Genomic DNA, 50,445 nt, shown 5'->3' with positions numbered 1-50,445 from the left:
ATGAGCCATCGGGGACGGGGTCAAAATTGAACGCCGATTACCCCTGGCAGGGGGTCAAAATTGCATGCCGGTTCACAGGCCATCGGCATGATGAAGCGAAAAACATTCTATTAATTATAATCAAGGGTGAGGCAGAGTTGAGTGATCCACTGCAACCTTCAAGAATTGTTCTGTTGCTCAGATTGGCAGTCGCTATCGAAGACTACGAACTGGCAAAGACGCTATGCAGTTGATACTCAGAAAGCTGTTGTCTAGTCGGATTCAGGTCAACTCATATTCTGGTGGTGTAACCTCATATAATCTAAATGGACATCTAGCTGAAGCTGCGGCTTTGTTTGCTCAATTGGAGCAAACTAGGCGATAAGTTCTTCAAAGCATTCAATCGCCAAGCGAAACTTTGAAACGGTTGGTCGGCTCAGCCCGGGCGACCAACGATTCGAATGATGCGCCCGGACAGGGGAATAATAATCCAGGCTGTGCAGACCCATTAAGTGGCGCGAATTTGTGTAACCCACAGGAAGTCGCCATTGGCTTGCAGGTAGGCTATGCGAGCGGATCTGTTTGGAGCGGCTTTCTTGGAGTAGGCGGAATATACTCAGCGTTAAGGTCGGTATTTCAGTCGTCATTTCTAGAAGCTAATTATGTCAGCGTAGGACTTTGGATGAGTCGTGACGAACTTGACTACATGGTCAGTAACGGCCGGATGTTGGAGAGCAACAATAACGGGGTCACCCCAAATTCCGGCGCGTACCGTAATGCCCCGCCGGGCAACGTGTTTGCTGAATTCCAAATACCGAGTTCAGCGATCGGAGCGCAAGGCACCGGATGGGCGAAGATATATGGACCGAATAGCCTGATTGGGAGTTTCAAAGGCATATTGGAAATGCCGCCAGTGAAAAATATAAAGGTACCGTAATGATCGATGATCTCATCAACACTTGGCTTCGCGATTGGCAGCTTGAACCGGATCATTTTGGCGTCAAAATCGTGGTGAGCAAAGGATTTATCGGCGGTACCAAAATGCTGAAAATTGCTGTAGGAGCTGAATCGCCTGAAACGATTACGCAATTTACGGCGTGGGATAGACCTGACATAAATAAAATACTGACAGAAGTAATAGTATTTAACAAAAGGCGAAATATAACTCTATACGTTGCAGAAAAAGAGCACGACTGTCCGAGCGACGCCGTTTATCATTTGTCGTCGACTATGGATAATATGGTTAAGGGCGCATGTGATCAAATGGAGCCAGATCCGACTGTTAAATACTAGCTAAGAAGACGATTGTGTTTGGCTAATCTCACGTCAATGGTGTCCGCATGCGGTGTCCTCGATCTTGGGCAGCGTCATCAAAACCACCTTCTCCTACGACGCCAACGACAGGGGATTGCAATAAACCGTTGTGATACAGCAGGAGCTTGTGCAGTTGGTGGTAGGAAGTAGTTAGCATGCTTACCGACTCAACCGCGTTCGCGATGCATGGCGAGGGCGACCTCACGATGCACAAACCAGCCTTCGGCGAGCCGATAGACTTCGCACCGGAGCTACGGTTACAAACCAAATCAATTACAGCAACGCAGAGCACCAGGCAGTCCTTATTCCCAGGTTCCTTAGGGAAAGGTTTTAAATGACTTTTTATGGGTTAGCCATATTTGTGTTTTCGATTGCTTTCACAAACTTGGTGAAAGCTTGCCCAGTGGGGCAATTGGCTGCACTTTCGAAGGAAACGTTGGGCGAATTACGAAAGGAGGAACTGCCCGCGGGCGACAATGATTCTACTGAAGGTGGTCAATGGCAAATCTTCATTCGAGATGATGCAAGCTTGCATTCGATTATACGACTGGATTTTGGTGAAACCGGACAGCGCCAGATTCGGCTATCTAGGCTGAATCGGCGTGAATTCGCTATAACCCTAAATAATCTGCGGTATGATATACCTCTTAATGCGAATGATCGCGTAGACACAGACACTGCGAATAAGATTTCAAAGGTGTATTTTTTTTTGTGATGGGACCGCGTACATACCGGTTAACGTTGCGGACGATTCGAGTGCTGTCACAAACAGCGATGAGGCGAAAAATTTGAAGTCCACGTTTTTCAGTTCGATCGAATTGGCTCCGTATCTGAGCCGAAGCAGATAGGCGGTTCGATCTCGGGCGGCGTGATCAACACCACGTTCTCAAATGACGCCGACGGCAACCAGATCGCAGGCAACGGCCTTGCCATCAGTTACACCGCCTTTAAAAGCCCGAGACGATCACCCGCGGTTCGGCCACGATCGGCTTTACCCATGACAGCGAGCACTGGTGCTTCAAGTATGCCAGCACGACCGGCGAGCAGCTGTACCTCGCCACAAGCGGCGCGATGGCCGAGCGCCTGCTCGGCGCGGTGCAGTGGACCAATTTCTCTCCGCCGATGGCGAAATCCGGAGCGGCATAATGCGGCTGCCATCTTCGCGGCTGCTGATAATTCGCAAGCTTTCAATCGTACTTACTTTGTGTCTTGCCACCTAGCAGGATGGTAGCATCTCTTGCTAAGATGGGGCGAGGATGCAGTTAGGGCGTAGATACATATGCGATTGTTTTGCGGGCGAGTTCGGGGCTGAAAGCGCAACGAAACGCCAGTCATCCCGTCGAGGGCGCCCCCAGCGTATCGCTCGTCCGGCCGCCGGTCAGGATGGTCCACTCCAGCGCCCTCGCGCTGACCGGCTCCCTGCCTTTCAGCTCCGCCATGAACGCCTGCACGTCGCGCCAGGGCATCGCGGGATGGTGCTCAACGGCGCGGGCGCTGGGGTAGCTGGTCTTGCAGCACATCGAGCCGGGCCGGGTTCTCGCCCTTGAAATAGCCGGCGGCTTTTGCCGCATTCATCACCTGCTCGATCCGGCTCCGCGCTTTGCGCGAGGTCTCCCGGTGCGAGATCCAGATGGGGGCCATGCATGGCGCCACGTCGGCGGGGCGGACCAGGCTGATCGGCATGCGACCGATATGCGGGTAGGCATAGGCGGCGAGCGAGTTGCCCCACTGCTCCCGCGATTTTGGGTGTTTTAGGCCTGGGATGGTGCGCTTGATATAGTCCGCCGCAGCCTCCCTGAAACTGGGCGCTTTCGGTTGCCGTCCGCCGCGCTCCAACTGCGGATCGATGCCCCGCGCAATCTTGTCTCGCAGTTCATCCGACAGCGTTTCGGCCTTGGCCACTGTGACGCGGACGAGCGGACCAAGGCCCAAATCTCGCGTGCGCCCTTGGAAGGAGTAGCGAAAGATCCAGGTGCGGGAGGCCTCGTAAGTCTGAATATAAAGATTTCGGCTGATTCGCGTTAGCGTCTTACCCATAATCGCTACCCCATAGATCAACTCAAGGTTGAGAGGTCATGGGCTATGCTAGCGAGGGACAATTAACGCAAAAGGCCAGCATTCAGGCCGATTTTCACCAAACCTACCGTTTTCGACCTGCGCCGGAAACCAAGTCTGGTGCCCCGTAGGGGAATCGAACCCCTGTTTCAGCCGTGAGAGGGCCGCGTCCTGACCGCTAGACGAACGGGACAAGCATTTACTGCGAGTACGAGATATAAAGAGAGGCCGCGCGGCGGGCAAGATTATTCTTGCGGTGCCAGACGAATGCGTTGCAATTCGCGGCCGGTGGTCAGGTCGATGATCGAGACCTCGCCGCCGCCGGGCTGGCGCAAATGCAGAATCAGCCGGCCCTGATCGGCGAGCACCTGCACAAGCTCCGCACCCGCTTTCACCGGCAGGTTGAGCGTCCCGGCGACGCCGACGGGGATGGTCAGGGGCGAGGCTTCCGGCTTCTTCGCCAGCTTCTGCGACTGCAAATAAATGCCGACGAGCAACAGAATAAAACCGACAACCAGCAGAATGCTCATAATGACGATGGCAATCTTCAATTTCCGCACTTGGCTGGGAGTTAAACTACCGCCCGGCTCTGCTGTTTCGGTCGCGTTCAGCATTGGTCCTCAAAAGTCCTAAAGATGCAGGCAATGGCACATCTGTCGATTACGGCGCAGGCCGATCATGACGGGCAGCGGCTCGACAGCGTCATCGCGGCCGGCTGCCCGGATCTGAGCCGCTCGCGCGCCCGCGACCTGATCAAGCAGGGCCAGGTCCGCGCCAAGGGCCGCACGATAGTCGAGCCCGATTACAGGGTCAAACCCGACGAGATTTTCGACATCGAGATGCCCGAGATCGTCGAGGCCGCTCCGCAGGCGGAACATATCCCGCTGACGGTTCTTTACGAAGACGACGCGCTGATCGTCATCGACAAGCCGGTGGGCCTGGTGGTGCACCCGGCGGCCGGCAATTGGACCGGCACGCTGGTGAACGCACTGATCGCCCATTGCGGCGACAGCCTGTCGGGGATCGGCGGCGTCAGGCGGCCGGGCATCGTGCACCGGCTGGACAAGGACACCAGCGGCATCATGGTCGTCGCCAAGACCGACGCCGCGCATAAAAGCCTTGCCGCGCAATTTGCCGATCATGGCCGCGAAGGCCCGCTGCACCGCGAATATCTGGCGCTGGCCTGGGGCGGGCTGCGTCCCGTCAAGGGCGTGGTCGAAACCAATATCGGGCGCCATCCGAACAACCGCCTGAAAATGGCGGTGCGGCGCAGCGACGGAAAACACGCGGTCACGGAGTATAAGGTAAGGAAAAGCTTGCCGGAGACAGGCGAACCGGTGGCAAGCTTGGTGGAATGCATTCTTAAAACGGGCCGCACGCATCAAATCCGGGTTCATCTGGCCCATCTGGGCCACCCGGTTATAGGGGATAGTCTTTATGGCAGCGGTTTCCGATCAAAAACTCGTGCATTGCGTGAGAAGGCGCAATCTGCGACACTGAGCATGACCAGACAAGCGCTTCACGCGGCTGTCCTCTGCTTCCTCCATCCAACAAGCGGCAAACGTCTGCAGTTTCATTCAGAACTGCCGGCGGATATGCGCGATGTCATGGAAGCGCTGGAATGATCTGGCAAAGGTTCACGGATGTTTGCGTTGCCGGCGAAGGCAATTTGCGGAACGAATGAATTAAACGAGTTGTTCTGCCGTTATGTCGGCGACAACGTACTAGCGTAGAGAAGGACAAGGCCATGGCCTCACTTCCCTCTGTAGCGGCGAGCGGCGGGTTGTCCCGCTATCTTGAGGAGATCCGGCGCTTTCCGATGCTGGAGCCTCAAGAGGAATACATGCTCGCCAAGCGCTGGCAAGAGCATGAAGATACCGAGGCGGCACAAAAGCTGGTCACCTCGCATTTGCGTCTCGTGGCGAGAATCGCCATGGGTTACCGCGGCTACGGCCTGCCCATCGGCGAGGTCATGTCCGAGGGCAATGTCGGTCTCATGCAGGCCGTAAAGCGCTTCGACCCGGAGAAGGGCTTCCGATTGGCCACATATGCTATGTGGTGGATCAGGGCCGCGATTCAAGAATATATCCTGCGCTCGTGGAGCCTCGTGAAGATGGGCACCACCGCGTCGCAGAAGAAGCTGTTCTTCAACCTGAGGAAGCTGAAAGGTCAGCTCCAGGCGTTCGAGGATGGCGATCTGCGGCCGGATCAGGTGGCCACCATCGCGACCAAGCTCGGCGTGCCCGAGGAAGACGTGATCTCGATGAACCGGCGCTTGGCGGGCGATAGTTCGCTGAACTCGCCGCTGCGGGCCGACAGCGATGGCGGCGAGTGGCAGGACTGGCTGGTCGATGAGGGCACGGATCAGGAATCCCAGCTCGTCGACCGCGAGGAACTGGACAGCCGGCGCAACTATCTGACCGACGCCATCGACACGCTCACGCCGCGCGAGAAGCGCATCTTCGAGGCGCGCCGCCTGGCGGAGGACCCGCTGACGCTGGAGGAGCTTTCGAGCGAGTTCGGCGTGAGCCGCGAGCGCATCCGCCAGATCGAGGTGCGGGCGTTCGAGAAAGTGCAAAAGGCGGTCAAGAAAGCCGCCGAAGTCGCCGAGGCGCGGCCGGCCTGACCGGCTCCGATGCGGCGAATGACATTCGAGACAGCCTGCGGGACGCGAGTCCTGCGGGCTTTTTTGTGCCCGCTCGGCGAGCTTCGCACAAAGTGCAAGAGGCATAAGTCCGTGGATCGGCGGGGCGGCTGAACTTATTAACGCCTCATTAACTGTTCTCCACAGAAAATCAGAATCAGGCTAATTCTGACGGCGGTTCGTCAATGACCAAGCGGTGTGTGTTGGGATCCTCGTTCGCCCGGCGCCGCAGATGACGGACCTCGAGATCCAGGCGCGAACCAGCGCTTTGGAAATGCGGCACGAGGGCACCCTATGCAGCATGAGAGACAAGCGGACCGGACCGAACCAGTTTCGGCGCCGGCGGCTTTCGCTCGTCCGCAAGGGCTGCTCGCTTGCGCGCATGGAGCGGGAGCCGGAAGGCACCCAATATCGCCGCCGCGAGTGACCTCGCCAAGAAAGGGATCCGCAAGCGGCTTCGACTGTAATGGAGCGAAGATAGATGCTGAAAAACGGGCTCAAAGAGTTTAGCGAGCGTCTACACCAGCATCATGAAACAGCAGGGTTGCGTATTCGCAGGGGTTTCGTCGATCAAATTTTTGTCGAGCAGACACGATATTTGCATCCGCCCAGTCTTTGCGAGTGATCTAAGCGTTGTTCAATCTCAAGATTGACAGGCAATTGGAGCCGGCCCTTGTGGCCGGTTTCCTTTTGCGGGGAGCGGGCAGAACTCATTCTCGTCGCCCCGGCCGTCAGAGATGACGTCGGCATCGCGGATAAGCCAACGGGTCCCGCCACCGCTTCGCGGCGTCCGGAACGGCGACTTGGGCTACGCCGCCCTCATGGGCCAATCGCGCACCTGGAGCCCTTTTTCCCGCGCCACGGCCTCTTCCAGTTCCGCCAGCTTCAGCAATCCGGTCTGCGTATCGGCGTGGCGCACCACGGAGGCCGAATTCAGCGTCGCGGCTTTGAGCGCGGCGTCGAGCGGCCAGCCCAGGCTCGTCAGCGCGACAAAAGTCGAAGCGAAGGCATCGCCCGCGCCGGCGGTGCCGAGCACTTCGGTCGCTGCCGCCGGGCAATGCAGCACCGTGCCAGCCGTCCCGACGAAGGCGCCCTGGCGGCCATCGGTGACGACGACCATGCCGGCGCCTTCCTTCATCAGCGCCTGCAGGAAGCGCACCAGACTGATCTCGAACCCGCCCGAGGAAAAGCCCCGGCGGATGAGATCCGGCACCGGCTGGTCGGGATCGAAGGGCAGGGAGGGGCCGCCTTCGCCCGCCATCCCGGTCAGCACCGGCACCAGTGCGTTGGCCTCGGCGCGGTTCACGACCAGGATGTCGATCGAGCCGACCGTGTCGAGAAAGGCGCGGCCGCGCGCCGTGAGTTGGCGGATGCCGGGATTGGCCGCGACCTTACAGCCCGCCGCCTTCGCCGCCTTCACCAGATCGGGAAAGCAGTCGGCTGACTGGTTGCTGAGGCTGGAAATGCAGACGATGTCGACCGAAAGCGCCTCGCGCTTGATGTCCTCGATGGCGAGCAGCGTGTTGGCGCCGCGAAAGGTGAAGATCGCGGCATTCCGCTCATGCGAGGAGATCACCACGGAGGCGCCGGTCGGCAGGCGCGGGTCTCGGGTCACCCAGCGTGTGGAGACGCCTTCCTTTTCCAGCTTGCCGAGGATGGAGTCGGCGCGCTGATCGGTGCCGAGCTTGACGATGGCGGAGACGTCGAGCCCGAGCCGCGCCATCGACACCGCCGCATTGACGGCGCCGCCGCCGGGATAGGTGGAGATCTCTTCGGCCTCGATCTTGCGGCCCTCCTCGAGCAGCAGGAAGGACGCATCGGCATTGCGCATCGACATGCGCTCGATGCCGCCGGAATTGATGATGGCGATGGAATCGACCATCGCGCCGCCGACCGTAAGGGCTTTCATGGGCTTAGCCTTTTCAGCCACGCTGGCGCCGGATATGCGCCGCGCAAAACTGCATTCGGGGTCAGATAGACCGTTCGCGGGCGATTGACCACCCCCGAACACACCTTATACCGCGAAGATGGCTGGATCGTAAGAGAGGCGGATTGCGCGGGTGGCATCCGGTGTGCCGAAGCGTTGGCGTTCCAGGCGGAACTCACTGAAATTGATGCAACCCCAGACGAAATCCCAGCGAAGGCGGGGATCCAGTAATACCGGAGCCAGCGGTCGTGCTCTGCCTGACCTCAAATGCTGCGGCGTACTGGATCCCCGCCTTTGCGGGGATTTCGGTGTGATGTGTTTTGCAAGGCTTTGCCACCGACCGGCGGCGGAAGTGCTCCAACGTCGAGCAATGAGTGAGGCGAAGGGCCGGCGTTCCTGCCAAATCGTACCGAACCCTTCGCCCTGGCCGGGGTCCTAGTAGTCGCAGAACCAGACCGGGCCGACCTTCACGCAGCTATCCGGACGGCGGCCTTTGCCACGCCATTCGCGGCACGGCCGGCGGGCGCAATGATTGCCGACATGCCGGTGCCAGCCGCCGGGGCCGCGTTCGCAGCTCGCGTGGCAACCATGGACCCTGGTGAGGCCGTCGCCGACGCTCGGAGCGCCCTGGCCGACCGTGCCGGGCGCCGCGCCCGCGATGCTCGCCGACGCGAGCAACGCGCCAGCGGCTGCCAAAAGCTTGAGACTTTTGATCATTCCAACTCCCTGATTTTAAGCAACTTTGGACTGCCGCGGCAGGTGGGTTGGTTCGGACAGTGCCGACTGCCCGCTTAGTGAAGAAGGTCACACCCCCCGCACCGGAATGAACCATTTGCGGGCGGCTCGGTTCCGGCGGAAACTGTCGTTCTATTTCGGCTGAACGAGGTCCAGCCACTCGTCTTCAGTGACGACATTGACGCCGAGCGCGGCGGCATTCTTCAGCTTCGACCCCGCGCCCGGCCCGGCGACGACATAATCGGTCTTCTTGGAAACCGAGCCCGCCACCTTCGCGCCGAGCCGCTCCGCCATGGCCTTGGCCTCCTGGCGGGTCATGCGCTCCAGCGAGCCGGTGAACACCACCGTCTTTCCCTCGACGGGCGACCCGGCGGTGTCGGCGCGCTCGAAGGGGACGATCTCGATCTGCTTCTCCAGCGCGTCGATGGCGTCGAGATTATGCGCCTCGCCGAAAAAGGCGACCAGCGCGTCGGCCACGACGTCGCCGATGCCGTCGATCTCGTTGAGGTCGCGCCAGGCTTCGCCCTCCTTGTCCTGCGCCGCGATCATGGCGACGCGGAACGCTTCGAAGGTCCGGTAGCTGCGGGCGAGCAGTTTGGCCGTCGTCTCGCCGATATGGCGGATGCCGAGCGCGAAGATCACCCGCTCGAGGCCGATGCGGCGGCGGTCCTCGATGGCCTTGAACAGGTTCTGCGCCGATTTCGAGCCCCAGCCTTCCTTGGCATGGATCGGCTTCAGATTGCCCTTCTCGCGCTCGGCGAGGGTGAAGATGTCGGCGGGCGTCTTGATGCGCTCTTCCAGGTAGAAGGACTCGATCTGCTTCGCCCCGAGACCCTCGATGTCGAAGGCGTTGCGCGAGACGAAATGCTTCAGCCGCTCCACGGCCTGCGCCGCGCAGATCAGCCCGCCGGTGCAGCGCCGCACCGCATCGAGCTTGCCGGTCTTCTCATGCTGCTCGCGCACCGCATGGGAGCCGCAGACCGGACAGATGTCCGGGAAGACATAGGGCACGGCATCGGCTGGGCGCTTCTCCGGCAGGAAGCCGAGGATCTGCGGGATGACGTCGCCGGCGCGCTGCACCGTCACCCAGTCGCCGATGCGGATGTCCTTGCGGGCGATCTCGTCCTCATTGTGCAAGGTGGCGTTCTGCACCACGACGCCGCCGACCGTCACAGGCTCGAGCTTGGCGACCGGCGTCAGCGCGCCGGTGCGGCCAACCTGAATCTCGATGCCGCGCAGGATCGTGGTCGCCTTCTGCGCCGGGAATTTATGCGCGACCGCCCAGCGCGGCGAGCGCGAGACAAAGCCGAGCCGGTTCTGCAGATCGAGGCTGTTGACCTTGTAGACGACGCCGTCGATGTCGTAGTCGAGCGTGGCGCGCTGCGCCTCCGTATCGGCATAGGCGGCGAGCAGTTCGTCGACCGAGCGGCAGACCTTCATCAGCGGATTGACCGGAAAGCCCCAGCGCTTGAAGGCTTCGACGACGCCATATTGCGTCTTGGCAGGCAGCCCCGAGACCTCGCCCCAGGCATAGGCGAAGAATTTCAGCGGCCGCGCCTTGGTGATCGATACGTCGAGCTGGCGCAGCGAGCCCGCCGCCGCATTGCGGGGATTGGCGAACAGCTTGCCGCCCGTCTCCTGCTGGCGGAGATTCATGGCGAGGAAATCCTCGCGGCCCATGAAAATCTCGCCGCGCACTTCGAACACGGCCGGGAAGTCCTTCGCCGTGACCTTGGCCGGAATGCCCTTGATGGTCAGCGCATTGGCGGTGACGTTCTCGCCCTCCGCGCCGTCGCCGCGCGTCGCTGCCGTGACCAGCTTGCCGTCTTCGTAGCGCAGTGAAATGCCGAGCCCGTCGATTTTCGGCTCAGCGGTGACCTCCAACTCGTCGTCCGGGCCGAGCCGCAAGAAACGGCGGATGCGGTCGAGGAATTCGCGCAGCTCGTCCTCGGCGAAGACGTTGCCGAGCGAGAGCATCGGCACCCGGTGCACGACCTTGGCGAATTTCTCCGACGGCGCCGCGCCGACCGTCTGGCTCGGGCTGTCGAACGCTGTCAGCTCCGGATATTCATCCTCGATGGCAAGCAGCCGCGCGCGCAGCTCATCATAGGCTGCATCGGAAATGGTCGGCGCATCCTCGGCGTAATAGCTCCGGTTGTGCTCCGCCATCTCGGCCGCGAGCCGGCGATGCTCCGCCGCTGCCTCGTCGGCGGTCAGGTCGGCTGCCGGTTTCGCGGCCTGCGCTTGCTTGGCGGTCGCCATTATGCGTCGAAGGGCACGCCGACTTCCGGCACCACGACATTCTGCCCCTCCATCTCGGCCAGGAATTTCGAGGCGTCCTGGTCGATGATCGGGAAGGTCGCGTAATGCACCGGAATGATGGTCTTGAACTTGAAATAGCGCTTGCACGCGATGGCGGCCTGCTTGGCGCCCATGGTGAAGCGGTCGCCGATCGGCACGCAGCCGATATCGGGCGCGAAGAATTCCTGCACCAGCGCCATGTCGCCAAAAATCTCGGTGTCGCCCATATGGTAGAGCGTCTTGCCGCCCGAGCGCAGGATCACGCCGCAAGCGGGGCCGAGATAGACGGGAATGCCGTCGACGATGTTTGAGGAGGAGTGGAAGGCCTTGGTGTAGGTGACGTCGTATCCGGCATGGGTGATGGTGCCGCCCGGGTTGCACGGGTCGATATTGGCGACGCCCTGGCCCGCCAGCCACATCGCCAGCTCGAATGGTCCTGTCACGGTGGCGCCGGTGCGCTTGGCGATCTCGACCGTGTCGCCGACATGGTCGAAATGGCCATGCGTTAGCAGGATATGATTGCAGCCTTCGGTGGCGTGCTCGATGCTGCCCTGGAATTGCGAATTGCCGGTGAGGAAGGGGTCGATCAGCAAGACTTTGCCTGCGGTCTCGATGCGGAAGCCTGAATGGCCGAGCCACGTGATTTTCATGGCGTCTCCTTGCGTGTTGCCTGCCTTTGTCTCCCGGCGCAGTATAAAGAGCTACTAACCCGTCACAAGCGCGATTCGCCAGCCTCAAAGAGATGTTATTGCCCGACGCCTCCCCAAAAATCCGGCCCGATTTCAGCATCGAGGCGTTGGCCGCCGCGCTGCCGCGCCAGGGCGCGGTGTTCGGGCTGGATGTCGGCACGAAGACCATCGGCGTCGCCATTTCCGACGTGACCCGGACGGTGGCGACGGCGGTCAAGACCATCCGCCGGAAGAAATTTTCGGCCGACATGGCGGAGCTGTTCGCGCTGGCCGCCGAGCGCGGTGCCATCGGCTATGTCATCGGCCTGCCGATCAATTTCAACGCCAGCGAAGGCCCGCGCGCGCAGGCCTGCCGGGCGTTTGCACGCAACCTCGCCGGGCTGACGTCCGCGCCGATCGCGCTATGGGACGAGCGCCTCTCCACCGCCGCCGCCGAGCGCGCCATGATCGAGGCCGACGCCAGCCGCAAGCGCCGGGCCGAGGTGATCGACGCGGTCGCCGCGGCGTATATTCTGCAGGGCGCGCTGGATCGGATGAAGGGGCTGGATTACGGGCCGAAGGAAAATGAGCGCTGATGCGCCGCCGGTCGGTCAATGGCAGCCAAGAACGAAGCTCGGGAGGACATCATGGCGTCAGCACCTCGGACGCCGGTCCGCGACCACTCAGGCGTCGTCGCTCCGCCGCCGCTGATTTACTTCGGCGTGCTGGCGCTCGGGCTGACGGCCGGCTGGGCGGCCGGCGAACCCGGCATCGGTCTGCCGCTGCTCTGGAGGCTCGCGCTCGGAGCAATCTTTGCCGTCCCCGGCATCATGCTGATCGTCTCGGCCTCGCACCGCTTCCAGGACGCCGGCACGAATGTCGAGCCCTGGCGGCCGAGCACCGCGCTGGTCACCGCGGGCGTCTATCGATTTACGCGCAACCCCATCTATGTCGGCATGGCGCTGGTCTATATCGGCCTCTGCATCTTCGCGGACAGCCTGGTGGCGATAGCCTGGCTGCCGGCGGCATTGCTGATCGTGCATCACGGCGTGATCCGGCGCGAAGAGCGCTACCTTGAGGCGAAATTCGGCGAGGCGTATCTGGCGTATAAGGGAAGCGTCAGGCGGTGGGTTTGACCGGCGAGCGGCGTCATGCGCAGGCGGCTTGGGAGTTGTCCTGGCCGCGCCTTCCCCAGCCGGTGATGGCCTGATCCAGGCTCTCGGCAAGGCTCAGCAGCTTCGAGCGGTTGCTGCCGATGGCATCGTAGCTCAGCGCAATCTTTGCCCGGTCGATATCGAAGCTGTGCGACAGCAGGATCGAGGCGATAGCGGCGCCCAGCGCCTCATGAAACGTATCGTATAAATCGCCCCGGCTTCGGCGCAATTCATCCAGCAGATCGAGAAATTCCTTCCTGGGCGTCGTGACATGCCCGCGATGCTTGATATCGGCCAGGGACTTGGTCAGAAACGACATTGCGCGGCGTCCCGCCCGCTCGTCGGTGACGGCGAGCCCGATGTCGAAGATCATGTCCTTGAGAGGCTCCGGCGTAGCGGGGTCGCGCAAGAGCAGGTCCGCCCGGTCGTAGAAATCGCTGGATGCCATCTTCGCGGCCTGAAGAAAATCCGCCCGGATTTGCGATTGCCAGATCAGCCGGTACAGGACGATGGTGATGGCGCCGAGAGCGACGACCAGCGCGATGGACAGATTTTCATAAGACATCGTCATTCTCGATCGTCTCCGTCTAGCATGGAAAGCTGCTCCGGCGATCTCTCCCTCAGTCTAAGCAATTGCAGCCCCCGCTCTTCTTTCATGCGGGCCAACTCGAGCCGAAACAACCGTTCGGCGATCAACATCCGGTTCCACTTGAGGCCAAGCCATCCGGCAATGAAACACCCCGATAGCAGAAAGGTTACCCCGGCATTTGCTCCGACCATGAGCGCCACAAATGCCAGAACGACGATCATGCCGTAGAGGGCGACATCTTCTCCTATCCTCTCGACCGAATCGGTAAAGGAATGAATGATTGCCGCCGGATCGTAGCCTCCCTTGTTCGCGGGTCCCTTACCTCTGGCTTGCGGCATTCATTCGCGCCCACAATCATCACCTTTTTCTGCCGTTCTATTCAACAAATTCGACGACAGTCATCTAAGTATCAATACCAATTTTCTGATTTATTCGTGTCATTTGGATTTGATTGCGGATCTACTGTGCGTTTTCTCGCAAAAATTGGCCATAATTGGCTCCGGCGCTGCGGGCCTTTCCACAAGGATTTCGGGCGGGCGACCAATCCTGGCGAGAATGACGGGACGATCTCGCGCGAAACCTTCCAAAACCGCACCAAATCCCCCATATTCCGCCCATGCCCCGCAAACCGAAAAAAGCCCTCGCTGAAGCGTCCGCCGTTCCGTATCAGCTCGAGCCGAACAGCACGGCCCTGCTGCCGACCATGGCCAGCCACCCGATCGTCTCGGGGGCGATGCCGATGTTCATGCCACACCGGCCCGAGCGGCCGGAGAAATCCGAAGGCGGCCGGCGTTTCGAGCTGGCCTCCGAATTCGAGCCGAAGGGCGACCAGCCGACCGCCATCGAAGAACTCGTCGCCGGCGCGAATGCCCAGGAGCGCGACCAGGTGCTGCTCGGCGTCACCGGCTCGGGCAAGACCTTCACCATGGCGCAGGTGATCGCGCGCACCAACCGGCCCGCGCTGATCCTCGCTCCCAACAAGACGCTCGCCGCCCAGCTCTATGGCGAGTTCAAGAATTTCTTCCCGAACAACGCTGTCGAATATTTCGTCTCCTATTACGATTACTACCAGCCAGAAGCCTACGTCCCGCGCACAGACACCTATATCGAGAAGGAATCCTCGATCAACGAACAGATCGACCGGATGCGCCATGCCGCCACCCGCGCGCTGCTCGAGCGCGACGACGTCATCATCGTCGCCTCGGTGTCCTGCATCTACGGTATCGGCTCGGTCGAGACCTATACGGCGATGACTTTTGAGCTGAAGCGCGGCGCGCATGTGCAGCAGCGCCAGCTCCTCGCCGACCTCGTGGCGCTGCAATACCGGCGCAACAACATGGATTTCGCGCGCGGCAGCTTTCGCGTACGCGGCGACACGGTCGAGCTGTTCCCGGCGCATTTGGAAGACCGCGCCTGGCGCATCTCGCTGTTCGGCGACGAGATCGAATCGATCGTCGAATTCGACCCTCTGACCGGCGAGAGGACCAATGAGTTCGAGGCGGTGAAGATTTTTGCCAACTCGCATTACGTCACGCCGAAGCCGACGCTGCACCAGGCCGTCAAGGGCATCCAGAACGAATTGCAGCTCCGCCTCGCCGAGCTGAACGAGGCCGGCCGGCTGCTTGAATCGCAGCGGCTGGAGCAGCGTACCAATTTCGACCTGGAAATGATGGAGGCGACCGGCTCCTGCGCCGGCATCGAAAACTATTCGCGCTGGCTCACCGGCCGCCAGCCGGGCGAGCCGCCGCCGACCTTGTTCGAATATCTGCCCGACAATGCGCTGGTCTTCGTCGACGAAAGCCACGTCACCATCGGCCAGCTCAACGCCATGTTCAACGGCGACCGTCGCCGCAAATGGACGCTGGCCGAGCACGGCTTCCGCCTGCCCTCCGCCATGGACAACCGTCCGCTCAAATTCGAGGAGTGGAACGCCATGCGGCCGCAGACGGTCTATGTCTCGGCGACGCCCGGCGCCTGGGAGATGAACCAGACCGGCGGCATCTTCTCCGAGCAGGTCATCCGCCCGACCGGCCTGATCGATCCGCAGATCGACATCCGCCCGGCGAAAACCCAGGTCGACGACCTCATCGACGAATGCCGCAAGACCACCGCGCAGGGCTACCGCGTGCTGGTCACCACGCTGACCAAGCGCATGGCCGAGGACCTGACCGAATATATGCACGAGCAGGGCCTGCGCGTGCGCTACATGCATTCCGACGTCGAGACGCTGGAGCGCATCGAGATCATTCGCGACCTGCGGCTCGGCGCCTTCGACATCCTGATCGGCATCAACCTGCTGCGCGAGGGACTCGACATCCCGGAATGCGCGCTGGTCGCCATTCTCGATGCCGACAAGGAAGGCTTTTTGCGCTCCGAGACCTCGCTGATCCAGACCATCGGACGCGCCGCGCGCAATGTCGACGGCCGCGTGCTGCTCTATGCCGATCACATGACCGGCTCGCTCGAGCGCGCCATCGCCGAGACCGACCGCCGTCGCGAAAAGCAGGTCGCCTATAATGAGGCGAACGGCATCACGCCGCAGTCGATCCGGAAAAACATCGGCGACATCATGTCGAGCGTCTATGAGCGGGACCATGTCCTGGTCGGCGCCGGTCCCGGCTTCTCCGAGGACGGCGCGCCAATGGTCGGGCATAATCTGGCCGCCGTCATCGCCGACATGGAAGTGCGGATGCGCAACGCCGCCGCCAATCTGGATTTCGAGGAAGCGGCAAGGCTGCGCGACGAGGTCAAGCGCTTGCGGCAGGTGGAACTGGCGGTGGCGGACGATCCGCTGGCGCGGCAGGAGGATATCGACGAGCGCACCGGCAAGGCGGCGTCGGCGCGTCCGCGCAGCGCCGCCTTGGCCGCACGCCGCGTCGATCCAATGTCGCGGCCGCATAAGCCGAGCCTCGACGAGATGGGCCCGCATTCGGAGCGGGTGGTGCCGAAAAAGGGCGGGCGGCGGCGGAGTTAGTTGAGTAGGGGCCGGCGCGTGCCGCCACCCCTCACCCGGTCGCCTGACGGCGCCTGCCCTCTCCCTCAACGGAGAGCGCAAAAACGACGGGGCTGTCTCGGATCGCGGCCGGACCAGCATCAAGGGAGGGACCGCCATGGACGAAAATCCCAGCGTCATCAGCCATGTGTCGATCGGCACGAACGATTTCGGCCGCGCAGTCGCATTCTACGACGCCGTGCTCGGCGTACTCGGCTGCAAGCGCGTGATGGAGCATCCCGGCGCGGTGGCCTGGGGCAAGCTCTATCCGGAATTCTGGGTGCAGACGCCCATAGACGGCGGCCGCGCGACGATCGGCAACGGCACGCATTTCGGCTTCATCGCCGCGTCGAAAGCCCAGGTGCACGCCTTCTACGACGCCGCGCTCGAGGCAGGGGCAACGGCCGACGGACCTCCCGGTCCGCGGCCGCATTACGGCGAGCCCTATTATGGTTGTTTCGTCCGGGATCCGGACGGCCACAAGATCGAGGCGAGCTTTTGGGATGAATCGGCGGCCGGGTAGAGCCCCCGCCGCGAAATCTCACTTCTTCCGGAACAGATCCAGCTCGACCACCTTCGCCCCGCCTTGCTCGGGCTGCTCTTCCTGGCGGATGGGCGGATCGCGTTCGGGCTTCAGCGTCTCGACCACCACCAGCGTTTCCGGCTGGGCCTGCGGCCCAGGCAGCGCGGTGCGGTCGGCGGGCAGTTCCGGCGGCGCGGCAGGGATGTCCTCGGCCGGCCGTCCGAGCGGCGTGAACAGATTCGGGTTGAAGCCGAAGGGCACGCTCGGATCGACGAAGCTCTTGATCGAGGAATAGGGAATGACCAGGCGTTCCGGCACGTTGTTGAACGACAGCTTCACCTCGAAGCGGTCGTCATAGACGAGCAGGTCCCAGAACTTGTGCTGGAGGACGATGGTCATCTCTTCCGGATATTGCGCCTTCAGCCGCTTCGACAGGATCGTGCCGGCCGCGCAGGTATCGAAATTGATGTAGAAATGATGCTCGCCCGGCAGCCCACGCTTCTGCACCCGCTGCATGACGGTGCGGATGATGCCGCGCAAGGCCTCGCTGGCCAAGATATCGTAGCGGATCTTGTCCTCGGATATCATTGCTAAGTCGTGATCACCATAAGGGCCAAGCCGCCCCGCGCCGCGCTGTTCGCGGGTTGGGTGGAGGACTTCTGTTGCCCGGTGTCCTCCAAACCGCGCCTAGCCGCGCTGAACGACTAGGACTTTAATTTGGCTAACCGAACCGCATTACGCGGCGAGGCGTGCCTCAGCATAGTTGTCATTTGCAACTATTGAACGGCCCGATGACGGCGGAACCATGCCGAGCAAAAACATACCCTTTACGCCCTCGTCGATCCTAGTTCGCCCCCATCAGAAGCCCGCTTGCGCGGCGGGCTTGTGGTGGAGGCGCCGGGTACCGCCCCCGGGTCCGAAAGGTTTATTCCGGCAGTCATTTATCGCCATAGCCAGCGAACTGGCACGCTCAATATATGGTCATCGGACCTTAAAAAAAAGGCCGAATGTCCGTTTTAGGCGCTTATACGGGATGCACTGCGAAATAAACCACGGCGGGTGACGACGAGGGGAGAACCGGGGCTAGTAGCAGACGTCCGCGGTCGCCTTGCAGGTATGTTCGTCGAACAGGCCGACATCGAGATAGAGCTCGCAGGAGACATCCTTCTTGCCGGTCTTGTATTTCTTGACCCCCTTCTCGGCCGCCCACTTCTCGATATATTTGTCGAGCAGCGCGATCGCGTCGCGGGTGGGGCCTTCCTTGCCGTAATCGTTCACGGAATAGAACAGCGTCGTGCATTGCTGCTTGGCTGCCTGGGCGGTGCCGGCGCCGGCCATCGCGAGGGCGGCGAAAGTCAGGGCAATCATGCGATTCCGGGAGAAGATCATATCCAATTGTCCCAATTGAGTGTCACTGCGCCCATCTTTGCTTAAGGACAAACCGCGCCGCTAGGGCGATCCCGCCACATCAAGCAAAAAATGCAACCTGAGGGTGATTGGCGCGCGAGGGCTAGCGGCACACGACAGCTTGCGCCGTGCACTCATACTCATCCAGCCATTCGATATAGATCTTGCAGTCGTTCTTCCGGTCCTTGGTCTTGGCCGTGAAACTGCCGCGATGCTCCCAGGCGGAAATCTCGCTGTCGAGCGCCTTCTCCGCATAGCCGCGCACGGAGTCGACGCCCCAGCCGACCATCTTGCCGGTGAGGGTTTTGCAATTGGAGGCACTGTCTGCCTTGGCTTTCGCCTGTGGCTTGCCCGCATCGCCCTTGGCGAGAGCGGCATCGGAAAGACCCGCAGCCGCACCCATCGTGGCCATGCCCATGACCACGCAAAAACCGAGTGTTTTCAGCATTTTATCCCACGCAAACACCGCGCAGGACCGCCGACCGGTCCTGCGGGTCTACGTCTTGGGATTTACCCGATTTATTCGGAAACCTGAAGATTGATCGCCTTAGGTCCCTTGCCGCGCGGATCCGGCTGTGTCTCGAAGGAGACACGCATGCCCTCGTCGAGCATGGGAACGCCCGAGCGTTCGACCGCGGAAATATGTACGAAAACGTCCTTACCGCCCTCATCCGGTGTGATGAAGCCAAAACCCTTCGACTGATTGAAGAATTTCACCGTGCCCGACTGACGCATGCTCTGCTCCTTCAAGTCCCCAACGATAGCTCCGGCGACCAACGGCCGCGCCGAAAGGTGAGGCAGTCATTCAGATGTCGGGGAAAACCAGAACATGCTTGTTCGCCAAAGCGAATTACAACGCGCATCGTCACTATTTCCACCGGGTCCTACAGGCCGCCCGATGGCCCGAAGTATGGTGGATTTGATTAAGCTCGGCAACAAAATTTAGCAATACGAATACCGGGATGGCCAATTCGTATACGATCCCAAGTTCATCCTGCGGCGGGCCGATTTCGGGGCTGGAAAAGCTGATGAATGCTTAGACAATTGGGGTATGCGGATGAGTAAGGCGCAAGGCAAAACCGGGCATTTCCCGCTCGGAGCGTGAGTATTGGGCAGCCGGATCTGGGCGCGATTTCCTGGCTTGCGTCTCCGGCGCGCGGGCGGCGTCCTGCCGCGCCTGATTTTGCGGCAGCCGATTCGGTGATCCCGCTCTCCAAATCAGGGCGATTCTCCGCAGCATAGGTAGAATCCACAGGTCATTGCCCACTATTATGTCAAATCATCCGTGTTCGCCTGAATCTGTGCCAAAAAACACTTATTCAAAAATACGTACGTTGCGCTGCACGCAAATATTCCGTCGGCCGATTCGTGACAGGTGGAGGATCATCATTACAATGAGTTAGAAGAAGTGTCTTTGACCCGAGCTGGCGACGAGACATGGGCGCCCTGTGGTGCAGAAATGCTACCGCAACGCAGCATAGGGTTCCGCTCCTATAGCCAATCACGACTGAAACGCGTTAAGAAATCTGGATCAACTGCAGTGCTTCCATGCGAGCGAGTCTTTGCTGCGATGCCGAAATCACCAGCCATGTTTCCACGGGAAATAGAAGAAGCGCTGCATTCGTCGGCCAATTACTCGCCCGATTTGCAACAGCTCATGCAGCGCGCGCGTCTTGCCAGCGACTTTCTGAAAGCGCTTTCGCATGAGAGCCGGTTGCTGCTGCTCTGCCTGCTGGCGGAGCGCGAGCGATCGGTCACCGAGCTCGAAACCATTCTGCAATTGCGCCAGCCGACCGTCTCGCAGCAATTGGCGCGGCTGCGCACGGAAGGGCTGGTCGCCCCTCGCCGCGAAGGCAAGACCATCTTCTACCGGCTCGCCAATGAAGATGTCCGGCGCATGATCGCGCTCATTTACGAGATTTTCTGCCGCGATTACGAGAAGGCCGGCGAGAACGCGGCCTCCTAGATCACGATGATTTTGGATTGGATCAATCCAAAATCATGTCGTCCCGCTCTAGCCGCCCCGTTCAACTGAAATGCGTGCCCTGGGCGAGTGGGAAGCCGCGCAGGAATTCCGCCCCCAGCATCGGCTTCTTGCCGGAACGCTGCACCCGGGTAAACCGCACCGCATGTTGCCCGCAGGCGACGGTGAGCTGGGAATCCAGAAGCCGCCCCGGCTCGCCCCTTCCCTGCACCACGATCGAGCGCAGCACCTTGATCCGCTCGCGCCGCCCAGCCAGCAGCGCCTCGAACCACGCACCCGGATGCGGCGATAGCGCCCGGATCTTGTCATGCACTTCAACGGCGGGCAGGCTCCAGTCGATGCGCTCCTCATCCTTGGTGATCTTGGCGGCGTAGGTGACGCCCTGCGACGGCTGCGGCCGGCATTGCAGCCGCCCCTGGCCGAGCCGGTCCAGCGCCCGCGCGATCAGCTTGGCGCCTTTCAGCGACAGCTCGTCATGCAGCTCGCCCGCTGTCATGTCCGGCCCGATGGGCAGCCGCTCGCCCATACAGACGGGGCCGGTATCGAGCCCTTCATCCATCTGCATGATGAGCACGCCGGTCTCGGCATCGCCCGCCATGATCGCCCGCTGGATCGGCGCGGCGCCCCGCCAGCGCGGCAGGAGCGAAGCGTGGATGTTCAGGCAGCCATAGCGCGGCGCCTCCAGGATCGGCTTCGGCAGGATCAGCCCATAGGCGGCGACGACGGCCACATCGGCGTCATGGGCGTAGAATTCGTTCTGCACCTCGGCCGAGCGCAGGCTTTTGGGCGTGAACACCGGGATGCCGGCCTCCTCGGCGAAATGCTGCACCGGCGATTTGCGCGCGGCCATGCCGCGTCCCGCCGGCCGGGGCGGCTGGCTGTAAACCGCCAGCACATCGTGGCCGAGCGCCACCAGTTCGGAGAGCGGGGGCACCGCGAAATCGGGGGTGCCCATGAAAATAACGCGCAATGGAATCATGCCTCAAGTGCCTTTCGCGGGCGGTCCCGCAGGCGGCCATGGTCGCATGTTCATAGCGCAAGGGGCGGCGAAAACTGAAGTCCTGATTACCGCGCCTCGGCGGAAATCTCACTCCGTCGTCTCATCCCGGCGCGCCCTGCGATATTTGCGGACCAGAACGTTCCGCTTCAGCCGTGAGAGATGATCGATGAACAAGACGCCGTCCAAATGGTCGATCTCGTGCTGGGCGACGGTCGCAGCATGGCCGTTCAGCCACTCCTCGACCAGCTTGCCGTCCTTGTCGAGATAGCGCACCAGGATCGAGGCCGGGCGCTCGACCTCGGCGAAAATGTCCGGGATCGACAGGCAGCCTTCCTCGTAGGTCCGCCGCGCATCGCCGCTTTCGAGAATTTCCGGATTGATCAGGAAGCGCGGCGCGGGCGGCTCCTCGCCCTTGGCCGGGTCCATCACGAAGATCCGCCGCGACACGCCGATCTGCGGCGCCGCCAACCCGACGCCCGGCGCCACATACATGGTCTCCAGCATATCGGCGAGCAGGCGCAGCGTGTCGGTATCGACCCGCTCCACGGGGGCCGCCGCCTTCCGCAGGATGGGGTCGGGATAGAGGATGATGGGTCGTTTGGCCATGAGCGTCAGATAAGCGGATTACCGGACTTGGTCAACGGCGCTTTTCATGGTTTTTAGACTTGCCGTTCGCTTTTCGTTCGAGAAGGAATCAGCCTAGGCTGCTGGCCGGGATTCTCATGAGGATCGGCATGGCGGAAACGATGATTTGGCAGCTTCGCGGCGTGGGCGTCGACCCGCTCATGGTTTTTGCCGCCATCGCCGGGATGGCGCTGATCGGGCTGGTGACGCTAATAGTCGTCGTCTGGCGGAACGGGGCGGCGCGCTCGCGCGAGGCGGCGCAGCGCCAGAGCGAGGCGCGGCTGTTCGAAATGGAGGTGGCCGAACTGAAGGGCCGTTTGCATAGCATGGTCGAGCTTGCCGGGCAGGGCCAGGCGGAGCTGAGCCGCGCCATCCATGAGCGGCTCGACCGGGTCAGCCAGAATCTCGGCGTCAATCTGGAGGAGACGAGCCGCAAGACCTCGGAGAATCTGGCGCGGCTGAACGAGCGGCTGGCGGTGATCGACACCGCCCAGCGCAACATCACGGAGCTGTCGACGCGCGTCGTCTCGCTGCAGGACATTTTGGGCAACAAGCAGCAGCGCGGCGCCTTCGGGCAATTGCGCATGGAGACCATCATCGAGGACGGCCTGCCGCGCGAGTCCTACAGCTTTCAGGCGACGCTCTCCAACGGCAAGCGGCCGGATTGCGTCATCCATCTGCCGGGCGCCTCGGGCGGCATCGTCATCGACGCCAAGTTTCCGCTTGAGGCATTCGAGGCGCTGCGCACGGCGCGGGACGAGGCGGCGGGAAAAGAGGCCATGCGCCGCATCCGCTCCGATGTCGGCGGCCATGTCGATGATATCGCCGCGAAATACACGCTCCCCGGCGAGACGCAGGACACCATGCTGATGTTCGTCCCCTCGGAGGCGACCTATGCCGACCTGCACGAGAATTTTCCGGACCTGATCCAGAAGGCGCACCGGGCGCGGGTGGTGATCGTCTCGCCGAACATGCTGATGCTCGCCGTGCAGACCATGCAGGCGATCATGAAGGACGTGCGCACGCGGGAGCAGGCGGGGGTGATCCAGCGCGAGGTCGGCGTGCTGCTGACGGATGTGAACCGGCTGAAGGAGCGCGTGCTGGAGTTCCAGAAGCATTTTGGCCTGCTCAGCGGCGACGTCGAGAAGATCGTCACCTCCACGGAGAAAATCGCCAGCCGGGGGCGCAGGATCGAGGGGCTGGAGCTGGAGGAGAAGACCGCGAAAGTGGTCGCGGTCAGTGGGAATGGGAGCGTTGCCCGCTAAGGCGGTGCCGCGTGCCCTGCCGGACACGGGAGGCCGGATTCTGCCGCTAAGGTCCCGATTCGCTCCATCAGTGCTTGCCGTTCGCGCTGCAAAGCCTAGGATGCATAAGGCATTAGACGTTTAGGCAGTCTGTGCGGCAAGGCATTGGGGGCAGGCGTTGCAGCGTTCTCGTTTTAGCCATTGGCGGCCGGCTTTTGTCCTCGCCGCTTCCTTGGGGTGCGCTGTGCCGGCCATGGCAGGCGACCTGTTTTCCGAGATCAAGATCGGCATTCTCGACCACGACACGCCGGACTTGTGGAGCGGTTTCCGTCGCGAGCAGGAGTCCGTCGACATCAATGTCGAGGCGATCCTGTCTCCGTCGGCGGCATTTTTCGGCGGCACGCTGCGGCCCGCGGTCGGCGCCACGATCAACACCGAGGGCGACACGAGCCACGCCTATATCGACGCCCGCTGGCAATATGAGACGGCGAGCGGCATCTTCTTCGGCCTCGGCGTCGGCGCCGCCATCCACGACGGCAATCTCGACGCCAGCGATCCGGACAAGAAGGCGCTGGGCTCGCGGCTGCTGTTCCATATTCCGGCGGAACTCGGCTTTCGCGTCGACGAGCAGAACAGCGTCTCGCTCTATTTCGAGCATACGTCGAACGCCTATACGCAGGACGAGAACGAGGGCATGGACCGTCTCGGCGTGAGGTATGGGTATCGGTTTTGAGGGCTTCTTGGTAGCCGCGGACCCGCTATATTGAGTTTGCCGAACCCTAGTGGAGCAGTTGGGTCCTCAAATGCAGCAAGCAATCGTGCCCTACTGCACCAAATCCATTTGCTTTTGATCATCCTTGCACTTGCTCGCGTCGTTAAAGCCGTCTAATTATTGAATTGACGAGTTAGAGTATGCGTTTTGGATCACGAGCTTTTTTTTGAGATATTGCCAAGCAACGGCGAGCCGATAAGTCGGGCGGCAGCGACCGTATTGATGGCTGAAAAACTCGGCCGCGCTCTGAATGAGCACGACGTCGATGAAATGATTTGGGCGCTAGAAGCTCGCGTATTGTTTGATCGTACCAAGCATGAATTGAGGCGTTCGCCCGCGCCGTTTGAACTCCCCCAAACAATAGACAATGAAACTCACTTGGAGGGGTGGTTTGAACGGTATCTGCTCCGAGAGGCTTCGGACGTTTTCTTTCCTTTTAAACCCCCGAGCCTGAGCCTTGTCGTTGAAAACACGGCACGCAGAGGACGGACGACCGGAATATATAGGCGCCCCGATCTCTGCATGGCAAGCATCTCGCTATATCATTACTCGCCGGTTGCTCGCTTCGATCTGTTTGCATTCGAGCTAAAAATGGAAGATGGGTGCGGCGCGCGTTCGGTAATGCAAGCAAAATCCTACACAGACTTCGTAAATTACTCATATGTTGTCCTTTACTTGCCGTCTGGCTCTCTTTATTCTAGACATCTTCCATACATGTATGAGCAGGCAAGAGGGCAAGGCATAGGCGTTGTCCTTATCTCGGATCCTCGTCGGGATGACGGATACCAAATCGCCATTGCAGCCAACCGTCATGATCCACATCCTGGAAAAATCGATAACTTTATCGAAGAACGATTCAGCGATTCCAGTAAATCGGCGCTAAGAAAATGGGTTCGATTATGAGTAAACTGATTCCTATAGTGAATATGAAGGGTGGAATTGGGAAGACAACTATTGCTGTATCTTTTGCCGAAGCATCCGCCGCGATGGGCAAAAAAACATTAGTTATCGATTTAGATCTTCAGATCAACGCAAGCATCACCCTCATTGGTGATTGTGAAGATGAGTTTCTGCCGTGGCGCCGCCATCATACAATCGAGGATTATCTCGAAAATCGATGGCAAGGGAAGGCTCCTAGCCCTCACATTTTCTTCCTTAAGTACGGACAGACCCACCTCCTTTGCGGCAGTCCATCGCTCACGATCTTTGAACGGCGTCTGCTCGTCGCCTGCAATAATGTTTGGCAGGCGAAAAGCTATCTTTCTCAATGGATGAACGAGATTTTGCAGGAAGCGAGAAGCAAGTTCGACCTGATCATATGCGACACTCCTCCTGGCCTTTCATTGCTGTCCGAGGCTGTTATTCGAGCAGCAGACAAAATCATAGTTCCGCAAGTCCCTGACCGCCTTTCGACACAAGGCTTACAACTATACGCAAGATATCTTAGAGATGATCTGTTGTTGCCAGCGATTGCAGAGCGGACAAACGTATTCATCAATCGATTCAATCAAGCGCAGGGGGTGTCAAAGGATTATACTACCCAGATACTGCTTGACGCAGGCAGGCCACTATTCCCGTACAGGTGTTTCAAGAATCGGTATAGGGACAGCGTCTCGTTTAAAAAGGCCATGGATAGGTCAAATTTAGGCGATTTACGAAATCTATCATTTCGAAACCTGTGGGGCGAGGCTTCAAACGAGGTAATCGCTGCCACACGTGAGTTGTGGGAACTTCTTGGTTGGATAGAAGAGCATGAGCGCGAAAACGGTGTCGCACCTCGCCCAGAAATCGGCACGACTCTCCAGTATAACTGATCAGCATCAAAATAAACTGCGGAAGACGCTCGATCAGTGGTTTTTTGGGGAGTTTGTGAAGGCAATGAAGCTGCCTTTGCTTCGTAAGATTTACGAGGCGGGTGCATACGATGTTTTTGTCGAGTTGCTGCAATTAAGAAGTGACGCAGATCTCGTCGCTATTCTCGATAAAGTCGACAAATACAACGCTGACGTGCAGATGTATTCGACCAAGCAAGCACTTGTTCATATAGAGCAACTGGCCAAAGGTCAAGCCAAACCCTGGCCAAAACCCAAAGACAATTCACAGCGGGCGGGTAAAGCTGCGCCAAGCGCCTCCAAAAAGTCGGGTGGAGTAATTAGGGACTCGAAATATTAAGGGCCGCGCTCCCAAAACATCCCCCTTGCACCCCGCCCCGCTTCCTTCTAACCCATCCCCACACCCTGCAACCCATGGACCCCGTCCCATGCGCGAAGAATGGAGCGGCGCGCGCCGTATCGTCGTCAAGATCGGCTCGGCGCTGCTGGTCGAAAAAGACAGCGGCAAGCTCAAATCGGACTGGCTGTCGGCGCTCGCCGACGACGTCGCCGCGCTCAAGGCGCAAGGCCGCGATTTGCTCATCGTCTCGTCTGGCGCGATCGCGCTCGGACGGCGGGCGCTCGGCCTGCCGAAGGGGCCGCTGAAGCTGGAGGAGAGCCAGGCCGCCGCCGCGGTCGGGCAGGTGACGCTCGCCCGCGCCTATCAGGAGATGTTTTCCGCGCGCGGCATCACCGCCGCCCAGATCCTGCTGACCCTCAGCGACACCGAGGAGCGCCGCCGCTATCTCAACGCGCGTAGCACCGTCTCGACCCTGCTGGCGCTCGGCGCGGTGCCGGTCGTCAACGAGAACGACACCGTCGCCACCACCGAAATCCGCTATGGCGACAACGACCGGCTGGCGGCGCGGGTCGGCTCGATGATGAGCGCCGATTGCGTGGTGCTGCTCTCCGACATTGACGGCCTCTACACGGCGCCGCCCGCCCAGGACGCTACTGCGCGCCGGCTGGACGTGGTGGACGAGATCACGCCGGAGATCGAGGCGATGGCGGGCGATGCGGGCAGCGAGCTGTCGCGCGGGGGGATGATCACCAAGATCGTGGCGGCCAAGATCGCGGTCGCGGCGGGGGCCAATCTGGTCATCACCAGCGGCAAGATCCTCAACCCGCTGAAGGCTTTGGGCGAGGGCGCGGCCTGCACCTGGTTCCTGGCGCGGGCCAATCCGATGATTTCCCGAAAACGCTGGATCGCCGGGTCGCTGGAGCCGCGCGGCATCGTGACCATTGACGCCGGGGCGGCGGCGGCGCTGGATGCCGGGCGCAGCCTGTTGCCGGCGGGCGTGACCAGGCTCGACGGCAGCTTCGACCGGGGCGACGCCGTCATCATCCGCGACGCCGGCGGGCGCGAACTCGGACGCGGGCTGATCGCCTATTCCCGCCGCGACGCGGAGCGGCTGGTCGGGCGCAAGAGCGGTGAAATCGAGGGCATTTTGGGCTATCGTGGCCGCTCGGAAATGATCCACCGGGACGACATGGCGCTGAACAGGAGCTGAGATGTCCATTGTGAGCATGGCCAAGCCCGATGCCGCCGACAGCGGCGACCTCGGCCTGCAAATGCGCGAGATCGGGCGGACGGCGCGCGCGGCGGCGGCCAAGCTCGCGCTCGCCTCGGCCGACGCCAAGAACGGCGCGCTGCTGACCATGGCCGCCATGCTGCGCAATTTCCACGAGCAGATCCTGATCGCCAATGCGGAGGATGTGGACGCGGCGCGCAAGGCCGGCCGGCTGCCCTATTTCATCGACCGGCTGACGCTCAATCCGGCGCGCATCGAGGCCATGGCCAAGGGCCTGGAAGACATCGCCGAACTGCCCGACCCGGTCGGCGAGGTGATCGCCTCCTGGACCCGGCCGAACGGGCTCGTCATCGAGCGTGTGCGGGTGCCGCTCGGCGTCATCGGCATGATTTTTGAGAGCCGCCCGAACGTGACCGCCGATGCGGGCGGGCTCTGCCTGAAGTCGGGCAATGCCGTCATCCTGCGCGGCGGCTCGGACGGGCTCGCCTCGACGCGCGCCATCCATGCCGCGATGGTCGCCGGGCTGCGCCAGGCCGGGCTCGACGAAGCCGCCATCCAGATCGTCGACCGCGCCGACCGCGAGGCTGTGGGCATGATGCTCGCCGGCCTCGACGGCGCCATCGACGTGATCGTGCCGCGCGGCGGCAAGAGCCTCGTCGCGCGCGTGCAGCAGGAGGCGCGGGTGCCGGTCTTTGCCCATCTCGACGGCGTCAACCATGTCTATGTGCATGAGGCGGCCGATCCCGAGATGGCGCGCGCCATCGTGCTCAACGCCAAAATGCGCCGCACCGGCGTCTGCGGCGCGGCCGAGACGCTGCTGGTCGACGAGGCCGCCGCGCCCGCCAATCTCGCGCCCCTGATCGGCGCGCTGATCGAGGCCGGCTGCGAAGTGCGCGGCGATGCGGCGGCGCGCGCGGCGGACGCCCGCGTCAAGCCGGCGAGCGAGGAGGATTGGGGCACGGAATATCTCGAGGCCATCATCGCGGTGAAGACGGTCGCCGGGCTCGAGGCCGCCATGGCGCATATCGCCCGCTACGGCTCGCAGCACACCGACGCCATCGTCACCGAGGACGACGCCGCCGCCGAGCGCTTCCTACGCGAGGTCGACAGCGCCATCGTGCTGCACAACGCCTCGACACAGTTCGCCGATGGCGGCGAATTCGGCATGGGCGCAGAGATCGGCATCGCGACCGGCCGCTTCCACGCGCGCGGGCCCGTCGGCGCCGAACAGCTCACCAGCTTCAAATACCGCGTGCGCGGCACCGGCCAGTTGCGGCCGGTTTAGCCGCCCTTAGGAATTCTGCCGACGCGGGTTCTGGTAGAGATCGGTCTCATGGGTCTCGATCTTGGCGTCCACTTCGCCGTGCTTGATGCCGCGTACCAGCTTGCGGATATGCCGCTCGGCAGCGGCGCGGAAGCGGAGCATGCCGCAAAAGAGCTGCAAGGTCGCGTTCAGCCGCGGATTGTCGTGGTCCTCGCGGATGCGCACGTCCCAGCGGCCGCCCAGATTGAGCACGCGCCCGTTCAGATGGCCGATCTTGCCGCCCTTTTCGTCGAACAGTGAATAATCCGCGCCGATGGCGATCCAGTCGCGGCGCAGGCGATAGAAGCGCGCCTGTTTGCCCTCGATCAGGAAGAACGAATAATCCTCCGGCATCAGCGGCCATTTATGCGCCGAGCGCTCGACACTGATCAGTTGCTCATGCCCGGCGAGATTGACGGTGAAGGCGGCGACCGGGAAGCCATGCGCGCCGATGGTCAATTGCAGGCTGCGGCCCAGCAGCATGTCCATGGTGCCGCGCCAATTCATCGCCTCGGAGAACAGCTTTATGACGAGGCGCTTGTTCATGCCCTCGGCCTCTTCCCACAGCGCGCGGCGATAGGTGAGCAGGCTGGTGCGCTCGCCGTTGACGTCGACGGCGCCGATAATGTCGGAATCCTTGCTGAACTGGCGCGATTTCGCCCGCTGGCGCGTGTGCTGGAAGATGCCGATCTCGGTGGCGTTGAGATCGGTCCACCACATGTCGACGGTGTATTCCGAGTAGCCGAGTGCTGCGCTGCTCGCCATTGAGGTCCCCGCGTGCTGCGAATCATTCGTTAAATGTTGAGCGATTGCGGCCCGGTAGGCTAGGGGGGACAAGTGGTAGACGCATTGATCCACAAGTTGGGAGCGGCCAAGCCTATACGCGCGGATTGAACAGGCGTGTTGGGTGCACCCGACTCGTTTAAAATGAGCCTCTTCGCTGGAGGTTATTATGGCTACTTTCTTTCATTGCGCGCCGAACAAACTTGACGTTGGCACCGCAATACTCCCTGGAAATTGGGGTCGGATCATAAGGACAGCCTATCCGGCCGCAACCAATAACATCCCGATTACCTACAGAGAGGCGTTGTTTGAATACGCTAGACAGCTTTTTGCTGCTGATAAAGTTAGCCGCTTAAATTGTGTATTTGTTTTAGAGAGTTTTGAAGCTGCGACAAAGTTCAGAAACACACATCAATTGGCTAACATTATATATGAAGTTGAGCCTAGTGGCCTAACCGAAGGAAATCATCGTTCAGACTATGATCTGACAAATTGGCCACAAGAGGGGCAATGCTTTGATTGGGTTTATGATCGAGCAAGGCGTTACTGGCTCGGCGTTGACATTCAGAACGCCGAGGTATTGCTGCCCTGTCCAGTAAAAATTATTTCGCTACCTGAGGGGTATCGAAATCCAGCGAACTCACAAGGTGACGCATAAAGGCGCGCATCTGCGCATGCCCTCAATCCATCCGCATGGCGATGCCGGCGGCGGCCATGTGGCGCTTGGCTTCGCCGATGGAATGGTCGCCGAAATGGAAGATCGAGGCGGCCAGCACCGCGCTGGCATGGCCGTCGCGCACGCCGTCGACGAGATGGTCGAGCGTGCCGACCCCGCCCGAGGCGATCACCGGCACCGTCACGGCGTCGGAGATGGCGCGGGTCAACTCGATGTCGAAGCCGGCGCGGGTGCCGTCGCGGTCCATCGAGGTGAGGAGGAGTTCGCCTGCGCCGAGCGCCACGACTTCGCGGGCGTAATCGATGGCGTCAAGGCCGGTCGGATTACGGCCGCCATGGGTGAAGATCTCCCAGCGCGGCGGCTCGCCTTCGGCCGAAACGCGCTTGGCGTCGATGGCGACGACGATGCATTGCACGCCGAATTTTTCCGCCGCCCGCGCCACGAACTGCCGGTCGGTGACGGCGGCGGTGTTGATCGACACCTTGTCCGCGCCCGCCTGCAGCAACCGGCGCACATCCTCGACCGCGCGCACGCCGCCGCCGACGGTCAGCGGCATGAAGCAGCGCTCGGCCGTGCGGGTGACGACGTCGAAGATGATGCCGCGATTTTCGTGGCTGGCGGTGATGTCGAGGAAGCAGAGTTCGTCCGCGCCGGCCGCGTCATAGGCGGTCGCGGCCTCGACCGGATCGCCCGCATCGCGCAGATCGACGAAATTGACGCCCTTGACGACGCGCCCGTCCTTGACGTCCAGGCAGGGTATGATGCGGGTGGTTAGCATGCGTCTACACGATCTCTCGAAACTCGCCAGGAATGACCTTCTGTAGCGTGCGAAGCAATTCGGGCGCAAGCGGCAGCAGATCAGCAAGGCGGTTGCTCGACGCCCGGAGCACAATCACGGCAAAGGGCCGGCCGGGAATGTTTTGCTGATACCGAAGATTGGCGTCGGTCGTGACCAATAGATCGAAGCGGCCGTCCATTCTGTCCAGAAGCTCAGCGTCGCGGCATTGGTGCAACTCGGCAAAGCGCACGGTCTGAACCTCGATATCATCCATGGCCTTGAATGCGTGGCGAATCCTGCGGAATGCATTCGTCGAGCAGGATTCTCATGCTCAAGCCGCCTTCGAACCACCTTCGCCGAGGGTGACGGTCTTGGCAGCCAGCTTGATGACCGCGACGGCGTGCTCCCGGCTTACCCCTGGAAATTGCGTAAGGAACGCATTCAAGGAGTCGCCAGCTTCAAGGTAATCAAAAAGTGCGCGCACGGGCACACGCGTGCCGGTGAAGACGGGCGCGCCGCTGAGATAGTCCGGAGAAATGGTAATCAGCGGATCCGGCAAAGACATCATAAGGCTCCTTCGGGAGCATTGTAGCATATTTCGGGTTACCTGCCGATTGCCACCGACTTCGCCCAGCTCTCGCACACCGCCTTGATATGCGCCACGGCGCAGGCGACCGCGCCGTCCTCCTTGCCGATCTCGGGGTCGAGGCCGGTGATTGCAATGGCTGCAAGCGGCAGGGCGGCCGTCACCGCGACGAGATCCGCGCGCACTTGCTCGGGCGAGGGGCCGCCCTCGCCGGCAAAGCGATTGGCGCGCAGTCTTGAGGCGTCGTGCACGTCCATATCGACGTGGATGTAGAGCCGTTCCGCCCCCTCCAGCGCCTCGATGGCGATTTCGGCATCATTCGCCACCACGATGCCGTCATCGTCGATGATCGCCTGTTCGGGCGGGTCGATGTCGCGGGCGCCGTAGAGGCAGAAATTACGGCGGCTGGCGGCGCTGAGGCCGGCCACGTCGATGGCGAGCGCATGCCAGGCGTCGCCGAGCACGATGGCGGCGGCCATGCCGTCGAACATGCCGCTCATGGTGGTGTCGGGCGTGTTGAGGTCGGCATGGGCGTCCATCCAGAGGATGCTGGTGTCTTCGCCGAGGCCGGAAACGGCGCCCAAGGAGGCGACCGCGCAGCTCCCGCAGATGATGACCGCCAGCGCCCCCGCCTCATGCGCCGCCTTGACTCGCGCTGCGATCTGGGCGGCCAGATCGAAGGCGGCGCGCAATTCGCCCGCGCCATCCCCGGTCGCGGCGAGGACATGCTCACGCGCCTCGAGGCCGGCCTTCTTGAGCGCGGGCTTGAGCTGCGCCTTGCGCACCGTATCCGCCATCAGATGCCAGACGGTTCTGCCTGGGTTGCGCGGCCACGTCGCATAGATCAGCTCGACCTTCATGTTGCCCCCCTCACCAGCGCCAGCGCCTCGACCGCATCCAGCCGCCCGTCATAAAGCGCCCGGCCGGCGATCGCGCCTTCGAGCATGGTATAGTCCGGCCGCATCAATTGCCTGATGTCATCCATCCCGGCGAGCCCGCCCGAGGCGATCACCGGGATCGACACTTCGCGCGCCAAAGCGGCGGTCGCATCCAGATTGAGGCCGGTCAGCAGCCCGTCGCGGGAAATATCCGTGTAGATCACCGCCGCAACGCCCGCATCCTCGAAGCGCTTCGCCAGTTGGGCGGCCGTCAATTCGCTCGTCTCCGCCCAGCCCTCGATGGCGACCAGCCCGTCGCGCGCGTCGATGCCCACGGCGACCCGCCCCGGGAAGGCGCGCGCCGAATCGCGCACCATCTGCGGGTCGCGCACGGCAGCCGTGCCCAAAATGACACGGGCAACACCCCGTTCCAGCCAGGCCTCGACCTGTGCCGCAGAGCGGATGCCGCCGCCGAGCTGCACCGGGATTGATAGGCTATCCAATATCGCCCGCACCGCCGCGCCATTGACCGGCTCGCCCTCGAAAGCGCCATTTAAATCAACGACATGCAGGTAATCGAAGCCGATCCGCTCGAAGTCGCGAGCCTGCGCGGCCGGGTCGTCGCCGAACACGGTCGCCTGATCCATCAGGCCCTGGCGCAGGCGCACGCATTGCCCATCTTTCAAATCGATAGCCGGGAACAGCCGCATTCGTTACAATCTGCCTAAAATGGGACACATCCACAAGGGAGAATCCCAAAGTTGAGTCGCGCGTAAAAGTGCGCTCCTTTTGGTATCCGCGTCTGGAGCTGAGTTTTCCGAAATTTTATCGGGCTTAGGGATCCTATGCGGCGCTACATCATCTCCTACGACCTCTACCGGCCGGGCAACAACTATTCCGACTTCACCGGCGAGATCAAGCGGCTGGCCCAGGACTGGGAACATCCGCTCGCCAATCTCTGGATCGTCGAGACGCCGCTTTCGGCCGCTGAGATCCGCGCCCTGCTCGGCGATCATCTGGTCACCGGCGACAAGCTCTATATTTGCGAGGCGGGCGACGATTTCGCCGGCATGGATGTCGGCCCCGGCACGCCCGCGCGGATGACCGCCGTCAACTCCTATGAGCGCGCGCCGGTCAGGCTGCTCGCCAATGTGCTGTCGCAGACGGGCGGCAATAATGCGCGGGCCGCCGAGTCGCGCCTGCTTACGGCCGCCACCTGAGGAAATTGGCGATCAGCCTGAGACCGAGCTTCTGGCTCTTCTCGGGGTGAAACTGGGTCCCGGCGACATTGTCCTTGGCGACGATCGCCGTGACCGGGCCGCCATAATCCGCTTCCGCCAGCACTTCGCCGGGAGCGGTTTCGGTCAGCGCGTAGGAGTGGACGAAGTAGGCGTGCCAGCCGTCCGGGCCGGTCGGCACGCCCTCCAGCAGCGCATGATCGCGCGCCGCGTTCAGCGTATTCCAGCCCATATGCGGGATTTTTAGCGCCGCATCGTCCGGCTCGATCATCCGCACATTGCCCTTCACCCAGCCGAGCCCTTCCGTGACGCCGTGCTCGTAGCCGCGCTCGGACAGAAGCTGCATACCGACGCAGATGCCCAGAAACGGCTTGCCCTGCCGCTTGACGCCTTCGTCCAGCGCTTCGAGCATCCCGTCGACCGCGCTGAGCCCTGCCCAGCAATCCGCATAGGCGCCGACGCCCGGCAGCACGATGCGCTCGGCGCCGCGCACGGCATCGGGATCTGATGTCACGAGGATGCGATGGCCGGTCCCGGCTTCCGCCGCCGCGCGCTCAAAGGCCTTGGCGGCCGAATGCAGATTGCCCGAGCCGTAGTCGATGATGGTGAGGTCCATGCTCATCCCCCATGTGAAGGGAACATCCCGATGACCGGGATGCCTTGCGAGCGCGCCGGATCTCCGCCGATGGGCGCGCCGGTTGCGGCCATGGCCGTCATGCGGGCGCGGTCGCTCTGCGCTTCCGGCAGCCATTCCTCGAGAAAGCGCCGCTCGGTCTCGGGCAGATTGCGGCCGGAGACCACGCCCTTCAGCACATAGCCGCGCCGCTCCAGCGAGGCGCGGTAGATGTCGCGCGCCTCAAAGCCGAAGATCAGATTGATGACGAGCCCGCCCCAGGCAATCACCTGCTCGTTGACGCCGAGCAGCCCGAGGCCGACGACCAGCCCGACGCTGAGCAGCACATAAACCAGCAGCCCGCGCCACAATCCATTGAACAGCAGCCAAAGCCCCGGCGCGAGGAACGCCCAGATCGAAAAGCCTTCCTTGAGGAACACCAGCTTGCCCGCGCGCTCCTCGATGTCTTCCGGCGCCACGCGCGGTTCATGCACCGTGTATGTCTGCACCGGCTATCCTTTCTGCCATGCTGGAGCGGGATGAGGAAAAGTGGATACCGATTTTCCGCTCGTCATCCCGCTCTAATATAAGATCGAGATCACTGTTGATGATTTTGGATTGGATGAATCCAAAATCAGCGTGATCTAGCCCCCGAGCGTGCCCTTGGTGGTCGGGAGCTGGTCTTTCTGCGCCGCGTCGATGGCGATGGCCGCCCTCAGCGCTTTCGCGAGGCCCTTATAGCAGGTCTCGGCGATATGATGCGAGTTCTCGCCGTAAAGATTTTCGATATGCAGCGTGATCCCCGCATTCTGGGCAAAAGCCTGGAACCATTCGCGGAACAGCTCGGTATCCATCGTGCCGATCTTCTGCGTCGGGAAGGCGACCTTCCAGATCAGGTAGGGCCGGCCGGAAATGTCCAGCGCGACGCGGGTCAGCGCCTCGTCCATCGGCAGATAGGCCGACGCATAGCGGGTGATGCCGCGCTTGTCGCCGAGCGCCTTGGCCACGGCCTGCCCGAGCACGATGCCGCTATCCTCGGCGGTGTGGTGCTGGTCGACATGCAGATCGCCGTTGGCGCTGAGGCTGATATCGATCAGCGAATGCCGCGCGAGCTGTTCCAGCATATGGTCGAGAAAGCCGACGCCGGTCGAAACGTCGTAGACGCCGGTGCCGTCGAGATTGATCGCGGCGGTGATTTCCGTTTCCTTGGTCTTGCGGTCGATGCTGGCTTTGCGCATGGTTCCGGTCCAATCTGTGGGGCTGTCCGCATGCGGCTGAATGGACGGGCGGACGGCGCACCCCGCAAACATCTCAATAGCGCTCGCAGCTTAATCGTGAAAGCTTGATATCAGATACACCGTTTACGATATCCAGCCCAGCTTTCTCACGTCGGGTGAATATGACCGAACACGCTTCGAATTTCCCGCACTGGCACGGCACGACGATCCTCACCGTCCGCAAGGGCAACAGGGTAGTGATCGCCGGCGACGGCCAGGTCTCACTCGGCCAGACCGTCATCAAGGGCAATGCACGCAAGGTGCGCACGCTCGGCAAGGGCAATGTCATATCCGGCTTTGCCGGCGCCACCGCCGACGCCTTCACCCTGCTGGAGCGGCTTGAGGCCAAGCTCGACCAATATCCCGAACAGCTCCTGCGCGCCTGCGTCGATCTCGCCAAGGATTGGCGCACCGACCGCTATCTGCGCCGCCTCGAGGCGATGATGATCGTCGCCGACCGTACCGATACGCTGGTGCTGACCGGCACCGGCGATGTGCTGGAGCCGGAATTGCACGTCATGGGCATCGGCTCGGGCGGCAATTACGCGCTGGCGGCCGCCCGCGCCCTGCTCGACACCGACATCGACGCCGAGGCGATTGCGCGCAAGGCCATGGCGATCGCGGCCGATATTTGCGTCTATACGAATAACAACCTCATTGTCGAAAGCCTTCCGTCTGTCGATAAGAGATGAATTCTAGGAAATCTGGCTGGGCCGCATGACCGATTTTTCCCCACGCGAAATCGTTTCCGAACTCGACCGCTATATTATCGGCCAGAATGACGCCAAGCGCGCCGTGGCCATCGCCCTGCGCAACCGCTGGCGCCGTCAGCAGCTTCAGGGCGAGATGCGCGAGGAAGTGCTGCCGAAGAATATTTTGATGATCGGGCCGACCGGCGTCGGCAAGACCGAGATTTCCCGGCGGCTGGCCAAGCTCGCCAATGCGCCCTTCCTGAAGGTCGAGGCGACGAAATTCACCGAAGTCGGCTATGTCGGGCGAGACGTGGACCAGATCATCCGCGATCTGCTGGAGATCGGCGTCAGTTTGGTGCGGGACGCAAAGCGCAAGGAAGTGCAGGCGAACGCGCATCTTTTGGCCGAGGAGCGGGTGATTACCGCCTTGGTCGGCCCGAATGCCTCCCCCTCGACGCGCGAGAGTTTTAGGAAGCGCCTGCGCTCGGGCGAGATGGACGACAAGGAGATCGAGGTCGAAGTGGCCGATACCGGCCCCGGCGGCGTGCCGAGCTTCGAGATCCCGGGAATGCCCGGCAGCCAGATCGGCATGATCAACCTCAACGAGATGCTCGGCAAAGCGCTCGGCGTGCGCACCAAGAAGCGCAAGACCAGCGTGCGCGACAGCTATGCGTTGCTGATCAACGAAGAGTCCGACAAGCTGCTCGACAACGACCAGATCATCCAGGATGCGATTGCGGTCGTGGAGAATAACGGCATCGTCTTCGTCGACGAGATCGACAAGATCTGCGCCCGCTCCGACCGGGTCGGCGCCGATGTCAGCCGCGAGGGCGTGCAGCGCGACCTGCTGCCGCTGATCGAGGGCACGACGGTCGGCACCAAATACGGGCCGGTGAAGACGGATCATATTCTGTTCATCGCCTCCGGCGCGTTCCATGTCGCGAAACCGTCCGATCTGCTGCCGGAATTGCAGGGCCGCCTGCCGATCCGCGTCGAGCTGAATGCGCTGACGCGGGAGGATTTCCGCCGCATCCTGCGCGAGCCGAAAGCCAGCCTCATCAAGCAATACGTGGCGCTGATGGCGACCGAAGGCGTCACCTTGGAGTTCACCGAGGAAGGCATCGACGCCCTCGCCGACATCGCCGTGCAGGTGAATTCCAGTGTCGAGAATATCGGCGCCCGGCGCCTGTCGACGGTGATGGAGCGGGTGCTGGACGAGATTAGCTTCGAGGCGTCGGATCGCGGCAATGGCAGCTTCGTCATCGACGCGGCCTATGTCGCCGCCCATATCGGCGAGCTGGCGAAGAACACGGATCTGAGCAAGTTCATTCTGTAAACGGCGGATAGCCGGGCTTATCCGCCCGCATCCACCAGCGCAATATAGCGGCGCACGACATCGCCCGGCGCGCCGTCTGCCTCCACCCTCCCGGCATGGATCAGGATCGCGCGGTCGTATCCGGCGATCAGATCGAAATCGTGGGTGATGGTGATGATGGTCTGTGCGAGCCCGTCCATTAGGCCAGAAAATCTCCGCCGGGTCGCGAGGTCGAGCGAATTCATCGGCTCGTCGAAGACGATATAGCGCGGCTCCATGATGAGCACTGAAAGCAGCGTCAGCAGCTTCTGCTCGCCGCCGCTGAGCAGATGCGCCGCCGAGTCGCGCCGCGCGGCGAGGCCGTGCGCGGCCAGCATCGCATCCACGCGCGCCGTAATCTCGGCCTTGGGCAAGTTCATATTATGGAGGCCGAAGGCGAGGTCTTCCTCCACAGTCGGCATGACGATCTGGTGCTCCGGATTCTGGAACACATAGCCGACCAGCCGGCGTACCTCCGAGCCGTTCTTGCGTGCCGAAACCCCGTCGACCAGCACCTCGCCCCGCCTCGGCACGACCAGTCCGTTCAGCATCCGGGCAAGCGTCGTCTTGCCCGAGCCATTCGCGCCGATGATGGCGATACGCCGCTCCACCAGGTTCAGCGAGATGTCGCGCAGCACTGGCCGCCCATCAAAATCATGACTGACACCGCTGATTTCGATCATGGCCCCAAGCGCCCGAACCGGCCCATACCGTCGCCCCGGACGGCGCGGAGCGGCGAGCCGTGACCCAATGGTCTGTCGGCACGGCGTTGCATTGATGAGACGCCAATGGGTCCCGGCTCGGCTTCTGGCCGTCCGGGACGACGGGTGTGGGAGGCCTTCGCTCGGGGCCAAACGGCCAGCGCTTTCGCATCGCCGAACCCGCGCCAGCCAGGGGACAAAATGCCGAATCCGGTTGAAGGCAATTCAGGAATTCCCTAAGAGGCAGAATAATGCAATATTGTTACAGACATCTCTAAGCCCCTGTCAGGGATCGATCAGCGATAAGCGCAGCACCCATGCCGGACAATCTTTTTCCGCGTCCCGAGCACGATCACGGCTCCTGCATCGAGCACGCCATCGGGCGCGCGCACGAGATCTGCGCCGAGAAATCCGTGCGGCTGACGGCCCTGCGCGAATCTGTCCTGCGCGTGCTGCTCTCCTCGCATAAGGCGCTCGGCGCCTATGAGATCATCGAGCGGCTGCAAACCGATGGCCGCCGCCTCGCGCCGATCTCGGTCTATCGCATCATCGACGTGCTGCTTTCGGCCGGGCTCGCCCATCGCCTCGAGAGCAAGAACGCCTTTTTCGCCTGCCTGTCCGAGCATGACAGCGCCAATTCCATGCTGGTGCTGGTCTGCGACGGCTGCTACCGCGTCGCCGAAGCCGAAGCGCCCGACGCCTGGGGCGCGATCAAGAGCGTGACTCAGTCCAGCGGCTTCGCCGTCACGGAAACCATTCTCGAAATCCAGGGCACTTGCGCGGATTGCCGCAAGACGACCCGGCCAGCAGCTTGAGGGCGGCTCCGATGGCATTACCAGCGGTCATCCCGCTCCGGCCGAACGGCTCGGAGGACAAACCGGCGCCGGGGGCCGGCGAGGCGCTGGTCACCGGCGACCGCCTCGGCCTGACGCTCAGCGGCAAGACCATTCTCGAGAATGTCGATGTCACCGTCCATGCCGGGGAAATCCTCACTGTCATCGGCCCGAACGGCGCAGGGAAAACCTCGCTCGCCCGTCTCCTGCTCGGCCTGATGCCGCCGACCACCGGCAGCATCGCGCGCGCGCCGGGCCTCAAGGTCGGCTATGTGCCGCAGCGCTTTCCCGTCGACCCCAGCATTCCGATCAATGTCCGCCGCTTCCTGACGCTGACCGTGCGCGTTTCGCCCTCGGCCATACGCTCCGTGTTGCAGGAGGTCGGCGCACTGCACCTGATCGACCGGCCGATTTCCGTGTTGTCGGGCGGCGAGTTCCAGCGCGTCTGCCTCGCCCGCGCGCTGATCGGCGTGCCGCGCCTGCTGGTGCTCGACGAACCGGCCCAGGCGCTCGACTATGCCGGCGAATTGCAGCTTTACGAGCTGATCGGCGACATCCGCCGCCGCCGCGGCTGCGGCATCCTGCTGATCTCGCACGACCTGCATGTGGTGCTCGGCGCCAGCGACCGCGTGCTCTGCATCAATGGCCATGTCTGCTGCGAGGGCGTGCCGGAGAAGGTCGCCAATCACCCCGAATATGCCCGCCTGTTCGGACGCGACGCCGGTAAGGCCGTCGCCGTCTATCGCCACCGCCACGACCACGAGCACGACCTCTCCGGCGCCGTCAAATGCGGCGAAGACTGCGGCCACAAACATGATTGACGATTTTCTGGTGCGGGCGGGCCTCGCCGGCCTCGGCATCGCCTTGCTCACCGCGCCGCTCGGCTGCTTCGTCGTCTGGCAACGCCTCGCCATGTTCGGCAATTCCATCGCCCATTGCGGTCTGCTTGGCGTCGCCCTCGGCATCATCCTCAGCGTCGACCTGACGCTCGGCGTCATCGTCGTGTCGCTGGCGCTCGCCGCGCTGCTGATCGGGATGCAGGGCCAGAAACTCCTGCCCGACGACACGCTGCTCGGCATCCTCGCCCATGCGGCCCTGGCCGCCGGACTGCTCGCGGCGACGCTGATCGGCGGCGCCCGGCTCGACCTGATGGGCTACCTGTTCGGCGACATCCTCGCCGTCTCGGCCGGCGATCTCTGGTGGCTGCTCTGCGGCCTCGCCGCCATTGCCGGCGCGATGATCTGGCTGTGGCGGCCGCTGCTCGCTATCAGCGTGCATGAGGAGATGGCCGCCGCCGAGGGCGTTCCCGTCAATCTGGTGCGCGCCGCCTTCATGCTGCTGGTCGCCTTCACCATCGCGCTCAGCATCAAGCTGGTCGGTATCCTGCTCATCACCTCGCTGCTCATCATCCCCGCCGCCGCCGCCCGCGCTTTCGTGACGACGCCGGAGCAGATGGCGCTCGGCGCGGCGGGCATTTCCATCATCGGCGTGCTGGCGGGTCTGGCCATGTCGCTGCATCTAGACACGCCCGCCGGACCCTCCATCGTGCTGGTGCTGACGGCGCTTTTCATCGCCACCGTCCCCTGGCTCTTGCGCAAAAACCGGGGCTAAGTCCTGCAACCTCTGGCAATTCCCCTCGCTGTCGATTAATTAATGGGTGAGGGCTCATCTCTTTTGGCTGACCGCCAGGAGCACGGGGAACCATGCATAATATTGCCTCAAGACGCCCAACGATCGGCGTGAAAGTCGGAGATGTGATGGTCGGCGGCGGCGCGCCGGTCGTCGTGCAGTCGATGACCAACACCGATACCGCCGATATCGACAAGACCGTGACGCAGGTCGCCCAACTCGCCCAGGCGGGCTCGGAGCTGGTGCGCATCACCGTCGACCGCGACGAAGCCGCCGCCGCCGTGCCGCATATTCGCGACAAGCTGGCCGCGCGGGGCATCAAGGTGCCGCTGGTCGGTGACTTCCATTATATCGGCCACAAGCTGCTCGCCGATCACCCCGCCTGCGCCGAGGCGCTCGATAAATACCGGATCAATCCCGGCAATGTCGGCTTCCGCGCCAAGCGCGACAGCCAGTTCTCCGACATCATCGGCATGGCGCTGAAATACGGCAAGCCGGTGCGCATCGGCGTCAACTGGGGCAGCCTCGACCAGGAGCTGCTTACCAAGCTCATGGACGAGAACGCCGCGTCGGAAGCGCCGATGGACGCGCGCGCCGTGCTGCATGAGGCCATGGTGCAATCCGCCCTGCTCAGCGCTGAGCGCGCCCAGGAACTCGGCCTAGGCGCTGACCGCATCATCCTCTCCGCCAAGGTCAGCTCGGTGCAGGATCTGGTGAGCTGCTACACCATGCTGGCCTCGCGCGGCAATTACGCGCTGCATCTCGGCCTGACCGAAGCCGGCATGGGCTCGAAGGGCATCGTCGCTTCGGCGGCGAGCATCGGTATCCTGCTGCAGCAGGGCATCGGCGACACCATCCGCGTCTCGCTGACACCGGCGCCCGGCGGCGCGCGCACGCTCGAAGTCGAAGTCGCCCAGCAGATCCTGCAGACCATGGGCCTGCGCTCCTTCGTGCCGGTCGTCGCCGCCTGTCCGGGCTGCGGGCGCACGACCAGCACCGTGTTCCAGGAACTCGCCTCCGACATCCAGGCGCACATCGCCGTCAGCATGCCGGAATGGCGGAAAATCTATCCGGGCGTCGAGACGCTGACCGTCGCCGTCATGGGCTGCATCGTCAACGGACCGGGCGAGTCCAAGCATGCCGATATCGGCATTTCGCTGCCCGGCACGGGCGAAACGCCCGCCGCGCCCGTCTTCATCGACGGCAAGAAGGCGATGACTTTGCGCGGTCCGGGCATCGCCGACGACTTCAAGAAGCTGGTGGCGGAGTATATCGAGCGGCGCTATGGGCGCGGCGAGGAGGCCGCTCCGACGCGTGCGGCGGAATAACGCGCCCGCATTTTCGCCGCTTTGTGCAAGCATTTTTGCCCCAATTCCCGGGTCTTGCTCCCTCAGAATTCGTTCAGCTTGACGCGCCTATAGCAGTGCTCGCTGCTAAAAGCGCGTCTGTGCTGCGCGTTTTTTGCATGAATAATGCAAAGCAAGCCCTGTGGAGAGCAAACATGAATTTTGGCGCCAGATTTATTGGCGGGTTGCTTCTATTGTCTGCCGTCGGCCTGTCGACGGCGCAGGCCCAATATCGCGACGGCGACGATAGATGGGAACGTCTGGGATGTTCCGAAGTCGGCCGGCGTGCCGATCGGGACGTGATCGAGGTCGGCCGCCGCGAGGGCCGCTTCACCGCCCTCCGGCTCGAGGCGGAGGGCAATGACGTCAACATTCTCGACCTCACCGTGATCTACGCCAATGGCGAGCCGGACAATATCGACGTGCGCCGCGAAATCCGCGAGGGCGAACGCACCGGCCCGCTCGATCTGCGCGGCCGCGACCGCGCCATCGACCGCATCGAAATCGTCTCCAAGCGCGATTTCCGGGGCCGTGGCCACGGCCCGGCGCAGGTCTGCATCTTCGGCCGCGAAGCCCGCTATGACCGGCATGAATCCCGCGACGACCGCCGCGATGACCGGCGCGATTACGACCGCCGGGACCGCGACGACCGCCGCGGCGGCCATTGGGAAGAGCTCGGCTGCCAGTCCGTCGGCATCCTCGGCGACCGCGACGTGATCCGCGTCGGCCGGCGCGAAGGCCGCTTCAAGGCGATCAAGCTGCTGGTCTCGGGCAATGACGTCAACATCATCGATCTGCGGGTGATCTATTCGAATGGCGCGCCGGACGACATTCCCGTCCGCTCCGAGATCCGCGAAGGCGGCGAGACGCGTCCGCTCGATCTGCGCGGCTATGAGCGCTCCATCGACCGCATCGAGATGATCTACCGCGCCAAGCCGAATTTCCAGGGCAAGGCCCGCGTCTGCGTGGTGGGTATCCAATAGCTCCGCATGGCCGGCTTCGGGGCCTCTCCTCGCGGGGAGGCCCCAGGGCAGCTTACTTCTTGGCGCCCCAGACCGCGTCGAGCCGCGCGTCGCGGCCGCAGCCATAGCGGTAGAACTTATACTTGATCGGATTTTTCAGGTAGTAATCCTGATGGTAGCCTTCGGCCGGGTAAAAGGCCGTCGCGGGCAAAATCTGGGTCTCGACCTTCTTGCCCAGCTTCTCCGACACCGCCTTCAGCGAGGCTTCCGCGAGGTCCTTTTCCTTCTCATTGCCGTAGAAGATCACCGAGCGGTATTGCGGGCCCTTGTCGCAGAACTGGCCGGCGGCGTCGGTCGGGTCGATATTGGGCCAGTAGACCTCCAAAAGCTTCTCATAGCTGACCTTGGAGGGGTCGTAATCGACCTTCACCACCTCGTAATGGCCGGTGGTGCCCGCCGAGACCTGCTCATAGGTCGGGTTGACTTCCGGGCCGCCGGAATAGCCCGATGTGGTGGCGGTGACGCCCGGCGTCTTGTCGAAGGGCGGCTCCATGCACCAGAAGCAGCCGCCCGCGAATATGGCGCTGGCGGTTTGCGGCGACTGGGCCTGGGCGGCGCCGGTCAACAGCGCGAAAATGGCGGCAAAAAGCGCAGCGAAGCGCATGGCGTGTCCTCAATCGTTAAAGCGGCGCGTTATTGTTCAAGCGGGGTTTTTGGTTTCCCCGGCCTCGGATGGCAGGAATGTCATCGCCTCGCCATTCATGCAATAGCGCAGGCCGGTCGGCTTCGGGCCGTCGTTGAAGACATGGCCGAGATGGCCGCCGCAGCGACGGCAATGCACTTCCGTCTGCACCAGCAGCAGGAAGGCGCGGTCTTCGCGGGTGCGGACGGCGTCGTCGAGCGGCTTCCAGAAGCTTGGCCAGCCGGTGCCGCTGTCATATTTGGTCTCGGAGGAAAACAGCGGCAGGTCGCAGGCCGCGCAATCATAGATGCCGGCGCGCTTCTCAGCGTTCAGCGGGCTGGTGAAGGGGTGTTCGGTACCGCGCTCGCGAAGGACGTAGAATTGCTTGGGCGTCAGCGCCTTGCGCCATTCCTCAGGCGTCTTGGTGATCTCGAAACTCTCCTCGGAGGACACGGCCATGGCACCGCCGAACCCCCAGAAAGCCAATGCGGACACGGATAATGCTGCCAAACCGGACAGGACGGTGCGGCGCGTCATCATGACGGGCGTTCCTCATTTTTGAGCCTTACGCAGAATGTGGCGAAGCCGTGTTCAAACACAAGACACGATCCCGTGGCGGCCGGGTGCCGCCGCTTCACGTTTTTGCGGGCGAAGGGGAAGCCAAAGAAGGGCGCGATGGCGCGGATTTAGCCGATTTCGCAGGCGGGGCAGGCGGGGGGGGCGGCGAACGGCCGGCGGCGCCGCGTCCGCCTATCGGGGCCGGCGGGCCTTCCAGGCATTGACGGATGCGAGGGCGGATTGGATATGGCTGCCGGCATCCGGCGCCGTCAGCACCGAGGCGATCTTGCCGTCGGGCGTAATAACATAGGATGTCCGGCTGGCGAAGATGCTGCCGCCGTCTTTCCAGGCCAAGACATCATAGGCCTTGACCACGTCCCCTTTGGGATCGGCGGCGACCGGGAATTTGTCGCGGCAGGCGGTGCGTGAGAACTCGCGCTGGGTCTCGATGGTATCGGCCGAGACGCCGATGACCGAGGAGCCCAGCGTTTCGAATTCCGGCATGGCCTCGGCGAAGAGGTGCGCTTCCTCGGTGCAAACCGAAGTGAAGCTTTTCGGATAGAAGTAAACCACGACGGGGCCGGTCTTGAGCGCCTCGGACAGCGCGAAAGTCAGCGCCTTCCCGCCGAGCGCGGCTTTGGTCGAGAAGACCGGCGCCATCGCCCCGACCGCCAGTTCCGCCTTGGCGAGGGACGGCAGCAGGCCGGCGAGCAGACAGGTGAGGAGGAGGCGCATGAGGCGTGTCATCGATTGCTCCAGATCGCGGGCGAGGCGCCCCGCATTTTTCGGGCCGGTCTTGCCGCCAGCCCCATCCGATGTTTGCCCGCAAAGGGCAGGGCGTCGTCGCCCGTATCGGGCACGCCAATATCTCCATTTTTTGTGACCGAAATCGGCCCGCCATCACCACGCGCCCGGTCTCGAAATCCCCGCTAATGCGGCGCCCCTTACTCTCAAACACGAAAGATCTCGGCGAGACGCGCACGCAGCTCGGTCTTGAGCACCTTGCCGTAATTGTTCTTCGGAAGTTCGGCGAGCGCGATATAGTGCTTCGGCCGCTTGAAGCGGGCGATGTGCTCCCGGCAATGGCTGTCGAGCGCGGCCGGATCAACCGACGACCCTGGCGCCGCGACGATGAAGGCGACGACGTCCTCGCCCCATTCGGGGCTCGCCCGGCCGATCACCGAAACTTCCTCGACGCTGGGATGCAGCAGCAGCGCTTCCTCGACCTCGCGCGGATAGATGTTGCTGCCGCCGGAGATGATGACGTCCTTGGAGCGGTCCTTCAGCGTCAGAAACCCGTCCGCGTCGAGCGCGCCGACATCGCCGGTCCAGAGCCAGCCGTCCTTCAGCGCCGCCGCGCTCGCCGCTTCGTTGCGCCAATAGCCCAGCATCACCGGCGCGCCGCGCACCAGGATCTCGCCGGTCTCGCCCGGCGGCAGCGCCCGCCCGTCGGCATCGGCGACGCGCAGCTCGACGCAAGACTGCGCCGTGCCGACCGAGCCGAGCCGCTCGCGCCAGCGCGGATGCGCGCGGTCGGCGACCAGGCCGCGCGGGAGGGCGGTGATGGTCATCGGGCTCTCGCCCTGCCCGTAGATCTGGATGAAGCGCGGCCCCATCGCGGCGACCGCCTCCTCGATGTCGGAGAGATACATCGGGCCGCCGCCATAGATGATCGAGCGCAAGCCCTCGCCGGTCTCGCCCTGCGCCTTGGCGCGCTCGACGAGGCGGCGGACCATGGTCGGCGCGGCAAACATGGTGATGCCGCCGAGCGCGCGGCCGAGCGCCAGGATTTCCGCCGGATCGAAACCGCCCGAGGCGGGCACGACATGGCGCGCGCCGCGCAGGACATTGACGACATTATACAGGCCCGCCCCATGCGAGATCGGCGCGGCGTAGAGGGCGGCGTCGCCGGGGGGCACGTCGTCCACGTCGGCGAGATAGGCGAAAGCCATGGCATGGAGATTGCCGTTGGAGATCATCACGCCCTTCGGCTTGCCCGTCGTGCCCGACGTGTAGAACAGCCAGGCGAGATCGTCGCGGGCGCGGGGCAGTGGCTCCGCCATCGGCTCGGAGGCGCGGAGCGCGGCGAATTCAGCGCTGTCGATGGCGATCAGCCGTGTGCCGGGAAGCTGGTTCTGAAGTTCATGGCATGTGTCGCTCAGCGCGAAGACCAGCTTGGCCTCGGCATCGCCGATGATCCAGGCCGCTTCCCGCGTATGCAGCTTCACATTGATCGGCACGACCGCCGCCCCCGTGAACCAGACTGCATAGAACAGCTCCAGATAATCCGTGCTGTTCGGCATGAACATTGCGACGCGGTCGTCCGGGCCGATGGCGAATTTCTCGCGCAAAGCCGTCGCCATCCGCGCCGCCCGCCCTGCGAAGCCGGCATAATCCGCAACCGGCCGCTCGCCGTCGAACAGGGCCGGGCTGCTGCCTGCGCGCCGGGCCGACCGAACCAGCCATTCCGCAAGATTCACGCGCTCCTCCTCCCGGTTGCGGGGCTCCAGGCGCCCGCTTACCGCTCCCGCCGATTATAGGCACGAACCGCGAGCGCGCCAAAACACCTCGGATTTTCAGGTCTTTGACGCCCGGCTTCCCCCTTAACGCACTCCATAATGGAGTCCCCTTTTGGGAAATTCGTTCACCAGCCGTAAACCCTTTTCCCTCATAACTTGTATTTGAGGTCTTCTCATTGGTGCTGAATTACAAGTGAGTGAGCCGAGTCATGGGTTACATCGTCGACCAGAAGTCGCAGATCAATTCCGAGCTTGGCCTGATGATGCCGCGGCTGAAATCCTTCGCGGCGGCGCTGACGGGAAGCGAAGCCAAGGCTCAGATGCTGCTGAAATCGACCCGCAATCACATCCTTGCCCGCATGGCCAAGGAGCGTGGGCACACCGCCATGACGCTCTGGGCCTTCACGCAGATGTACAAGATCTGGGTGAGCCGCATGAAGGGCGGTCCCTCCGACCAGCCCGAGCCGGCCGATCCGCGCCTGTTCCAGCCGCGCAGCCGCATGAATGACGGCGGCGCTTCGGCGCGTTTCGCCATGCAGCTTGCGCAATTCGCCCCGCAGCAGCGCGCCACGCTCCACCTCGTCTATGGCGAGCGCCTGTCCTATGACGAGGTCGCCGAGATTTTCGGCGTGCCGGTCGCCGCGATCATCACGCGCCTTTCGAAATGCCACGCCGTGCTGGCCCAGCCCGATGAGCGCGAGCGGAGCGGCTTTTCGCCCGCCGCGCCGAGCGTGCCGGCGCATGGGCGCGCCGCATGATCGATCTGAGCGAAGAGCTGCTGATGGCCTATGTGGACGGCCAGCTCGACAAGCCGCAAGCGGCTGTCGTCGGCCGGCTCTTGCGCGACGATCGCGACCTCGCCTACCGGGTCAGCCGCCTGCAGCAGACCCAGGCCCAGCTCCTCGACACGTTCGGCACCCTGCTGCGCGAGAACATGAGCAGCGCCCAGCGCAATGCGCGCGCGTCCGGCGCCGGCGGCGGCTCGATGCTGACCGGCGGCAGCATCGCGGGCATTGCCTTCGGCGCCCTGCTGCTCCTGCTCGGCGCCTCGGCCGGCTTTACCGGCGCCTATTATTCCGGCCTGGCAGCGAAGCCCGATGCGGCCGGCGTGCAGATGCCGTCCTCGAACTGGCCGGAGGACATCGCCGAATTCCATGCGTTCTTCACCAAGGACACGATCGGCGTCAGCGCCGAGAGCCAGTCCAACCCGGACATGGTGAAGTTCCAGCTCGCGCAGTTGTTCAAGGCTGCGGCGCTGCCCGATTTCTCCAGCGAAGGGCTGAAATTCGCGCGCGGCCAGATGCTGACGCATCAGCGCACGAAGGTGATGCAGCTCATCTATCTCGGCCGCAACGAGCCGCTGGTCGCGCTCTATGTCAGCGCCGGCGGCCTCGACATCCCTATGACGCCCGGCCGCTTCGGCGACGTCAAGACCGTGAGCTGGACCGCGAACGAGCGCCGCTACGTCCTCGCCGCCGACATGCCGGCGCAAGAGCTGAAGGCGCTCGCCGCCGTCGCGCAGGCGCAACTCGGCGGCAAGTGAGCCGGGCGGCAACGCCGCACTCCCAGGCACTATCAATCGTCTCTCACCGTCGCCCCGGCCGTTAGAGCCGGGGCCCACTCGCCTCTCATCTTGCCGCAGCGATTGCGGATGGGCCAAAGGGTCCCGGCTCACCGCTCCGCGGTGTCCGGGACGACCGCCGCGGGCGATTTATGCAGGGTCGAGGTCATGCCTGCGGGCATCCCGGCCGCGTCAATGCGGCCTCGCTCCACGTGGCGTGCGAGGGATGACAGGCGGCGCATCTGCCGGTAAAACAGGCCGCCAGGCACCCAATCCCCCCTGGCCAGCAAACTTTTCGCCCCATCCGCGCTTTTCCGCGAGGCTGTTGCCGCCGCGCAAGCTTTTGGCCGCAGATACATCATGATTTTCGCATCTCTACCGCAGACGAATTTGCTATCATCAGTGCGATAATGACGACCTCCATTTCCAGCCAAGTGATCTCATTGGGGAGCCTGCTGCGCTGCGGCGACAGCTATGTCGTGCCGCCCTATCAGCGCAACTACGCCTGGGACGAAGGCCAGTTCGGCGTGTTCTGGTTCGACATCTCCAAAACCTTCACCGGCGCGGCCCCGGAATATTTCCTCGGCTCGGTGGTCATCAACAACAGTCAGGCGCCCGAGCATGTCGTCATCGACGGCCAGCAGCGGCTGATTACCACCTCGGTGCTGCTCTCGGCGCTGCGCAGCCATCTCAAGAGCGAGGGCCTGACGGCGATGGCGGCGTCGGTCGAGGATTTCCTGATCAAATCCGCGCCGCAGCAGAAGCTGTTCAAGCAGCCCTGCCTCGTCCTCAACAAGACCGATAAGGGCTTCTACGAGAACCACATTTTCCATGCCCGCCCGCTCGCCGAAATGCAGCGGCTGGCGGAGGACGAGCACGCCTCGCCCTCGAACCGCCTGCTGGCGGAATGCTTCTGCTTCATGCACCGCCGCATCGGCGAGATGCGCGATGGCGGCCTCGGCATCGAGGCGATCGCCGACACCATCGTCGGCAGCCTGAACGAGCGCGTCTTCGTCATCCGCATCGACGTGAAGGACGATTACAACGCCTTCCTCTTGTTCGAGACGCTGAACGATCGCGGCCTCGAGCTGTCCGAGGCGGACCTTTTGAAGAACCATCTCTTTGCCGCCTCACGCGACCGGCTCGGCGAGACGCAGCGCAATTGGGAGGTGATGGAGCAGGATCTGGGCAGCGAGCGGCTGATCAAATTCGTCCGCCATCACTGGCTGTCGACGCGCGGCCCCATCGGCGAGCGCGGCCTCTATTCCGACATCAAGGCCGCCATCGCCACGCCCGAGGACGTCGCCGCCTATTCCGAGAGCCTGTGCGATGCGTCCAGCCTTTACGCCGCGCTCTCCGACCCGCGCCATCACCTCTGGGGCGGCTTTCCGAACCAGCAGCAGCCGGCGATCCGCAATCTGGTCGAGGCCATCGAAATCCTGCGGCCCGAGCAGCTTTTCATCGTGCTGCTGGCGGCGCTCGAGGTCGACAAGCGCGGCTTCCTCGAGCTGACCCGGATGCTGGTGAATTTCACCTTCCGCTACAGCACCATCTGCAATCTCAGCCCGTCGGCAATCCTGCAGCCCTTCATCGGCGCCGCCCGCGACATCCGCGAGACCGGCGCGGCGCGCACCGAGGAGCTGTTCAAGAAGCATCTGGCGACGCTCTATCCCGACGACAGCCAGTTCCATTCCGCCTTTTCGCGCAAGGTGATCCGCTCGAACGCGCAGGCGCGCTATGTGCTGGCCCGCATCAACGACCACCTCTCGGCCAAGCCCTCGATGCGCACCGAGGGCGACCGCTTCGCCACCGATCTCGAGCACATCCTGCCCAAGCGCCATAACGGCTCCTGGGAGACCAGCCGGCGCGATTTCCCGGGCGGCATCGACAAATATGTCTACCGCCTCGGCAACATGACGCTGATTTCGGCCGAGCTGAACGGCCGGCTCGGCAATGCCGATTTCGAGACCAAGAAGAAGGTCTTTGACGAGGATTGCCTGGAGATCACGCAGAAGGTGCTCAGCGCCGAGAAATGGACCGCCGAGGAGATCAAGTCGCGCCAGAACTGGCTGGCGAGTCTGGCCTGCAAGATCTGGCGCTATCCGGGGTAGGGGGCCTCGCCCCCTTGCCGGAGCGCGCGGGGGCGGGACGGGGGAAAAGG

The 50,445-nt window shown here is 62.6% G+C and carries 60 protein-coding genes, 1 tRNA gene and 1 other RNA gene; 31 read left to right on the top strand and 31 right to left on the bottom strand.

Going from position 1 to position 50,445, the window contains the following annotated elements; translation table 11 throughout:
• From BLEFHOIH_RS27020 to BLEFHOIH_RS26285, 4 genes are all read left to right on the top strand, one after another.
• The coding region (locus tag BLEFHOIH_RS27020) for a hypothetical protein (RefSeq protein WP_210191734.1) at positions 1 to 233 on the top strand (233 nt) is incomplete at its 5' end.
• Positions 234 to 661: 428 nt separating this feature from the next.
• Positions 662 to 916 carry a hypothetical protein gene (locus BLEFHOIH_RS26295; protein ID WP_125461744.1) on the top strand — a complete coding sequence of 85 codons (255 nt, stop codon included), beginning with the start codon at positions 662 to 664 and terminating at the stop codon, positions 914 to 916.
• Positions 916 to 1,272, top strand: a complete 357-nt coding sequence (locus tag BLEFHOIH_RS26290) for a hypothetical protein (RefSeq protein ID WP_125461743.1) — start codon at positions 916 to 918, stop codon at positions 1,270 to 1,272. The genes BLEFHOIH_RS26295 and BLEFHOIH_RS26290 overlap by 1 nt, the downstream gene beginning before the upstream one ends.
• Before the next feature lie 355 nt (positions 1,273 to 1,627).
• Complete coding sequence (locus tag BLEFHOIH_RS26285) at positions 1,628 to 2,008, top strand: hypothetical protein (RefSeq protein ID WP_125461742.1); 381 nt, start codon at positions 1,628 to 1,630, stop codon at positions 2,006 to 2,008.
• Positions 2,009 to 2,624: 616 nt separating this feature from the next.
• Here the strand turns inward: BLEFHOIH_RS26285 and BLEFHOIH_RS27540 are convergent.
• From BLEFHOIH_RS27540 to BLEFHOIH_RS15835, 4 genes are all read right to left on the bottom strand, one after another.
• Positions 2,625 to 2,759 (bottom strand): hypothetical protein, encoded by a 135-nt coding sequence (locus BLEFHOIH_RS27540; protein ID WP_280950398.1) that lies wholly within the window; start codon positions 2,757 to 2,759, stop codon positions 2,625 to 2,627.
• A gap of 13 nt (positions 2,760 to 2,772) precedes the next feature.
• Complete coding sequence (locus BLEFHOIH_RS15845) at positions 2,773 to 3,330, bottom strand: integrase arm-type DNA-binding domain-containing protein (RefSeq protein WP_088346993.1); 558 nt, start codon at positions 3,328 to 3,330, stop codon at positions 2,773 to 2,775.
• Between the two features lie 136 nt (positions 3,331 to 3,466).
• Positions 3,467 to 3,541, bottom strand: a tRNA-Glu gene (locus BLEFHOIH_RS15840).
• Between the two features lie 52 nt (positions 3,542 to 3,593).
• Positions 3,594 to 3,962 carry a hypothetical protein gene (locus BLEFHOIH_RS15835; RefSeq protein WP_125461741.1) on the bottom strand — a complete coding sequence of 123 codons (369 nt, stop codon included), beginning with the start codon at positions 3,960 to 3,962 and terminating at the stop codon, positions 3,594 to 3,596.
• Between the two features lie 21 nt (positions 3,963 to 3,983).
• Between BLEFHOIH_RS15835 and BLEFHOIH_RS15830 the strand changes: the two genes are divergently transcribed.
• From BLEFHOIH_RS15830 to BLEFHOIH_RS15820, 3 genes are all read left to right on the top strand, one after another.
• Positions 3,984 to 4,973, top strand: coding sequence for an RluA family pseudouridine synthase (locus BLEFHOIH_RS15830; RefSeq protein WP_088346991.1), 990 nt, complete (start codon positions 3,984 to 3,986; stop codon positions 4,971 to 4,973).
• Positions 4,974 to 5,095: 122 nt separating this feature from the next.
• On the top strand, positions 5,096 to 5,974 hold the full coding sequence (rpoH, locus tag BLEFHOIH_RS15825) for an RNA polymerase sigma factor RpoH (protein WP_088346990.1): 879 nt from the start codon (positions 5,096 to 5,098) through the stop codon (positions 5,972 to 5,974).
• Between the two features lie 250 nt (positions 5,975 to 6,224).
• Positions 6,225 to 6,419, top strand: coding sequence for a hypothetical protein (locus BLEFHOIH_RS15820; RefSeq protein ID WP_125461740.1), 195 nt, complete (start codon positions 6,225 to 6,227; stop codon positions 6,417 to 6,419).
• Between the two features lie 381 nt (positions 6,420 to 6,800).
• Here the strand turns inward: BLEFHOIH_RS15820 and BLEFHOIH_RS15815 are convergent, their stop codons facing one another.
• The 4 genes from BLEFHOIH_RS15815 to BLEFHOIH_RS15800 form a co-directional block, all read right to left on the bottom strand.
• Complete coding sequence (locus BLEFHOIH_RS15815) at positions 6,801 to 7,901, bottom strand: carbohydrate kinase family protein (protein WP_088346988.1); 1,101 nt, start codon at positions 7,899 to 7,901, stop codon at positions 6,801 to 6,803.
• A gap of 453 nt (positions 7,902 to 8,354) precedes the next feature.
• Positions 8,355 to 8,636 (bottom strand): hypothetical protein, encoded by a 282-nt coding sequence (locus tag BLEFHOIH_RS15810; protein ID WP_088346987.1) that lies wholly within the window; start codon positions 8,634 to 8,636, stop codon positions 8,355 to 8,357.
• A gap of 150 nt (positions 8,637 to 8,786) precedes the next feature.
• On the bottom strand, positions 8,787 to 10,916 hold the full coding sequence (gene ligA / locus BLEFHOIH_RS15805) for an NAD-dependent DNA ligase LigA (RefSeq protein ID WP_088346986.1): 2,130 nt from the start codon (positions 10,914 to 10,916) through the stop codon (positions 8,787 to 8,789).
• Positions 10,916 to 11,605: a metal-dependent hydrolase gene (locus tag BLEFHOIH_RS15800; RefSeq protein ID WP_088346985.1), complete on the bottom strand. Its 690-nt coding sequence runs from the start codon at positions 11,603 to 11,605 to the stop codon at positions 10,916 to 10,918. The genes ligA and BLEFHOIH_RS15800 overlap by 1 nt, the downstream gene beginning before the upstream one ends.
• 119 nt (positions 11,606 to 11,724) lie before the next feature.
• Here BLEFHOIH_RS15800 and ruvX point away from each other — a divergent pair, with 119 nt between their 5' ends.
• Positions 11,725 to 12,219: a Holliday junction resolvase RuvX gene (gene ruvX, locus BLEFHOIH_RS15795; RefSeq protein WP_245297036.1), complete on the top strand. Its 495-nt coding sequence runs from the start codon at positions 11,725 to 11,727 to the stop codon at positions 12,217 to 12,219.
• Positions 12,220 to 12,270: 51 nt separating this feature from the next.
• Positions 12,271 to 12,759, top strand: coding sequence for an isoprenylcysteine carboxylmethyltransferase family protein (locus tag BLEFHOIH_RS15790; RefSeq protein WP_088347002.1), 489 nt, complete (start codon positions 12,271 to 12,273; stop codon positions 12,757 to 12,759).
• A 13-nt stretch (positions 12,760 to 12,772) separates the two neighbouring features.
• On the opposite strand, the gene BLEFHOIH_RS15785 is transcribed toward BLEFHOIH_RS15790, so the two are convergent.
• A complete protein-coding gene (locus BLEFHOIH_RS15785) occupies positions 12,773 to 13,348 on the bottom strand; it encodes a hypothetical protein (protein ID WP_125461739.1) in 576 nt (191 codons plus the stop codon).
• The gene (locus BLEFHOIH_RS15780) at positions 13,345 to 13,704 is read right to left on the bottom strand and encodes a hypothetical protein (protein ID WP_088346982.1); all 360 of its coding nucleotides are present in this window, start codon (positions 13,702 to 13,704) and stop codon (positions 13,345 to 13,347) included. The genes BLEFHOIH_RS15785 and BLEFHOIH_RS15780 overlap by 4 nt, the downstream gene beginning before the upstream one ends.
• Positions 13,705 to 13,982: 278 nt before the next feature.
• Here BLEFHOIH_RS15780 and uvrB point away from each other — a divergent pair, with 278 nt between their 5' ends.
• Positions 13,983 to 16,340, top strand: a complete 2,358-nt coding sequence (gene uvrB / locus BLEFHOIH_RS15775) for an excinuclease ABC subunit UvrB (protein WP_088346981.1) — start codon at positions 13,983 to 13,985, stop codon at positions 16,338 to 16,340.
• A gap of 136 nt (positions 16,341 to 16,476) precedes the next feature.
• Positions 16,477 to 16,881, top strand: coding sequence for a VOC family protein (locus BLEFHOIH_RS15770; RefSeq protein WP_088346980.1), 405 nt, complete (start codon positions 16,477 to 16,479; stop codon positions 16,879 to 16,881).
• Between the two features lie 18 nt (positions 16,882 to 16,899).
• Here the strand turns inward: BLEFHOIH_RS15770 and BLEFHOIH_RS15765 are convergent, their stop codons facing one another.
• The 5 genes from BLEFHOIH_RS15765 to BLEFHOIH_RS15745 form a co-directional block, all read right to left on the bottom strand.
• Positions 16,900 to 17,466, bottom strand: coding sequence for a ClpXP protease specificity-enhancing factor SspB (locus BLEFHOIH_RS15765; protein WP_088347001.1), 567 nt, complete (start codon positions 17,464 to 17,466; stop codon positions 16,900 to 16,902).
• Positions 17,467 to 17,528: 62 nt separating this feature from the next.
• Positions 17,529 to 17,886: a transfer-messenger RNA gene (ssrA, locus tag BLEFHOIH_RS15760) on the bottom strand.
• 78 nt (positions 17,887 to 17,964) lie between these two features.
• A complete protein-coding gene (locus tag BLEFHOIH_RS15755) occupies positions 17,965 to 18,249 on the bottom strand; it encodes a hypothetical protein (protein WP_125461738.1) in 285 nt (94 codons plus the stop codon).
• Between the two features lie 142 nt (positions 18,250 to 18,391).
• Entirely contained in the window at positions 18,392 to 18,736 is a 345-nt protein-coding gene (locus BLEFHOIH_RS15750) for a hypothetical protein (RefSeq protein ID WP_125461737.1), read from the bottom strand.
• Positions 18,737 to 18,807: 71 nt separating this feature from the next.
• Positions 18,808 to 19,023, bottom strand: a complete 216-nt coding sequence (locus tag BLEFHOIH_RS15745; RefSeq protein ID WP_088347000.1) for a cold-shock protein — start codon at positions 19,021 to 19,023, stop codon at positions 18,808 to 18,810.
• An 853-nt stretch (positions 19,024 to 19,876) separates the two neighbouring features.
• Here BLEFHOIH_RS15745 and BLEFHOIH_RS15740 point away from each other — a divergent pair.
• Positions 19,877 to 20,254 carry a metalloregulator ArsR/SmtB family transcription factor gene (locus BLEFHOIH_RS15740; protein WP_088346977.1) on the top strand — a complete coding sequence of 126 codons (378 nt, stop codon included), beginning with the start codon at positions 19,877 to 19,879 and terminating at the stop codon, positions 20,252 to 20,254.
• A gap of 61 nt (positions 20,255 to 20,315) precedes the next feature.
• Here the strand turns inward: BLEFHOIH_RS15740 and fmt are convergent, their stop codons facing one another.
• The gene (fmt, locus tag BLEFHOIH_RS15735) at positions 20,316 to 21,248 is read right to left on the bottom strand and encodes a methionyl-tRNA formyltransferase (RefSeq protein WP_170937189.1); all 933 of its coding nucleotides are present in this window, start codon (positions 21,246 to 21,248) and stop codon (positions 20,316 to 20,318) included.
• Positions 21,249 to 21,359: 111 nt separating this feature from the next.
• Positions 21,360 to 21,878 (bottom strand): peptide deformylase, encoded by a 519-nt coding sequence (gene def, locus BLEFHOIH_RS15730; RefSeq protein ID WP_088346975.1) that lies wholly within the window; start codon positions 21,876 to 21,878, stop codon positions 21,360 to 21,362.
• A 128-nt stretch (positions 21,879 to 22,006) separates the two neighbouring features.
• Between def and rmuC the strand changes: the two genes are divergently transcribed.
• The 7 genes from rmuC to BLEFHOIH_RS15705 all read left to right on the top strand — a co-directional run bounded on the left by rmuC (position 22,007) and on the right by BLEFHOIH_RS15705 (position 28,600).
• Complete coding sequence (gene rmuC / locus BLEFHOIH_RS15725; RefSeq protein ID WP_170937188.1) at positions 22,007 to 23,161, top strand: DNA recombination protein RmuC; 1,155 nt, start codon at positions 22,007 to 22,009, stop codon at positions 23,159 to 23,161.
• A gap of 232 nt (positions 23,162 to 23,393) precedes the next feature.
• Positions 23,394 to 23,873 carry an acyloxyacyl hydrolase gene (locus BLEFHOIH_RS15720; RefSeq protein WP_088346973.1) on the top strand — a complete coding sequence of 160 codons (480 nt, stop codon included), beginning with the start codon at positions 23,394 to 23,396 and terminating at the stop codon, positions 23,871 to 23,873.
• A gap of 186 nt (positions 23,874 to 24,059) precedes the next feature.
• Positions 24,060 to 24,815: a hypothetical protein gene (locus BLEFHOIH_RS26280; RefSeq protein ID WP_125461736.1), complete on the top strand. Its 756-nt coding sequence runs from the start codon at positions 24,060 to 24,062 to the stop codon at positions 24,813 to 24,815.
• Positions 24,812 to 25,726 carry a ParA family protein gene (locus BLEFHOIH_RS15715; RefSeq protein WP_170937187.1) on the top strand — a complete coding sequence of 305 codons (915 nt, stop codon included), beginning with the start codon at positions 24,812 to 24,814 and terminating at the stop codon, positions 25,724 to 25,726. The genes BLEFHOIH_RS26280 and BLEFHOIH_RS15715 overlap by 4 nt, the downstream gene beginning before the upstream one ends.
• Positions 25,665 to 26,084, top strand: coding sequence for a hypothetical protein (locus BLEFHOIH_RS26275; RefSeq protein ID WP_125461735.1), 420 nt, complete (start codon positions 25,665 to 25,667; stop codon positions 26,082 to 26,084). Before BLEFHOIH_RS15715 ends, BLEFHOIH_RS26275 begins: the two co-directional genes overlap by 62 nt.
• 88 nt (positions 26,085 to 26,172) lie before the next feature.
• Positions 26,173 to 27,294, top strand: coding sequence for a glutamate 5-kinase (gene proB, locus BLEFHOIH_RS15710; protein ID WP_088346971.1), 1,122 nt, complete (start codon positions 26,173 to 26,175; stop codon positions 27,292 to 27,294).
• 61 nt (positions 27,295 to 27,355) lie between these two features.
• A complete protein-coding gene (locus tag BLEFHOIH_RS15705; RefSeq protein ID WP_245297034.1) occupies positions 27,356 to 28,600 on the top strand; it encodes a glutamate-5-semialdehyde dehydrogenase in 1,245 nt (414 codons plus the stop codon).
• Positions 28,601 to 28,606: 6 nt separating this feature from the next.
• On the opposite strand, the gene BLEFHOIH_RS15700 is transcribed toward BLEFHOIH_RS15705, so the two are convergent.
• Entirely contained in the window at positions 28,607 to 29,383 is a 777-nt protein-coding gene (locus BLEFHOIH_RS15700; RefSeq protein ID WP_088346970.1) for a hypothetical protein, read from the bottom strand.
• A gap of 187 nt (positions 29,384 to 29,570) precedes the next feature.
• On the opposite strand from BLEFHOIH_RS15700, the gene BLEFHOIH_RS26270 reads away from it, so the two are divergent.
• The gene (locus tag BLEFHOIH_RS26270; protein ID WP_125461734.1) at positions 29,571 to 30,059 is read left to right on the top strand and encodes a hypothetical protein; all 489 of its coding nucleotides are present in this window, start codon (positions 29,571 to 29,573) and stop codon (positions 30,057 to 30,059) included.
• 22 nt (positions 30,060 to 30,081) lie between these two features.
• On the opposite strand, the gene hisF is transcribed toward BLEFHOIH_RS26270, so the two are convergent.
• From hisF to hisA, 5 genes are read right to left on the bottom strand one after another with little or no spacing between them, the layout of a single operon-like run.
• Positions 30,082 to 30,855, bottom strand: a complete 774-nt coding sequence (hisF, locus tag BLEFHOIH_RS15695; protein ID WP_088346969.1) for an imidazole glycerol phosphate synthase subunit HisF — start codon at positions 30,853 to 30,855, stop codon at positions 30,082 to 30,084.
• Between the two features lie 4 nt (positions 30,856 to 30,859).
• Positions 30,860 to 31,129 (bottom strand): hypothetical protein, encoded by a 270-nt coding sequence (locus BLEFHOIH_RS15690; protein ID WP_210191655.1) that lies wholly within the window; start codon positions 31,127 to 31,129, stop codon positions 30,860 to 30,862.
• 57 nt (positions 31,130 to 31,186) lie between these two features.
• The gene (locus BLEFHOIH_RS15685) at positions 31,187 to 31,420 is read right to left on the bottom strand and encodes a DUF433 domain-containing protein (RefSeq protein ID WP_088346998.1); all 234 of its coding nucleotides are present in this window, start codon (positions 31,418 to 31,420) and stop codon (positions 31,187 to 31,189) included.
• 38 nt (positions 31,421 to 31,458) lie between these two features.
• The gene (locus tag BLEFHOIH_RS15680; protein WP_088346968.1) at positions 31,459 to 32,301 is read right to left on the bottom strand and encodes an arginase family protein; all 843 of its coding nucleotides are present in this window, start codon (positions 32,299 to 32,301) and stop codon (positions 31,459 to 31,461) included.
• Entirely contained in the window at positions 32,298 to 33,029 is a 732-nt protein-coding gene (gene hisA, locus BLEFHOIH_RS15675; RefSeq protein ID WP_088346967.1) for a 1-(5-phosphoribosyl)-5-[(5-phosphoribosylamino)methylideneamino]imidazole-4-carboxamide isomerase, read from the bottom strand. Before hisA ends, BLEFHOIH_RS15680 begins: the two co-directional genes overlap by 4 nt.
• A 135-nt stretch (positions 33,030 to 33,164) precedes the next feature.
• Between hisA and BLEFHOIH_RS15670 the strand changes: the two genes are divergently transcribed.
• Entirely contained in the window at positions 33,165 to 33,539 is a 375-nt protein-coding gene (locus tag BLEFHOIH_RS15670) for a hypothetical protein (RefSeq protein ID WP_088346966.1), read from the top strand.
• Here the strand turns inward: BLEFHOIH_RS15670 and hisH are convergent.
• From hisH to hisB, 3 genes are all read right to left on the bottom strand, one after another.
• Positions 33,523 to 34,179: an imidazole glycerol phosphate synthase subunit HisH gene (gene hisH, locus BLEFHOIH_RS15665; RefSeq protein WP_088346965.1), complete on the bottom strand. Its 657-nt coding sequence runs from the start codon at positions 34,177 to 34,179 to the stop codon at positions 33,523 to 33,525. The two genes, BLEFHOIH_RS15670 and hisH, sit on opposite strands and share 17 nt — an antisense overlap.
• Positions 34,176 to 34,679 carry a DUF2628 domain-containing protein gene (locus BLEFHOIH_RS15660; protein ID WP_088346964.1) on the bottom strand — a complete coding sequence of 168 codons (504 nt, stop codon included), beginning with the start codon at positions 34,677 to 34,679 and terminating at the stop codon, positions 34,176 to 34,178. The genes hisH and BLEFHOIH_RS15660 overlap by 4 nt, the downstream gene beginning before the upstream one ends.
• A gap of 135 nt (positions 34,680 to 34,814) precedes the next feature.
• Positions 34,815 to 35,408: an imidazoleglycerol-phosphate dehydratase HisB gene (hisB, locus tag BLEFHOIH_RS15655; protein ID WP_088346963.1), complete on the bottom strand. Its 594-nt coding sequence runs from the start codon at positions 35,406 to 35,408 to the stop codon at positions 34,815 to 34,817.
• A 161-nt stretch (positions 35,409 to 35,569) separates the two neighbouring features.
• Between hisB and hslV the strand changes: the two genes are divergently transcribed.
• Complete coding sequence (hslV, locus tag BLEFHOIH_RS15650) at positions 35,570 to 36,139, top strand: ATP-dependent protease subunit HslV (protein WP_088346962.1); 570 nt, start codon at positions 35,570 to 35,572, stop codon at positions 36,137 to 36,139.
• A 25-nt stretch (positions 36,140 to 36,164) separates the two neighbouring features.
• A complete protein-coding gene (gene hslU, locus BLEFHOIH_RS15645) occupies positions 36,165 to 37,475 on the top strand; it encodes an ATP-dependent protease ATPase subunit HslU (RefSeq protein WP_088346961.1) in 1,311 nt (436 codons plus the stop codon).
• A gap of 17 nt (positions 37,476 to 37,492) precedes the next feature.
• Here the strand turns inward: hslU and BLEFHOIH_RS15640 are convergent, their stop codons facing one another.
• A complete protein-coding gene (locus BLEFHOIH_RS15640) occupies positions 37,493 to 38,176 on the bottom strand; it encodes an ABC transporter ATP-binding protein (RefSeq protein WP_088346960.1) in 684 nt (227 codons plus the stop codon).
• Positions 38,177 to 38,511: 335 nt separating this feature from the next.
• On the opposite strand from BLEFHOIH_RS15640, the gene BLEFHOIH_RS15635 reads away from it, so the two are divergent.
• The 5 genes from BLEFHOIH_RS15635 to BLEFHOIH_RS15615 all read left to right on the top strand — a co-directional run bounded on the left by BLEFHOIH_RS15635 (position 38,512) and on the right by BLEFHOIH_RS15615 (position 42,985).
• Entirely contained in the window at positions 38,512 to 39,009 is a 498-nt protein-coding gene (locus BLEFHOIH_RS15635) for a Fur family transcriptional regulator (RefSeq protein ID WP_088346959.1), read from the top strand.
• Between the two features lie 11 nt (positions 39,010 to 39,020).
• Positions 39,021 to 39,848 carry an ATP-binding cassette domain-containing protein gene (locus tag BLEFHOIH_RS15630; RefSeq protein ID WP_088346958.1) on the top strand — a complete coding sequence of 276 codons (828 nt, stop codon included), beginning with the start codon at positions 39,021 to 39,023 and terminating at the stop codon, positions 39,846 to 39,848.
• Positions 39,841 to 40,638 (top strand): metal ABC transporter permease, encoded by a 798-nt coding sequence (locus tag BLEFHOIH_RS15625; protein ID WP_210191653.1) that lies wholly within the window; start codon positions 39,841 to 39,843, stop codon positions 40,636 to 40,638. Before BLEFHOIH_RS15630 ends, BLEFHOIH_RS15625 begins: the two co-directional genes overlap by 8 nt.
• A gap of 92 nt (positions 40,639 to 40,730) precedes the next feature.
• Complete coding sequence (gene ispG / locus BLEFHOIH_RS15620) at positions 40,731 to 41,984, top strand: flavodoxin-dependent (E)-4-hydroxy-3-methylbut-2-enyl-diphosphate synthase (RefSeq protein ID WP_088346957.1); 1,254 nt, start codon at positions 40,731 to 40,733, stop codon at positions 41,982 to 41,984.
• Positions 41,985 to 42,157: 173 nt separating this feature from the next.
• Positions 42,158 to 42,985, top strand: a complete 828-nt coding sequence (locus BLEFHOIH_RS15615; RefSeq protein WP_170937186.1) for a DUF2541 family protein — start codon at positions 42,158 to 42,160, stop codon at positions 42,983 to 42,985.
• A 52-nt stretch (positions 42,986 to 43,037) separates the two neighbouring features.
• Here the strand turns inward: BLEFHOIH_RS15615 and msrA are convergent, their stop codons facing one another.
• From msrA to BLEFHOIH_RS15595, 4 genes are all read right to left on the bottom strand, one after another.
• The gene (gene msrA / locus BLEFHOIH_RS15610; RefSeq protein WP_088346955.1) at positions 43,038 to 43,628 is read right to left on the bottom strand and encodes a peptide-methionine (S)-S-oxide reductase MsrA; all 591 of its coding nucleotides are present in this window, start codon (positions 43,626 to 43,628) and stop codon (positions 43,038 to 43,040) included.
• Between the two features lie 36 nt (positions 43,629 to 43,664).
• Entirely contained in the window at positions 43,665 to 44,186 is a 522-nt protein-coding gene (msrB, locus tag BLEFHOIH_RS15605; protein WP_088346954.1) for a peptide-methionine (R)-S-oxide reductase MsrB, read from the bottom strand.
• A gap of 210 nt (positions 44,187 to 44,396) precedes the next feature.
• Complete coding sequence (locus tag BLEFHOIH_RS15600) at positions 44,397 to 44,951, bottom strand: peroxiredoxin (protein WP_245297033.1); 555 nt, start codon at positions 44,949 to 44,951, stop codon at positions 44,397 to 44,399.
• A 203-nt stretch (positions 44,952 to 45,154) separates the two neighbouring features.
• Positions 45,155 to 46,684, bottom strand: coding sequence for an AMP-binding protein (locus BLEFHOIH_RS15595; RefSeq protein ID WP_088346953.1), 1,530 nt, complete (start codon positions 46,682 to 46,684; stop codon positions 45,155 to 45,157).
• A gap of 248 nt (positions 46,685 to 46,932) precedes the next feature.
• On the opposite strand from BLEFHOIH_RS15595, the gene BLEFHOIH_RS15590 reads away from it, so the two are divergent.
• The 3 genes from BLEFHOIH_RS15590 (at position 46,933) to BLEFHOIH_RS15575 (ending at position 50,395) form a co-directional block, all read left to right on the top strand.
• Complete coding sequence (locus BLEFHOIH_RS15590) at positions 46,933 to 47,481, top strand: sigma factor-like helix-turn-helix DNA-binding protein (protein ID WP_088346952.1); 549 nt, start codon at positions 46,933 to 46,935, stop codon at positions 47,479 to 47,481.
• On the top strand, positions 47,478 to 48,266 hold the full coding sequence (locus BLEFHOIH_RS15585) for a hypothetical protein (RefSeq protein WP_088346951.1): 789 nt from the start codon (positions 47,478 to 47,480) through the stop codon (positions 48,264 to 48,266). Before BLEFHOIH_RS15590 ends, BLEFHOIH_RS15585 begins: the two co-directional genes overlap by 4 nt.
• Positions 48,267 to 48,694: 428 nt before the next feature.
• Positions 48,695 to 50,395, top strand: a complete 1,701-nt coding sequence (locus tag BLEFHOIH_RS15575) for a DUF262 domain-containing protein (protein WP_088346949.1) — start codon at positions 48,695 to 48,697, stop codon at positions 50,393 to 50,395.
• Positions 50,396 to 50,445 lie beyond the last annotated feature (50 nt).

Origin of the sequence: Rhodomicrobium sp. R_RK_3 (genome assembly GCF_002198715.1) — a bacterium.
GTDB lineage: Bacteria > Pseudomonadota > Alphaproteobacteria > Rhizobiales > Rhodomicrobiaceae > R-RK-3.
Note: the sequence above shows the minus strand (reverse complement) of the source record. Positions and strands in the feature narration are given on the sequence as shown.

Bases quoted from the DNA above. Each gene is read 5' to 3' on its own strand.
- BLEFHOIH_RS15720 (WP_088346973.1), top strand. From the start codon at position 23,394: ATGGCAGGCGACCTGTTTTCCGAGATCAAGATCGGCATTCTCGACCAC.
- BLEFHOIH_RS15800 (WP_088346985.1), bottom strand. From the start codon at position 11,605: ATGAAAATCACGTGGCTCGGCCATTCAGGCTTCCGCATCGAGACCGCA.
- BLEFHOIH_RS26290 (WP_125461743.1), top strand. From the start codon at position 916: ATGATCGATGATCTCATCAACACTTGGCTTCGCGATTGGCAGCTTGAA.
- BLEFHOIH_RS26285 (WP_125461742.1), top strand. From the start codon at position 1,628: ATGACTTTTTATGGGTTAGCCATATTTGTGTTTTCGATTGCTTTCACA.
- BLEFHOIH_RS15615 (WP_170937186.1), top strand. From the start codon at position 42,158: ATGAATTTTGGCGCCAGATTTATTGGCGGGTTGCTTCTATTGTCTGCC.
- BLEFHOIH_RS15820 (WP_125461740.1), top strand. From the start codon at position 6,225: ATGACGGACCTCGAGATCCAGGCGCGAACCAGCGCTTTGGAAATGCGG.
- BLEFHOIH_RS15770 (WP_088346980.1), top strand. From the start codon at position 16,477: ATGGACGAAAATCCCAGCGTCATCAGCCATGTGTCGATCGGCACGAAC.
- BLEFHOIH_RS15845 (WP_088346993.1), bottom strand. From the start codon at position 3,330: ATGGGTAAGACGCTAACGCGAATCAGCCGAAATCTTTATATTCAGACT.
- hisA (WP_088346967.1), bottom strand. From the start codon at position 33,029: ATGCGGCTGTTCCCGGCTATCGATTTGAAAGATGGGCAATGCGTGCGC.
- BLEFHOIH_RS15785 (WP_125461739.1), bottom strand. From the start codon at position 13,348: ATGACGATGTCTTATGAAAATCTGTCCATCGCGCTGGTCGTCGCTCTC.
- BLEFHOIH_RS15630 (WP_088346958.1), top strand. From the start codon at position 39,021: ATGGCATTACCAGCGGTCATCCCGCTCCGGCCGAACGGCTCGGAGGAC.
- hslU (WP_088346961.1), top strand. From the start codon at position 36,165: ATGACCGATTTTTCCCCACGCGAAATCGTTTCCGAACTCGACCGCTAT.
- BLEFHOIH_RS15780 (WP_088346982.1), bottom strand. From the start codon at position 13,704: ATGCCGCAAGCCAGAGGTAAGGGACCCGCGAACAAGGGAGGCTACGAT.
- rmuC (WP_170937188.1), top strand. From the start codon at position 22,007: ATGGCGGAAACGATGATTTGGCAGCTTCGCGGCGTGGGCGTCGACCCG.
- BLEFHOIH_RS15640 (WP_088346960.1), bottom strand. From the start codon at position 38,176: ATGATCGAAATCAGCGGTGTCAGTCATGATTTTGATGGGCGGCCAGTG.
- BLEFHOIH_RS15680 (WP_088346968.1), bottom strand. From the start codon at position 32,301: ATGAAGGTCGAGCTGATCTATGCGACGTGGCCGCGCAACCCAGGCAGA.
- ispG (WP_088346957.1), top strand. From the start codon at position 40,731: ATGCATAATATTGCCTCAAGACGCCCAACGATCGGCGTGAAAGTCGGA.
- BLEFHOIH_RS26295 (WP_125461744.1), top strand. From the start codon at position 662: ATGAGTCGTGACGAACTTGACTACATGGTCAGTAACGGCCGGATGTTG.
- BLEFHOIH_RS15670 (WP_088346966.1), top strand. From the start codon at position 33,165: ATGCGGCGCTACATCATCTCCTACGACCTCTACCGGCCGGGCAACAAC.
- BLEFHOIH_RS15790 (WP_088347002.1), top strand. From the start codon at position 12,271: ATGGCGTCAGCACCTCGGACGCCGGTCCGCGACCACTCAGGCGTCGTC.
- BLEFHOIH_RS15810 (WP_088346987.1), bottom strand. From the start codon at position 8,636: ATGATCAAAAGTCTCAAGCTTTTGGCAGCCGCTGGCGCGTTGCTCGCG.
- BLEFHOIH_RS15745 (WP_088347000.1), bottom strand. From the start codon at position 19,023: ATGCGTCAGTCGGGCACGGTGAAATTCTTCAATCAGTCGAAGGGTTTT.
- BLEFHOIH_RS15600 (WP_245297033.1), bottom strand. From the start codon at position 44,951: ATGACACGCCTCATGCGCCTCCTCCTCACCTGTCTGCTCGCCGGCCTG.
- BLEFHOIH_RS15755 (WP_125461738.1), bottom strand. From the start codon at position 18,249: ATGATTGCCCTGACTTTCGCCGCCCTCGCGATGGCCGGCGCCGGCACC.
- BLEFHOIH_RS15685 (WP_088346998.1), bottom strand. From the start codon at position 31,420: ATGTCTTTGCCGGATCCGCTGATTACCATTTCTCCGGACTATCTCAGC.
- BLEFHOIH_RS15585 (WP_088346951.1), top strand. From the start codon at position 47,478: ATGATCGATCTGAGCGAAGAGCTGCTGATGGCCTATGTGGACGGCCAG.
- BLEFHOIH_RS15750 (WP_125461737.1), bottom strand. From the start codon at position 18,736: ATGCTGAAAACACTCGGTTTTTGCGTGGTCATGGGCATGGCCACGATG.
- BLEFHOIH_RS26270 (WP_125461734.1), top strand. From the start codon at position 29,571: ATGGCTACTTTCTTTCATTGCGCGCCGAACAAACTTGACGTTGGCACC.
- BLEFHOIH_RS15705 (WP_245297034.1), top strand. From the start codon at position 27,356: ATGCGCGAGATCGGGCGGACGGCGCGCGCGGCGGCGGCCAAGCTCGCG.
- BLEFHOIH_RS15635 (WP_088346959.1), top strand. From the start codon at position 38,512: ATGCCGGACAATCTTTTTCCGCGTCCCGAGCACGATCACGGCTCCTGC.
- BLEFHOIH_RS15700 (WP_088346970.1), bottom strand. From the start codon at position 29,383: ATGGCGAGCAGCGCAGCACTCGGCTACTCGGAATACACCGTCGACATG.
- hisB (WP_088346963.1), bottom strand. From the start codon at position 35,408: ATGCGCAAAGCCAGCATCGACCGCAAGACCAAGGAAACGGAAATCACC.
- BLEFHOIH_RS26275 (WP_125461735.1), top strand. From the start codon at position 25,665: ATGAGCGCGAAAACGGTGTCGCACCTCGCCCAGAAATCGGCACGACTC.
- BLEFHOIH_RS15740 (WP_088346977.1), top strand. From the start codon at position 19,877: ATGTTTCCACGGGAAATAGAAGAAGCGCTGCATTCGTCGGCCAATTAC.
- ligA (WP_088346986.1), bottom strand. From the start codon at position 10,916: ATGGCGACCGCCAAGCAAGCGCAGGCCGCGAAACCGGCAGCCGACCTG.
- BLEFHOIH_RS15830 (WP_088346991.1), top strand. From the start codon at position 3,984: ATGCAGGCAATGGCACATCTGTCGATTACGGCGCAGGCCGATCATGAC.
- rpoH (WP_088346990.1), top strand. From the start codon at position 5,096: ATGGCCTCACTTCCCTCTGTAGCGGCGAGCGGCGGGTTGTCCCGCTAT.
- BLEFHOIH_RS15835 (WP_125461741.1), bottom strand. From the start codon at position 3,962: ATGCTGAACGCGACCGAAACAGCAGAGCCGGGCGGTAGTTTAACTCCC.
- hslV (WP_088346962.1), top strand. From the start codon at position 35,570: ATGACCGAACACGCTTCGAATTTCCCGCACTGGCACGGCACGACGATC.
- BLEFHOIH_RS15715 (WP_170937187.1), top strand. From the start codon at position 24,812: ATGAGTAAACTGATTCCTATAGTGAATATGAAGGGTGGAATTGGGAAG.
- BLEFHOIH_RS15575 (WP_088346949.1), top strand. From the start codon at position 48,695: ATGACGACCTCCATTTCCAGCCAAGTGATCTCATTGGGGAGCCTGCTG.
- def (WP_088346975.1), bottom strand. From the start codon at position 21,878: ATGGCCAAACGACCCATCATCCTCTATCCCGACCCCATCCTGCGGAAG.
- BLEFHOIH_RS15625 (WP_210191653.1), top strand. From the start codon at position 39,841: ATGATTGACGATTTTCTGGTGCGGGCGGGCCTCGCCGGCCTCGGCATC.
- msrA (WP_088346955.1), bottom strand. From the start codon at position 43,628: ATGCGCTTCGCTGCGCTTTTTGCCGCCATTTTCGCGCTGTTGACCGGC.
- proB (WP_088346971.1), top strand. From the start codon at position 26,173: ATGCGCGAAGAATGGAGCGGCGCGCGCCGTATCGTCGTCAAGATCGGC.
- BLEFHOIH_RS15690 (WP_210191655.1), bottom strand. From the start codon at position 31,129: ATGGATGATATCGAGGTTCAGACCGTGCGCTTTGCCGAGTTGCACCAA.
- uvrB (WP_088346981.1), top strand. From the start codon at position 13,983: ATGCCCCGCAAACCGAAAAAAGCCCTCGCTGAAGCGTCCGCCGTTCCG.
- BLEFHOIH_RS15590 (WP_088346952.1), top strand. From the start codon at position 46,933: ATGGGTTACATCGTCGACCAGAAGTCGCAGATCAATTCCGAGCTTGGC.
- hisH (WP_088346965.1), bottom strand. From the start codon at position 34,179: ATGAGCATGGACCTCACCATCATCGACTACGGCTCGGGCAATCTGCAT.
- BLEFHOIH_RS15815 (WP_088346988.1), bottom strand. From the start codon at position 7,901: ATGAAAGCCCTTACGGTCGGCGGCGCGATGGTCGATTCCATCGCCATC.
- BLEFHOIH_RS27540 (WP_280950398.1), bottom strand. From the start codon at position 2,759: ATGCCCTGGCGCGACGTGCAGGCGTTCATGGCGGAGCTGAAAGGCAGG.
- hisF (WP_088346969.1), bottom strand. From the start codon at position 30,855: ATGCTAACCACCCGCATCATACCCTGCCTGGACGTCAAGGACGGGCGC.
- msrB (WP_088346954.1), bottom strand. From the start codon at position 44,186: ATGATGACGCGCCGCACCGTCCTGTCCGGTTTGGCAGCATTATCCGTG.